Source organism: Arthrobacter terrae, from assembly GCF_015708085.1.
GTDB classification, from domain to species: Bacteria; Actinomycetota; Actinomycetes; order Actinomycetales; family Micrococcaceae; genus Arthrobacter_M; species Arthrobacter_M terrae.
On sequence record NZ_JADNYM010000024.1, the window covers coordinates 1 to 57671 of the forward strand.

The 57671-nt window shown below is 62.8% G+C and carries 55 protein-coding genes (1 of these 55 running past the window's edge); 23 read left to right on the plus strand and 32 right to left on the minus strand.

Annotation, left to right across the window (positions count from 1 at the left end):
* The 4 genes from IV500_RS16565 to IV500_RS16580 form a co-directional block, all read left to right on the plus strand.
* On the plus strand, positions 1-254 hold a 254-nt coding region (locus IV500_RS16565; RefSeq protein ID WP_196397926.1), incomplete at its 5' end, for a hypothetical protein.
* A gap of 151 nt (positions 255-405) precedes the next feature.
* Positions 406-1053 (plus strand): malonic semialdehyde reductase, encoded by a 648-nt coding sequence (locus IV500_RS16570; RefSeq protein WP_196397927.1) that lies wholly within the window; start codon positions 406-408, stop codon positions 1051-1053.
* Between the two features lie 238 nt (positions 1054-1291).
* Complete coding sequence (locus tag IV500_RS16575; protein WP_196397928.1) at positions 1292-1921, plus strand: uracil-DNA glycosylase family protein; 630 nt, start codon at positions 1292-1294, stop codon at positions 1919-1921.
* Between the two features lie 59 nt (positions 1922-1980).
* Positions 1981-3033 (plus strand): ATP-dependent DNA ligase, encoded by a 1053-nt coding sequence (locus IV500_RS16580; protein WP_196397929.1) that lies wholly within the window; start codon positions 1981-1983, stop codon positions 3031-3033.
* Here IV500_RS16580 and ligD read toward each other — a convergent pair.
* On the minus strand, positions 3030-4082 hold the full coding sequence (gene ligD, locus IV500_RS16585; RefSeq protein WP_196397930.1) for a non-homologous end-joining DNA ligase: 1053 nt from the start codon (positions 4080-4082) through the stop codon (positions 3030-3032). The genes IV500_RS16580 and ligD overlap by 4 nt on opposite strands.
* 200 nt (positions 4083-4282) lie before the next feature.
* Between ligD and IV500_RS16590 the strand changes: the two genes are divergently transcribed.
* Positions 4283-4870 (plus strand): DoxX family protein, encoded by a 588-nt coding sequence (locus IV500_RS16590; protein ID WP_196397931.1) that lies wholly within the window; start codon positions 4283-4285, stop codon positions 4868-4870.
* A gap of 48 nt (positions 4871-4918) precedes the next feature.
* On the opposite strand, the gene IV500_RS16595 is transcribed toward IV500_RS16590, so the two are convergent.
* From IV500_RS16595 to IV500_RS16610, 4 genes are all read right to left on the minus strand, one after another.
* Complete coding sequence (locus IV500_RS16595; RefSeq protein ID WP_196397932.1) at positions 4919-5482, minus strand: dihydrofolate reductase family protein; 564 nt, start codon at positions 5480-5482, stop codon at positions 4919-4921.
* A gap of 62 nt (positions 5483-5544) precedes the next feature.
* On the minus strand, positions 5545-5955 hold the full coding sequence (locus tag IV500_RS16600; protein ID WP_196397933.1) for a VOC family protein: 411 nt from the start codon (positions 5953-5955) through the stop codon (positions 5545-5547).
* Between the two features lie 10 nt (positions 5956-5965).
* Entirely contained in the window at positions 5966-6433 is a 468-nt protein-coding gene (locus IV500_RS16605) for a helix-turn-helix transcriptional regulator (protein WP_196397934.1), read from the minus strand.
* Positions 6434-6490: 57 nt separating this feature from the next.
* Positions 6491-8086, minus strand: coding sequence for an ABC-F family ATP-binding cassette domain-containing protein (locus IV500_RS16610; RefSeq protein ID WP_196397935.1), 1596 nt, complete (start codon positions 8084-8086; stop codon positions 6491-6493).
* A gap of 155 nt (positions 8087-8241) precedes the next feature.
* Between IV500_RS16610 and IV500_RS16615 the strand changes: the two genes are divergently transcribed.
* Positions 8242-9288, plus strand: a complete 1047-nt coding sequence (locus IV500_RS16615) for an aldo/keto reductase (protein ID WP_196397936.1) — start codon at positions 8242-8244, stop codon at positions 9286-9288.
* Between the two features lie 54 nt (positions 9289-9342).
* Here IV500_RS16615 and IV500_RS16620 read toward each other — a convergent pair whose 3' ends face one another.
* Together IV500_RS16620 and IV500_RS16625 are read right to left on the minus strand one after the other, a co-directional pair.
* Positions 9343-11019: a thiamine pyrophosphate-binding protein gene (locus tag IV500_RS16620; protein WP_230855087.1), complete on the minus strand. Its 1677-nt coding sequence runs from the start codon at positions 11017-11019 to the stop codon at positions 9343-9345.
* A gap of 4 nt (positions 11020-11023) precedes the next feature.
* Positions 11024-11803 carry a cyclase family protein gene (locus tag IV500_RS16625; protein ID WP_196397937.1) on the minus strand — a complete coding sequence of 260 codons (780 nt, stop codon included), beginning with the start codon at positions 11801-11803 and terminating at the stop codon, positions 11024-11026.
* Between the two features lie 231 nt (positions 11804-12034).
* Between IV500_RS16625 and IV500_RS16630 the strand changes: the two genes are divergently transcribed.
* Together IV500_RS16630 and IV500_RS16635 are read left to right on the plus strand one after the other, a co-directional pair.
* Positions 12035-12565 carry an acyl-CoA thioesterase gene (locus IV500_RS16630; protein ID WP_230855088.1) on the plus strand — a complete coding sequence of 177 codons (531 nt, stop codon included), beginning with the start codon at positions 12035-12037 and terminating at the stop codon, positions 12563-12565.
* Positions 12562-13506: a PaaX family transcriptional regulator gene (locus IV500_RS16635; RefSeq protein WP_196397938.1), complete on the plus strand. Its 945-nt coding sequence runs from the start codon at positions 12562-12564 to the stop codon at positions 13504-13506. Before IV500_RS16630 ends, IV500_RS16635 begins: the two co-directional genes overlap by 4 nt.
* Here the strand turns inward: IV500_RS16635 and IV500_RS16640 are convergent.
* Entirely contained in the window at positions 13439-13837 is a 399-nt protein-coding gene (locus tag IV500_RS16640) for a RidA family protein (RefSeq protein ID WP_196397939.1), read from the minus strand. The two genes, IV500_RS16635 and IV500_RS16640, sit on opposite strands and share 68 nt — an antisense overlap.
* A 147-nt stretch (positions 13838-13984) precedes the next feature.
* Here IV500_RS16640 and IV500_RS16645 point away from each other — a divergent pair, with 147 nt between their 5' ends.
* The 6 genes from IV500_RS16645 (at position 13985) to IV500_RS16670 (ending at position 21985) form a co-directional block, all read left to right on the plus strand.
* Entirely contained in the window at positions 13985-14890 is a 906-nt protein-coding gene (locus IV500_RS16645) for a fumarylacetoacetate hydrolase family protein (RefSeq protein WP_196397940.1), read from the plus strand.
* Positions 14891-14895: 5 nt separating this feature from the next.
* Positions 14896-15378: a cupin domain-containing protein gene (locus IV500_RS16650; protein WP_196397941.1), complete on the plus strand. Its 483-nt coding sequence runs from the start codon at positions 14896-14898 to the stop codon at positions 15376-15378.
* Positions 15379-15384: 6 nt separating this feature from the next.
* Positions 15385-16290 carry an acyl-CoA thioesterase gene (locus IV500_RS16655; RefSeq protein ID WP_196397942.1) on the plus strand — a complete coding sequence of 302 codons (906 nt, stop codon included), beginning with the start codon at positions 15385-15387 and terminating at the stop codon, positions 16288-16290.
* Positions 16291-16386: 96 nt separating this feature from the next.
* Positions 16387-18102: an AMP-binding protein gene (locus tag IV500_RS16660; protein ID WP_196397943.1), complete on the plus strand. Its 1716-nt coding sequence runs from the start codon at positions 16387-16389 to the stop codon at positions 18100-18102.
* 12 nt (positions 18103-18114) lie between these two features.
* The gene (locus tag IV500_RS16665; protein ID WP_196397944.1) at positions 18115-20508 is read left to right on the plus strand and encodes a bifunctional salicylyl-CoA 5-hydroxylase/oxidoreductase; all 2394 of its coding nucleotides are present in this window, start codon (positions 18115-18117) and stop codon (positions 20506-20508) included.
* 103 nt (positions 20509-20611) lie between these two features.
* A complete protein-coding gene (locus tag IV500_RS16670) occupies positions 20612-21985 on the plus strand; it encodes an MFS transporter (RefSeq protein ID WP_196397945.1) in 1374 nt (457 codons plus the stop codon).
* A 149-nt stretch (positions 21986-22134) separates the two neighbouring features.
* Here IV500_RS16670 and IV500_RS16675 read toward each other — a convergent pair whose 3' ends face one another.
* The 8 genes from IV500_RS16675 to IV500_RS16710 all read right to left on the minus strand — a co-directional run bounded on the left by IV500_RS16675 (position 22135) and on the right by IV500_RS16710 (position 31200).
* The gene (locus tag IV500_RS16675; protein WP_196397946.1) at positions 22135-22908 is read right to left on the minus strand and encodes an SDR family NAD(P)-dependent oxidoreductase; all 774 of its coding nucleotides are present in this window, start codon (positions 22906-22908) and stop codon (positions 22135-22137) included.
* Positions 22909-23064: 156 nt separating this feature from the next.
* Positions 23065-24399, minus strand: a complete 1335-nt coding sequence (locus tag IV500_RS16680; RefSeq protein WP_196397947.1) for an MFS transporter — start codon at positions 24397-24399, stop codon at positions 23065-23067.
* Between the two features lie 655 nt (positions 24400-25054).
* On the minus strand, positions 25055-26446 hold the full coding sequence (locus IV500_RS16685) for an FAD-binding oxidoreductase (RefSeq protein WP_196397948.1): 1392 nt from the start codon (positions 26444-26446) through the stop codon (positions 25055-25057).
* Between the two features lie 112 nt (positions 26447-26558).
* Positions 26559-27776 carry an alpha-hydroxy acid oxidase gene (locus IV500_RS16690; RefSeq protein ID WP_196397949.1) on the minus strand — a complete coding sequence of 406 codons (1218 nt, stop codon included), beginning with the start codon at positions 27774-27776 and terminating at the stop codon, positions 26559-26561.
* The gene (locus tag IV500_RS16695) at positions 27773-28510 is read right to left on the minus strand and encodes an IclR family transcriptional regulator (protein WP_196397950.1); all 738 of its coding nucleotides are present in this window, start codon (positions 28508-28510) and stop codon (positions 27773-27775) included. The genes IV500_RS16690 and IV500_RS16695 overlap by 4 nt, the downstream gene beginning before the upstream one ends.
* A gap of 20 nt (positions 28511-28530) precedes the next feature.
* Positions 28531-29298: an amino acid ABC transporter ATP-binding protein gene (locus IV500_RS16700; protein ID WP_230855089.1), complete on the minus strand. Its 768-nt coding sequence runs from the start codon at positions 29296-29298 to the stop codon at positions 28531-28533.
* On the minus strand, positions 29295-30221 hold the full coding sequence (locus IV500_RS16705; RefSeq protein ID WP_312875968.1) for an amino acid ABC transporter permease: 927 nt from the start codon (positions 30219-30221) through the stop codon (positions 29295-29297). The genes IV500_RS16700 and IV500_RS16705 overlap by 4 nt, the downstream gene beginning before the upstream one ends.
* A 40-nt stretch (positions 30222-30261) precedes the next feature.
* Complete coding sequence (locus IV500_RS16710; protein ID WP_196397951.1) at positions 30262-31200, minus strand: ABC transporter substrate-binding protein; 939 nt, start codon at positions 31198-31200, stop codon at positions 30262-30264.
* 336 nt (positions 31201-31536) lie between these two features.
* On the opposite strand from IV500_RS16710, the gene IV500_RS16715 reads away from it, so the two are divergent.
* Genes IV500_RS16715 through IV500_RS16725 form a run of 3 tightly spaced genes read left to right on the plus strand, consistent with a single transcriptional unit; the run spans position 31537 to position 34143 of the window.
* On the plus strand, positions 31537-32622 hold the full coding sequence (locus IV500_RS16715; RefSeq protein WP_196397952.1) for a pyridoxal phosphate-dependent aminotransferase: 1086 nt from the start codon (positions 31537-31539) through the stop codon (positions 32620-32622).
* Positions 32623-32632: 10 nt separating this feature from the next.
* Complete coding sequence (locus tag IV500_RS16720) at positions 32633-33661, plus strand: Rieske 2Fe-2S domain-containing protein (protein WP_196397953.1); 1029 nt, start codon at positions 32633-32635, stop codon at positions 33659-33661.
* The gene (locus tag IV500_RS16725) at positions 33658-34143 is read left to right on the plus strand and encodes a hypothetical protein (protein ID WP_196397954.1); all 486 of its coding nucleotides are present in this window, start codon (positions 33658-33660) and stop codon (positions 34141-34143) included. Before IV500_RS16720 ends, IV500_RS16725 begins: the two co-directional genes overlap by 4 nt.
* 18 nt (positions 34144-34161) lie before the next feature.
* Here the strand turns inward: IV500_RS16725 and IV500_RS16730 are convergent, their stop codons facing one another.
* From IV500_RS16730 to IV500_RS16760, 7 genes are all read right to left on the minus strand, one after another.
* The gene (locus tag IV500_RS16730) at positions 34162-35460 is read right to left on the minus strand and encodes an NAD(P)/FAD-dependent oxidoreductase (RefSeq protein ID WP_196397955.1); all 1299 of its coding nucleotides are present in this window, start codon (positions 35458-35460) and stop codon (positions 34162-34164) included.
* Between the two features lie 150 nt (positions 35461-35610).
* The gene (locus tag IV500_RS16735) at positions 35611-36552 is read right to left on the minus strand and encodes a diacylglycerol/lipid kinase family protein (RefSeq protein WP_196397956.1); all 942 of its coding nucleotides are present in this window, start codon (positions 36550-36552) and stop codon (positions 35611-35613) included.
* A 95-nt stretch (positions 36553-36647) separates the two neighbouring features.
* Entirely contained in the window at positions 36648-38360 is a 1713-nt protein-coding gene (locus IV500_RS16740; RefSeq protein ID WP_196397957.1) for an ABC1 kinase family protein, read from the minus strand.
* Between the two features lie 5 nt (positions 38361-38365).
* Complete coding sequence (locus IV500_RS16745; RefSeq protein ID WP_196398001.1) at positions 38366-38908, minus strand: PadR family transcriptional regulator; 543 nt, start codon at positions 38906-38908, stop codon at positions 38366-38368.
* A 236-nt stretch (positions 38909-39144) separates the two neighbouring features.
* On the minus strand, positions 39145-40065 hold the full coding sequence (locus IV500_RS16750; RefSeq protein WP_196397958.1) for an acetamidase/formamidase family protein: 921 nt from the start codon (positions 40063-40065) through the stop codon (positions 39145-39147).
* A 3-nt stretch (positions 40066-40068) separates the two neighbouring features.
* A complete protein-coding gene (locus IV500_RS16755; protein ID WP_196397959.1) occupies positions 40069-41505 on the minus strand; it encodes an APC family permease in 1437 nt (478 codons plus the stop codon).
* A gap of 56 nt (positions 41506-41561) precedes the next feature.
* Entirely contained in the window at positions 41562-42461 is a 900-nt protein-coding gene (locus tag IV500_RS16760) for a proline iminopeptidase-family hydrolase (protein WP_312875969.1), read from the minus strand.
* 121 nt (positions 42462-42582) lie between these two features.
* On the opposite strand from IV500_RS16760, the gene IV500_RS16765 reads away from it, so the two are divergent.
* Positions 42583-43389 carry a FadR/GntR family transcriptional regulator gene (locus IV500_RS16765; RefSeq protein ID WP_196397961.1) on the plus strand — a complete coding sequence of 269 codons (807 nt, stop codon included), beginning with the start codon at positions 42583-42585 and terminating at the stop codon, positions 43387-43389.
* Between the two features lie 65 nt (positions 43390-43454).
* Entirely contained in the window at positions 43455-44297 is an 843-nt protein-coding gene (locus IV500_RS16770) for an FAD-linked oxidase C-terminal domain-containing protein (protein WP_281064059.1), read from the plus strand.
* A gap of 42 nt (positions 44298-44339) precedes the next feature.
* On the opposite strand, the gene IV500_RS16775 is transcribed toward IV500_RS16770, so the two are convergent.
* The 8 genes from IV500_RS16775 to IV500_RS16810 all read right to left on the minus strand — a co-directional run bounded on the left by IV500_RS16775 (position 44340) and on the right by IV500_RS16810 (position 51527).
* On the minus strand, positions 44340-44654 hold the full coding sequence (locus IV500_RS16775) for a ferritin family protein (RefSeq protein WP_196397962.1): 315 nt from the start codon (positions 44652-44654) through the stop codon (positions 44340-44342).
* 293 nt (positions 44655-44947) lie between these two features.
* Positions 44948-45478, minus strand: coding sequence for a DUF421 domain-containing protein (locus IV500_RS16780; RefSeq protein WP_196397963.1), 531 nt, complete (start codon positions 45476-45478; stop codon positions 44948-44950).
* Between the two features lie 193 nt (positions 45479-45671).
* Positions 45672-46055: a D-ribose pyranase gene (rbsD, locus tag IV500_RS16785; RefSeq protein WP_196397964.1), complete on the minus strand. Its 384-nt coding sequence runs from the start codon at positions 46053-46055 to the stop codon at positions 45672-45674.
* The gene (locus IV500_RS16790; protein ID WP_312875970.1) at positions 46052-46993 is read right to left on the minus strand and encodes a ribokinase; all 942 of its coding nucleotides are present in this window, start codon (positions 46991-46993) and stop codon (positions 46052-46054) included. Before IV500_RS16790 ends, rbsD begins: the two co-directional genes overlap by 4 nt.
* A complete protein-coding gene (locus IV500_RS16795) occupies positions 46990-47934 on the minus strand; it encodes a substrate-binding domain-containing protein (RefSeq protein ID WP_196397965.1) in 945 nt (314 codons plus the stop codon). Before IV500_RS16795 ends, IV500_RS16790 begins: the two co-directional genes overlap by 4 nt.
* A gap of 60 nt (positions 47935-47994) precedes the next feature.
* Entirely contained in the window at positions 47995-48966 is a 972-nt protein-coding gene (locus tag IV500_RS16800) for an ABC transporter permease (RefSeq protein ID WP_196397966.1), read from the minus strand.
* A 19-nt stretch (positions 48967-48985) separates the two neighbouring features.
* On the minus strand, positions 48986-50491 hold the full coding sequence (locus tag IV500_RS16805) for a sugar ABC transporter ATP-binding protein (RefSeq protein ID WP_196397967.1): 1506 nt from the start codon (positions 50489-50491) through the stop codon (positions 48986-48988).
* A gap of 1 nt (position 50492) precedes the next feature.
* On the minus strand, positions 50493-51527 hold the full coding sequence (locus IV500_RS16810) for a LacI family DNA-binding transcriptional regulator (RefSeq protein ID WP_312875971.1): 1035 nt from the start codon (positions 51525-51527) through the stop codon (positions 50493-50495).
* A 447-nt stretch (positions 51528-51974) separates the two neighbouring features.
* On the opposite strand from IV500_RS16810, the gene IV500_RS16815 reads away from it, so the two are divergent.
* Together IV500_RS16815 and IV500_RS16820 are read left to right on the plus strand one after the other, a co-directional pair.
* Positions 51975-52229 (plus strand): hypothetical protein, encoded by a 255-nt coding sequence (locus IV500_RS16815; protein WP_196397969.1) that lies wholly within the window; start codon positions 51975-51977, stop codon positions 52227-52229.
* Positions 52230-52239: 10 nt separating this feature from the next.
* On the plus strand, positions 52240-53127 hold the full coding sequence (locus IV500_RS16820; RefSeq protein WP_230855090.1) for an FHA domain-containing protein: 888 nt from the start codon (positions 52240-52242) through the stop codon (positions 53125-53127).
* Positions 53128-53277: 150 nt separating this feature from the next.
* Here IV500_RS16820 and IV500_RS22190 read toward each other — a convergent pair whose 3' ends face one another.
* Complete coding sequence (locus tag IV500_RS22190) at positions 53278-54462, minus strand: RsbRD N-terminal domain-containing protein (RefSeq protein ID WP_196397970.1); 1185 nt, start codon at positions 54460-54462, stop codon at positions 53278-53280.
* Positions 54463-54632: 170 nt separating this feature from the next.
* Here IV500_RS22190 and IV500_RS16830 point away from each other — a divergent pair, with 170 nt between their 5' ends.
* Together IV500_RS16830 and IV500_RS16835 are read left to right on the plus strand one after the other, a co-directional pair.
* Positions 54633-55958: an MFS transporter gene (locus IV500_RS16830; protein WP_196397971.1), complete on the plus strand. Its 1326-nt coding sequence runs from the start codon at positions 54633-54635 to the stop codon at positions 55956-55958.
* 65 nt (positions 55959-56023) lie between these two features.
* Positions 56024-57671, plus strand: partial view of a thiamine pyrophosphate-dependent enzyme gene (locus tag IV500_RS16835; protein ID WP_196397972.1) — the 5' portion only. It continues 23 nt past the right edge of the window; only the first 1648 of its 1671 coding nucleotides appear in the window; its start codon is at positions 56024-56026; its stop codon lies beyond the right edge, outside the window.

Below are 57671 nucleotides of genomic sequence, written 5' to 3' on the forward strand. Positions count from 1 at the left end.
TGGTCCACGCCGGGATCCTGGAAGTCACCATGGACGACGGGATCCCCTACCTGAGATACGGACCCAACGCCCGCCAACACCCGGGCCCACGCTTCTACCACCACACCACCACCGGCCTAAACACCGGAGCTGGCACCGCCTTGGGCGAAGAAACGACAGCCCGCTACGCCGGGAACCCCTGGATCCGCAACACCTACCACGACAACCTCAAAGACGCCCAAAACTTCGCCCGCACCATCATCACCGGCGCCTAAACCAGCAAGGACCTAGGCCACGAACCCTGAGCGTCTGCGGATGTGACAGCTACTTCCTGTGACAAATGACACCACCAATGCGGGAAGGACCACGCGGGTTACGACGCTTGCGAAGAAGAGAGTATTTGTCTCCCCTACAGAAAGCCGTCCCATGAGCATCGACACTACTGCCGCCGTCGTCAATCTTTCCGCTGAAGACGTCCACGCCGAACTGATCCTGGACACCGTCGCCGCCGATGCCCTCTTCCTTCAAGCGCGCACGGCTAACACTTTCACGGACGAGCCGGTGACAGACGAGCAGATGCGGGCCATCTACGAGCTCACCAAAATGGGCCCGACGGCGATGAACATCCAACCCCTGCGGATCACTTGGGTGCGTTCGGCGGAAGCCCGGAGCCGACTGGTTTCTTACATGGCCGGCAACAATGCCGCGAAAACCTCGACAGCACCGATGGTCGCCATCCTGAGCGTGGATACTGACTGGCACGAGCACTTCCCGACTTTCTTCCCGCACGCCCCTGAGCGCAAGGCCATGTTCGACGATCAAGAGACACTCCGGACCGTCATGGCGGGCAACAACGGGCATATGCAGGCTGCCTACTTCATCATGGCCGTACGGGCAGCGGGTCTGGCCGCGGGGCCGATGGCCGGCTTCGACACCGACGCCATTGATGCGGACTTCCATGCCGGCACCAGTCGGAAAACCATCATGGTGGTCAATATCGGCAAACCGGGTGAGAATGCGTGGCTCGGACGTTTGCCGCGGCTGGACCACGAGCTGGCCACTGAGACCGTCTGATCCAACGCCTTAGCCGCGGGCGTGCGCGGCAGCCCCAAGGAGTTGGTAGAATAGAGGAAATCGAGCAAACAGTCAGCCGGGACAATGAGCCCGCCGCGGAAGGTAACAGATGCAGGCCGTACGGCCGCGCAGCTCCCGCGCTCGAACCAGCACCGATATAGCACCCAGAAGGTGCCCGCCGCGGCTTTCCCGCCCACGGCACCACGCAAGCTCGTCTTTGTAGGAGAAACAGCACCGGATGACAGTCATGGCAAGTGAAACGCAGAACGACCACCTCTTGAACCGTCGATACGATCCCAACATCGGCGCCGTGAACGAGCTCTGCGATTCCCTGCGGGACCTCAAGCCTGGCAGCGAGGTCTCCTACGTCGATCCGATCCATGACGTGGACGAGTGCCGGATCCTTAGTCTGCACTCCAACATCGGTTCGGCACACGATTCCGGCTTCATCACCGCCGGCGACGACGACGCAGCCGGGCGGCTGCTCGGTGTTCAGTGGCAGATCGGCCTCCGACCCGAATACATCATGCCCTGGAACGTGCACCCCTGGTTTACCCCCGGTGAGTCCAATGGAAAACTGACGCCCGATCAGATCTCTGCCGGCCTTAAGCCCCTGCTGAAGCTCCTGGCTCTAGTCCCCCGTGCATCGGCGATCGTGGCCCATGGGACCGAGGCCAACCGGCTTGCCGGGTTGCTGTTGAAGACCCAGAACCCGTTGATCTGGCGGCGCGGACTCAAAACCTACAAGGTCCGCTCCCTCAGCGGCCGCTCCTTCGGTGGCTCTGCCACCAAGCAGGTCGAATGGCTCGAGGAAATGCGGGTAGCCTACGCGGACGCCATGGCGCGGACCGGACTCACCGTTAGGTAACTGGAGTACATCGCGGAGTACCTCTACCCTCCGCCCGCCTGCTAAGGCAAGATCGGACTATGGAACCATCCGCCGCCACCCCCATTCAGCCCATGCTCGCAAAGGCGATCACCGAGGTCCCGGAGCCGGACAGCGTCCCTGGCGGCCTAAGTTATGAGCCAAAATGGGATGGCTTCCGCGGAATCGTCTACTTCGACGGCAGCAACGTGGAAATTGGCAGCCGCGGGTCCAAGATGCTCACCCGCTACTTCCCCGAACTGGCGGCGGCGTTCCTGCGGCTCTTACCGGAGCCGTGCGTGCTGGATGGCGAAATCGTGCTGCGCCGCGGAAATCCCGGCGCGGAGCACCTCGACTGGGAAGCGCTGTCACAGCGCATTCACCCCGCTGCCAGCCGGGTGAATAAACTCGCCGAGGAGACTCCGGCAATCTTCATCGCCTTCGATCTCCTGGCCCACGGCTCCGACAGCCTCCTCCAGACGCCCTTCGGCGAGCGCCGTGCAGCCCTCGAGGCACTGGCCGGTAGTCTGGGCGATCCGATCCATCTCACCCGCAGCACCACGGACGTCGAGCTGGCGCGCCGCTGGCTGGTCGACTTCGAGGGCGCCGGGCTGGACGGCGTCGTCGCCAAGCCCCTCACCGCCGGCTACGCCCCAGGCAAACGTCTGATGCTCAAAACCAAGCACCACCGCACGGCGGACGTCGTGGTTCTGGGCTACCGGATCCACAAGAGCGGCAGCGGCGTCGGCTCGCTCCTGCTGGGGCTCTACAACGACGACGGCGAACTTAGCAACGTGGGCGGCGCGTCGGCGTTCAGCGATGCCCGGCGGCTCGAGCTGATTGACGAGCTCGCCCCGTTAGTCCTCCGGGACGACGACGGCGCCATAGTTAAGGGCGAAACGGACCGGAGCCGGTTCTCCGGCAGCAAGGATGTTTCCTATGTTCGGCTCCGACCAGAGCGGGTGGCCGAGGTGCGCTACGACCAGATGGAGGGCGCCCGGTTCCGGCATACCGTGCAGTTTTTCCGCTGGCGTCCGGACCGGGCGGCGCGTTCGTGCACTTTTGAGCAGTTGGAGCGTCCCATTGCCTATGATCTGAACCGGGTGCTCGTCTAGGAAAGTTTTGCCCCGGCCTTGCCCGGCGCATCCGGCTTACGGGCCCGGCTGGGCTGGACCCGTGGAGGTTCCCCGGGCATTTTCGGATAGTCCGGCGGAAAGGGCAGCTCCCCCAGGCCGGCCGCAACATCCCGGTCCCACCAGCTGAGCAGGTCTGCAATACTGCCGGGATTGGCATGCATGTCAGCCCACGGGTCTGCGGCCTTTTTGAGTCTCGCCGGCACCGTGGCAATGGTGTAATTTCGTGGATTGGCCGTTTCCAGCTCGTCCCACTGCAGCGGGCAGGAGACCGGTGCATGCGCCAGCGCGCGCGGGCTGTACGCTCCGGCCATTGTTCGGTCGCGGTTTGCCTGGTTGAAATCAACGAAAATCCGCTGCCCTCGCTCCTCTTTCCACCAGGCCGTTGTCACCTTCCCGGGCATCCGCCGCTCCAATTCCCGGGCCGCCGCGATCACTGCGTGGCGTACTTCAAGGAATTCGTGGACCGGTTCGATCGGTGCAAAGATGTGCAATCCGCGGTTTCCGGAGGTTTTGACATACGCCGTAAGCCCCGCTTCCGCCAACACGGATTTCAGCTCCAAGGCAACGGGAACCGCGTCATCAAAGTCAGTGCCAGGCTGCGGATCCAAGTCAATCCGCAGCTCGTCCGGATTGTTCGAATTCTCCGCGCGCGAGGCCCACGGGTGGAACACCACGGTATTCATCTGCACCGCCCACACTGCCGCGGCGGGTTCATCAATCACTAACTGTGGATGGGACCGGGCACTGGGATAGATCACCATCACTGAGCGCACAAACTCCGGCGCGCCTTTGGGCGGGTTCTTGGAAAAGAACTGCTCCCCGTCGATCCCTTCCGGAAAGCGCTGGAGTGACACCGGCCTGTCCCCGTTCGCCGCAACGAACGCCTCTCCCACCGCCACTACATAGTTCGCCAGGTCCAGCTTGGAAATACCGGGCTCCGGCCACAGAATCCGCTGCGGATTGGAGATCCGCACCTCGCGTTCGCCGTGCGGTCCACCAACGGGAAGAATGACTGCTTCGCTTGCCATAGGACCAACCTACCCAGAGTGAGCCACCCCGAACAGACCCGCCGTGTGGCGAAGAGGCCGAGCCGGAGAACCGAAGTCCGCCGTCATTCTGGTCAGTGCTGCACGCCGCACAAAGGTTTTTCTGAAAGACTGGGCACTGCATCCTCCGGTTCTTGCGTACCGCTGGGGCACGCACGGCCCCAGCAAACAGGAGAAGTTTTATGAGCACCCAGACCAGCAGCCCTTCGGCCGCAGCCGCACAAGCCCTCTTCCGCGTCGCCTTGGGCGGTGTGCTTGTTGCCCATGGGTCCCAAAAACTCTTCGGCTGGTTCGGCGGCAGCGGCATTGAAGGCACCAGCAAGGGGATGCATGCGATGGGCTTCCGCCCTGCCACGCCCAGCGCTGTGCTGGCCGGCCTAGGCGAAGCCGGTGCAGGTGTTGCCCTCGCCGTTGGCCTGGCGACTCCTGCCGCGGGTGCTGTCGCGGCCATCACCATGGGAGTCGCCGCCAGCGTCCACGCCCCCAACGGATTCTTCGCCACAAACGGCGGATTTGAATATCCCGCGGTGCTCGGGCTCGCCGCCGCTTCCTTCAGCATCGGCGGCGCTGGCCGTGTTTCCCTTGATGCCGCAACCGGTCAGGTGTTCGACCGGCCATGGATGCGTCTGGCGGCCGTAGCTGCAATCCCCGCGGCTATCGGTGTACAGGTCTATCGTCGTCGTCAAGCCCTCGCAGCAGACGCGACGGCAGTCCCGTCGGTGGCTCCTGTGGTGGAAAACCCGGCGGACCCGATCACGCCGGTTTCATAGCGGGATGCCGCACGGCAGCTCAGATGCCGCACGGCAGCTCATGGGGAATCATCCCTCCAGCGTCCGGTAGCGAACGTAGACCACACCGTTGGCGAAACGGTGTTGGTCGATCAGCTCAAGCCGCAGAGCCACGTCGCGCGGGAGAAACCGTGTGCCGCCTCCTACGACCCACGGCGTGATAAACCGCTGATACTCATCCACAAGGCCGGCACGGATCGCATGGCCGGCAAGTTCGGGACCGCCGACTGAAATATCAGCATCTGCCCTCGCTTTCAGGCGGCGGATCATTCCGGGGTCAAAGTTGGCCTCGATCCGTGTCCGGGCGCTGGACACTGCGCCGAGCGTGGTGGAGAAGACCACCTTTTCGGCCGCACGCCACACCGCCGCAAAGTCCTGGACGAATAACGGCTGGTCCTGCAGATTCGGCACAGCCTCCCAGAACGTCATGATCTGATACATTTTTCGGCCCAACAAGTACGTGCCGATCGGGCGTTCCAGGTTGTTGATGAAGGTGTGCACCTCCTCGTCCGGCATGCTCCAGTCGAAGTTGCCGTCCCGGTCAGCGGTGTAGCCGTCGAGTGAGGTAATGCCCGAATAAATGAGTTTGGCCATGACATCCTTTGCCATCCGCAGGAGTGAAGCAGGAGTGAAGCAGGAGCGAAGCAGGAAAGCCGTTATACCGCCGGCGCCTGAGATATCCGAACGGTGTTACCCGACGGGTCGCGGAATGCGCAGTCCCGCGGGCCCCAGGACTGGGCAATGGGCTCCTGCATGACCTCAGCTCCGGACGCCTGAGCCTTCTCGAAGGCCGCGTCCAAGTCATCTGTACGGAAGATGAGCATCGGCAGCACCCCCTTGGTGAGCAGCTCCTGAAGGGAGTCACCATCGGCCTGGGACCGGCCGGCATGCGGTTGGGAGATCACGATCTCCACGTCCGGCTGACTGGAGCTGCCCAGAGTCACCCATCGGAAGCCACCGGAAGCGACGTCGTTACGCACCTCGAGGCCAAGTGCGTCCCGGTAAAAGGAGATTGATTCGTCCACGTCATTGACGGTTATATTGCAGAACTGGAGAGAGATTGTCATGCGCCTAACACTAGCCAGCGGCAGCCGGCGCCGCTTCTCCAATTCTGCTCGATTTGCTGCTGCCTGATTCGTTTCTGTCCACGGCACGCAGCGGGCGCGTGCGCACCTTGGCAACGCAGCCGGGCATCGCCATCACCGCGTGATGCTCCCGCAGGCGGTATGCGCTTGGCGGCTCACCGGTTACTTCGGCAAACCGCGAGCTGAAAGAACCCAGCGAGGTACAGCCAACGGCCATGCACGCCTCGGTCACGCTCATACCGGTCCGCAGCAGCGCCATCGCCCGCTCGATCCGCCTGGTCATCAGATAGCTGTAAGGCGTCTCGCCGTAGGCGGCGCGGAATTGGCGGGAGAAATGTGCCGGGGACATCAGCGCCCGACGGGCCATCGTGGGGACGTCCAGCGGGCGGGCAAACTCCCGGTCAATCAAATCCCGTGCCCGGCGCAAGTGCACCAGATTAGCCAGCTCCTGCGGTGTCATGGCATGAGGCTACACCTGCCAAGCGACACGTCTCAATGCGCGGCGCGCCGTCGGAATTCAGGCAGCCCGTACGTCGATCTCCCCGGCTTCCGCGCCGTCGGCACCGAAAACAAGGTACCGGTTGGCAATTTTGTCGGTAAAGAAGCGGTCGTGGCTGACCGCCACCACTGCGCCGGGAAAATGCAGCAGCGCCCGCTCCATCACCTGCGTGCTGGACAGATCCAGGTGGTTGGTGGGCTCATCCAGCAGCAGGACCGAGGCTCCGGAAAGCAGGCACTGCGCCATTGCCACCCGCGCCCGCTGACCGCCGGACAAATTACCGATCCGCTGCTTGAGGTCCGCCTCGGAGAACTGGAACATCGCCAGGAACCGGTGTACCGACTTCTTCGTCGCGGTCAGCGCCAGACTTTCCGGCAGCGCATTGACCGCATGGCTGACCGTGTCGTCGTCGTCGAGCTCCGCCAGCACCTGGTTGTAGGAGACGAGCCCGGCACCCTTTGCCCACACTGCCTCGCCGGCGTCCGCCTGCTCCTCTCCCGTCAGGACGCGCAGCAGCGTGGTCTTACCGCTGCCGTTGGCACCGAGCACCACGATCCGGTTGCCCCGGCGGATCTCAAAACTGAGCCCGCTGAACAGGGTCTTCGCTCCATAGGCCTTGGTGAGCCCCTCCACCCGGCACAGCACGTCCCTAATATGCAAGCCGGCATAAATCCCGGTGATGATCTGGTCTACCGGGCGCGGCGCGCGGGCTTTCTTGATTTTCGCCAGCTGATTCCCCAAGCCCTTGCTGGCGGCCTTCGCGGCTTCCCGTCGGTCAGAGATTCCCTCCGCTTCGAATGCCAACAGCTCCGATTCGTGCACAAACTGGCTTTCCAAGGACTTGAGCCGGAACTGCTTGGCGATGACATACTCGCCGAAATTTCCCGGGTACTCATGCAGATGGTAGTTCTCCACCTCGATAATCCGGGTAACGACGGCGTCCAAAAACTTCCGGTCATGCGAGACGACGATCGCCGCGCCCTTGAAGGTCCGGAACCAGGCTTCCAGCCATTCGACGCCGGCCACGTCCAGGAAGTTGGTGGGCTCATCCAGGAGCAGGACGTCCGGGCCCTCCAACAGAATCTTCGCCAGGGCCGCCCGGTTACGCCAACCGCCGGAAAGCTTGTCTATCGGGCAGATGCGATGCGCCTGATCGAAGCCGAGTGTGGTCAGGACGGTGTCAATGTTGCGTTGGTAGTCCCAGCCGTCCAGGCGGTCCATATGGTCAAACAGCTCCGCCTGGCGCCGGATCAGCCGGTCAAGTTCTTTGCTGCTGATTGAGTCCGAGGAGATGGCCGCGTCGATTTGCGCCAATTCGGCTTCAATTTCTTTAATGTGGACGAACAATCCGTCCAACACCTCAGCGATGGTATCTTCGCCGTTCAGCTCCGAAAATTGGGAGAAGTACCCCACCTTGGTGCCCAGCTCCAGCGTCACCGTCCCGGCATCCGGTGCCACCTGGCCCAAAACGAGCTTCAGAATGGTCGACTTGCCGGAGCCGTTCTTACCGATCAGCCCCACGCGGTCCCCCGGTTCCAGGCGGAAAAACGCCTCCCGCAGAATCTGGGTCTTGTCGAACCGCACGCTGATATCCTGCAGCCGGATCAGGCTCATTGATGCTGTCCTATCGAAGGGGTTGGGCCCGGCGGTTGTCGGTTAGACTCTTTGGTCCGTTAGGCAGTATGTATTCTACCGGGCTGCCGCCTTCCCATGGGGTTACGGCCCGCGTGGCGAAACCGTCCGCCGACCAGAGGCGTAGAGTGAAAAACATGCCGGAACAGAGCTCAGCCCAGCCCACCACTTACCTCGGACGCACGGGAATGGAGGTCAGCCGCCTCGCCCTCGGGACCATGATGTTCGGCGATTGGGGCAACAAGGACCACGAGGCCTCGATCCGCATTATCCATCGCGCCCTTGACGCCGGCATCAACTTCATTGACACCGCTGATATCTATTCGTTCGGGGAGTCGGAGGAGATCGTCGGCAAGGCAATTGCCCAATCAGGCAAGCGTGATGACATCGTCCTTGCCACCAAGTTTTTCAACGGTATGCAGCAGCGGCCTAACTATCGCGGCGGTTCCCGCCGCTGGATTATCCGCTCGGTCGAAGATTCCCTGCGCCGGCTAGGTACCGACTACATCGACCTGTACCAGATCCATCGTCCGGATGAGCACACCGATATTGAGGAAAGCCTCGGCGCGCTCACCGATCTGGTCAGCCAGGGAAAGGTGCGCTACATCGGCTCGTCCACGTTCCAGCCGTCCCAGGTCGTCGAGGCGCAGTGGACCTCCCGTGAGCACCATCTGGCACGCTTCGTCACGGAGCAGCCGCCCTACTCCATGCTCACTCGGGGCATCGAGGCCGACCTGCTGCCCACCACGCAGCGGCACGGGATGGGAACGCTCGTCTGGAGTCCGCTGGCGGGCGGATGGCTCAGTGGTAAGTTCCGCAAGGGAGAAGACCTTCCGGCCACCCACCGCAGCGCTCGCGATCCTGGTCGCTACGACCTGGCTAACCCCAAGATCGCGGCCAAGTTCGAAGCCGCGGACAAGTTGGGCGCACTGGCCGACGAACTGGGTATCCCGCTGGTGCACCTCGCCATCGCGTTCGTGCTGCGCCACCCCGCAGTCACGAGCGCAATCATTGGGCCCCGGACAATGGAACAGCTTGAATCCCAACTGGCGGCCGCTGCTCTCGAGCTTGACGGAGCAACCCTGGACCGGATCGACGAAATCGTGCCGCCCGGGACGAACATGAATCCCGACGATGCTGGTTTCAGCAATTTCTGGCTGACGCCCGAGCGCCGCCGGCGCTGACCCGTAGCACCGAACGTAACGTTCCGGCCGGGGTGGCAGAGCCGTAGCACTAAATCAGTGACCCTTAAAGGCTTCAGCAAGCCACCAGGAACCTCCGTCGGATGCGATTTTGGCATCAATGACCAAGGGGGCAGTCGGATCGGATGCGAGCCAGTCCGTCACGGCATCCAGGTCAGCGAGGCCGCGGACGGTCAGCCCCGTAGCCCCGAAGCCCCGGGCGATAGCGGCAATGTCCGTGTCCGGGAACTCCACAGTTGAAGTATCAATGCCTGGGGCGGCGAAGTGATGCACCTCAGCTCCGTAGGCGGCGTCGTTGTAGACCAGGCAGACCAGCGGCAGGGACAGGCGCACTGCTGTTTCCAGCTCTGCAATGCCCATCAGGAACCCTCCGTCGCCGGTACCGAGAACCGGCAGCCGCCCGGGCTGGGCGATCGCGGCGCCGATGGCCGTATAGAGGCCAAGCCCGATGGCCTGGAAGGACTGGGTGAAACAGAAACCGAATTCATCCGGGACCGAGAGGTACTGGCTGGGGTAGCCCATGAAGTTGCCGGAATCCACGCAGACGATCCGTTCAGCAGGAAGGAGTTCATCAAGCCTCGTGCTGAGAATCCGCGGGTCGATCAGCTCTTCGGTGGAAAAGTCCTCGATGGGGACATCCCGCCACTGTGACTCCTGGGCAATTCGACGGCGGATTTCCTCGGTGCGGTATTTCTGCTCCGGGCCACCGTGCTCACGCAGCACGTCAAGAACAGCCAGTGCAGTCTCTGCGCTGTCGCCAAGGATCCCGAGGTCAATAGGACGGTTGGCGCCGAGTGCGCAATCCTCCAGATCAACTTGAACAACTTTGGTCCCGGAGCTGATCAGCTTGCCCTGCCGCATGGTCCACATGTTCAGGGTGCAGCCAAAGCCAACGATCAGGTCTGCCGAGGTAATCAGCTCGGCCGTCGTCGGTGAGGAAAAACCCCCGGAGATCCCCAAAGAAAAGTCCTCACCATTGAACAGACCCTTAGCCACCGCGGAAGTAGCCAGCAGAGCGCCGGACTGCAGAGCCAATTCCCGTATCTCCTTCCCCGCGCCACGGGCACCGCGGCCGGCGACAAACACCGGGCGCCGCGCCTGCCGGATAAGTCCAGCCAAGGCCCGCGTGGCATCCAGATCAGGGCGCACCCTGGCCGTCCCGGGCACTGCCGCGACGGATTCGGGCGTGCCTGCCGGTGCCGCTTGGCCCTGTACGTCCAGCGGCAGGTTCAGCACCACGGTGTGCCTGCCGTTCATCGCTGTCCGGTAGGCGCGGACGGTATCAGCCACAGCGCTGGCAGCCGAATGGACCCGGTGGGATTGGGCACCAACGCTGCGGGCCAGCGCGCCCTGGTCCATCGCAAAATTGGAGTTCACGGCCGCGCCTGCGGTTTCAGCCGCGAGAATCAGCACGGGCGTCCGGCTCTTCGCCGCCTCACCTATTCCCGTGGTGGCGTTCGTCAGCCCGCATCCCTGGTGGACGCTGACCACGCCGAGCCGGCCGGACATCCGGGCGTAAGCGTCCGCCATCGTGGCAGCGCCGCCTTCGTGGCGCGCCGCCGTAAACGGTACCCCATGCTCGCGCAGGGCATTGGTGACCGCAAAGTTGCCGCTGCCGACCACGCCAAAAACGTGTCCTGCACCGAGCTGCGCTAGTGTCCGTCCCACCAAATCGGCTATCTTCATCCGGGCTGCACCCGGAGAGTCCCCCATGGCATCAGTCATTGTGCGCGACCAAGGCGAAAACGCGGCTCGGACTGCCTGTGCCGCCGACAATCGGCAAAGGTGCCACCACGATAACGGCGCCGGTAGGGGGCAGCTTGTCCAAATTCTGCAAGGACGTGACCCCGTACTTATCGTGGCCCAGCAGATAGTGGTGCGCAGGGAAGGGCGGTTCCATACCGCCGGCGCTCCCTGCATCGATCCCCACGGTCTCCACGCCCACACCGGAGATCGGTGTGTGCTCGGCCAGCCACTGGGCACACTCGGCGCTGAAACCTGGTGTGTGCGGGCCGTTCTGATCCGCATTCAGAAACTGCTCCTGGTCCTGAGCGAAACGGTCCCAGCCGGTGCGCAGCAACAGCCAGGCGTTCTGCGGGATAGGTCCGTGTGCTTCTTCCCAGGCGGTGACATGGGCAATCTCCAACAAAAAATTGGGGTTCTGCGCGGATTCGCTGCTGACATCAAGCACGACCGCCGGTCCCAGCAGACGTTCCGGTGGGATTTGCGCTACATCGCGCCCGTCCTTGCCGGTGAACCAATGGATCGGTGCATCCAGATGGGTTCCGATGTGCTCACCGGTATGAATGTTGTGATGTTTCCACAACGGGCCCGGCGCGTTGTAGGCACTGACCTGCTCCAAACTGAAGTCAATCAAATTAACGAATGGTTCGGGCAGCCGCAGCACGGGTGTCTGCGCGGATAAGCTGGTCGTCAGATCGATGAGCTCAATCTTCCCGGTAGACAGGGATTCAAGCAGATTGCCGAGCTGGGACATGGAATTCTCCTCAATGACATTACGCGTGATGGACCCGCTTGGAACGGCCGCTTTATACCGGTATCGTGACGTTCGTTATAATTTGAGTATCTCCCGTCAGGTTAGCAAGGCAATGCTGTCCCCGCCAGTGCTCAATAGGAATTTCCGCTGACAATTTGCTGGCCGTGACAGCAAATGTGACTGTGGCAAATTTCCGACGGCCGTCATTTCGAAGATATACTGACCGCAGGCATGGGTGCAGATCATGCCGTCGAAAGGGACACTATGGATGACAAAGCCGCGCCGAATCGGCAGGCCAGCATCGACCGCACTGTCGAATGGGTGGATACCGACGCCTCCGGCCACCAGCACAATTCCGCCATTATGCGCTGGGTCGAGGCCGCCGAAGCGGAGCTCTTCCGCGGCCTCAAGCTGCCCGAATACTTTCCGATTGCCCCGCGTGTCCAGCAGATCGTCAACTACAAGTCCAAACTGTGGTTCGGACAACGCGTCACCGCTAAGGTGGAGATCCAGCGGCTCGGCCGTACCTCGATCACCTATGGTTTCCAGGTACACGGCCACGCCCGTGCCGGATCCGACGGCGGACTCGCAGCCTTCGGCTCCGTGACGGTGGCACACGTACCCGCCGGATCTGCAACGGCCCAGCCATGGCCGGCAAATATCCGGGCAGCGGTCCACCCGGTTGAGAGCACACCGGAGAGCACCCCGGAGGACACACCGGAGAGCGCATCACAGGGCACACCGGAGAGCGCGGGCCCTTGATAACCATCCCCTCCCCGCAGGTCCGCCATCAGCAGCTCATCGTCACCATCTACGGTCTCTACAGCCGCAATCACGGTGATGCCCTGCCGGTGTCCGTACTGATAGATATGCTTAAAGACCTGGGCTACGATGCGCCGGGCGTGCGCTCGTCCGTCTCGAGGCTGAAAGCCAAGGGCGTCCTCCAAAGCGTCCGCACGGACAAGGTGGCCAAGTACGAACTGGCGGAGCAGGTCATGGACGTCTTCCATGAAGGAGACCAACGGATCTTCGCTCCCGAGGCTGCCAATCCCGAGAACGGCTGGGTCCTGGCAATATTCTCGGTACCCGAAACCCTGCGGAACCGCAGGCACCAGTTGCGCGGCGAGCTTTCCGGCCTCGGATTCGGGTCCGTGGCCTCCGGCGTATGGATCGCTCCTGCTGCGGTTCTGGACCAGACTAAAAAACGGCTTGAAGCCCGCGGACTGAGCCAGTTCGTGGATTTCTTCCGGGGAGACTACCTGGTGGACGGCCCGATGCGGCCCAAAGTTGCCCAGTGGTGGGACCTGACAGCTCTTGACGAGCAGTTTAAGGACTTCCTTTTCCATTACGGCAGCGCGACCCAGCAGTGGTCCGCGCTGGTGGGCGAGGATCCGGCCGCTGCACTCGCGGCATCGACCCCGGAACTGCGCCGGGAAGCCTTCAGATATTACATACCGATGTTGACCCTGTGGCGCCGATTTCCCTACCGTGATCCCAGCCTTCCCCTTGAGTCACTGCCGGAAGGCTGGCAGGGTCCTGCGGCACGGAAGGCGTTCCTCTCCACCCATCGGCTCATCGCCCCGTTGGCTGCTGCCCATGCCCATGATCTGATGCACAGCGGCACTGGCACACCGTCTAGCGGTCCTGGATCACCGCAACGCCCTGGATTTCTATCAGGGCCTCCTTCTGCCACAGCCGGCTGACGCCGATCCCAGCCATGGCCGGGTACTCCACGCCAGCCATGTCGCGCCAAAGCTTCCCGATCTCGCGCCCGTTCGCCATGTAGTCGTCCACGTCGGTGAGGTAGATGGTTACGCTGACCAGGTCCGCCGGCTGCCCACCGGCCTCCCGCAAGGTCGTAAGGACATTGGAAAATGCCTGCTGGAACTGCTCAACGATGCCGCCTGGGACGATCTTCATATCCTTATCCAGCGCGGTCTGCCCGCCTAGATATACGGTATTTCCGGCGAGCATGCCGTGTGCATAGCCGGATGGCTTAGGCAGGGACCCGGGGTTGACTGTCAGGTTGCTCACGCTGTTCCTCCTGAAGATAAGACTTCTGCTGATTCGACAAAAGACCTGTGCAGATCTCTTCTGCCGTGCTACCTTGAGCATATGTGACGACCGTAAGAAAGTCGACACACGTATCAGGTGATGAACTCCCGAAGGGAAACAGCACGGATGAAACTGGCAACATTGCGCACCGGCGGTAACAGGACGACGGCGGCGCTCGCCATGGAAGGTGGCGCTTATCTTCCGCTGCCGGCGGCAGATGTCGGCGCGCTCCTCTCCGATCCGCAGTGGCGCACTACCGTGGCGGCCGCTGCCGGCGCCGCATCGGGAACCGGCCTGGTCCATGCTGCCGCCGTCGAGCTGGCGCCTCTGCTGCCGCGGGCCGGAAAGGTCATCTGCTGCGGACTGAACTACAGCGATCACATCCTGGAGATGGGACGCGAACTGCCCGAGTTTCCCACCCTCTTCGCAAAATATGCCGACACCCTCACCGGCGCGGCTGACACGATCGACGTCTACGGCAGCGGATCCGTGGACTGGGAGGCCGAGTTGGGCGTCGTGGTCGGAATGCAGTTGTTCCGTGCCGACGAATCGCAGGCGCAGCAGGCGATCGCCGGCTACACGGTCGCCAATGACGTGTCCATGCGGGACTGGCAGAACCGCACGCTGCAATGGTTCCAGGGCAAGGCCTTCGACGCCAGCACACCGGTCGGGCCTGTCATGGTGGCCGAAGACAGCGCCGGCAGCGGCAGCGGGGACGGATTCCTCGTCCGTGGCTATGTCAACTCAGAGCTCGTGCAGTCGGGGCATACGGACAAGCTGGTCTTCAGCCCCGCCAGGCTACTGTCCTACATCTCCCAATTCACGGTGCTGCGCCCCGGCGACCTGGTCCTCACCGGCACGCCAGGCGGGGTAGGCATGGGCATGAAGCCACCGCGCTTCCTCAAGGACGGCGACGTCCTCAGCACCGAGATCGACGGGATCGGCCGACTGGAGAACACCATCCGGATCCACCAGAACGACGGCGGCGCAGACGTCCGCACGCCCGTCACCGCAACCAGCACCAAGGAGTGAAAACGATGACCAACACCAACAGCGGCATCCTTACCGAGGGCGACAACTCCAGCTATGCCGGGGCCGACGGCAAGGTTGTGCCGGTTGTGACCCGGGCCGGCCAGGAGGACACCGACACGGCCCAGTCCGGGGACTGCGTACGCGTCTCCGGGGTGAGTATCCAGCACACCCCCGCTACCAAAATCTGGTTCGGACAGGTTTCCAATGTCCCGGGCTACCGCTCCCTCCCGCACCACCACGGCGAGGCGGAAACCGGAGGCTATGTGCTGCGGGGTCATGGCCGCATCTACTACGGCGAGAATTTTGCGCAGTTCCAGGATATGAAGACCGGCGATTGGGTGTTCGTCCCGCCGTTCATGCCACACGTCGAGGCCAATATGTCGGTCACGGAGGAACTCGTCTGGCTGACCACGCGCACACCGGAAAACATCGTGGTGAACCTCGATGACGTCTCCGACGAAATCCTCGCCGACTACCGCCGGGCCTGACCGGTGATGGATACCGCAGCCCAGACTGCCCCAACTCGCACGTCGCAGACATTCCTTAAGGCGATCGAGCTCACCGCCGTTCCGGCCCAGGTCAGCGACGAGGCCTACGAGGCAACCACGCAGTACGTTCCGTGGCCCAAGTCCTACGGCGGCGACATGGTGGCCCAATCCGCGGCCGCCATGATGCGTTCCGTCGACGCCGACCGGACCCTGCATTCGATGCACAGCTACTTCATGCGGCCCGTTGATATCGGTGCCACCGTGCGCTACGAGGTGGAACGCCTGCGCGATGGCCGCGGATACTCCACCCGCAGCGTCCGCGGCCACCAGGGCGGCAAGGCCGTTTTCGCAGCCATGGGCTCCTTCCATGTCCCCGAGGAGGGCGGGAACTACCAGCCCATCCCGCCCGCGGTAGTGGACCCCGAGTCGCTGCGCAGCTCCGCCGAAGTACTGGCCGGCGTTGACGGGCCGGCCGCAGAATACTGGTCCGCGGGGCGAAGTTTCGACATGCGCCACGTCCCGGGCCCGGTATACATCGAGGTTGAAGGCGGCAAAGTGGCCCATCAAGCCGTGTGGGTGAAGGCCTTCGAATGCCTGCCCGACGCCGCTGACAAACACGCCACAGCCGATCTGCACCGCACAGCTTTGGCCTACGTCTGCGATTACACCATTCTTGAGCCGCTGCTGCGGGTCAACGATCTGCACTGGTCCTCCCCTGGCCTCTCCACCGCCAGCCTGGACCATTCGATGTGGTTCCACCGGGACGGCCGCGCCGATGACTGGGTGCTCTACGCCCAAGAGGCTGTATCCGTACAGAACAGCAGAGGACTGGCGTTGGGCCGCTTCTTTGACCGGCAGGGCCGGCTGCTCGCCACCGCCGCCCAAGAGGGCATGATCCGCGCCGGCTCCTAACACCGCTGACCACCAAACCCGCGACCATCACGCGCCGTACCCGCACGCGCCGTACCCGCACAAGCCGTAGCTAAGAGATTGTTGAAAGGAGTGGCCATGACATTGACCGCATCGGCCCATGTTGACACCTTTACCCGGGACCATCTGCCGCCGGCCTCAACCTGGCCCACACTGGAGTTCACCCTCCCGGAGCTCCAGTACCCCGTAAAGCTCAACGCGGCGGCCGTCCTGATCGACGACGCCGTTGCAGAATACGGCGCCGACCGCCCCGCGCTGCATACCCCCGATGGCCCGACCTGGACCTACGGCGAGCTCCAGCTCCGCGCTAACCAGGTCGCCCAGGTACTCACCGAGGACTTCGGTGTGGTCCCTGGAAACCGGGTACTGCTGCGTGGGCCCAATAACCCCTGGATCGTTGCCGCCTGGCTCGGCGTACTCAAGGCCGGCGCCGTGGTCGTCACCACCATGCCGATGCTGCGCTCCACGGAGGTCGCAACGCTGATCCGGCTGACCCGCCCGGTTGTCGCGGTTTCCGACCACCGTTTCATGGATGAAATGATCATCGCGGCAAACGACAGCGGCAATACTGTTGCTGTCGTTGCGTATGGTGGGGCCGGCGACGGCGACCTTACGGCCCGCTGCGCCGCCAAATCCGGTAACTTCGCCACAGTCGAAACCGCGGCCGACGACGTCGCCCTGCTCGGGCCGACGTCGGGCACCACGGGCGTGCCCAAGGTGACCATGCACTTTCACCGGGACATTCTGGCCAACGCCGACACCTTTGCCCGCTACATCCTCCGCCCCACCGCCGACGATGTGTTCGCCGGTTCCCCTCCGCTGGCATTCACGTTTGGCCTCGGCGGACTGGTTGTCTTCCCGCTGCGCTTCGGTGCCTCCGCGCTGCTGACCGAACGGGCCGGCCCGGTGGAACTGGCCGAGCACGCTGCCGCGGCCGGTGCGACGATACTTTTCACTGCGCCGACCGCTTACCGTGCCATCCTGAAGGAGGGCCGCCCGGAACTGCTGCGCCGGCTCCGCATCGCCGTGTCCGCAGGCGAGCATCTGCCCAAGGAGACGTGGGAGGCCGTCCGCGATGCCACCGGAGTGCGTCTGGTTAATGGCATCGGCGCCACGGAGATGCTCCATGTGTTTGTCTCTGCCGCCGGCGACGACATCAGGCCCGGGGCCACCGGTACGGCCGTCCCAGGCTACCGTGCCACGATCCTCGATGAGGACGGCGTGGAACTGGGGCCGAATGAGGTCGGGCGCCTTGCCATCATCGGACCCACCGGCTGCCGTTACCTGGACGACGAACGGCAGGGGAACTATGTCAGCAATGGCTGGAACATCACCGGTGACACGTTTCTGCGGGACGAAGACGGTTACTTCTTTTACCAGGCGCGCTCGGACAATATGATCGTCTCCTCCGGCTACAACATCGGCGCTCCGGAAGTGGAAGCCGCCATCGATCAGCACCCGGATGTCACAGAAAACGCCGTCATTGCCTGCCCGGATGTCGAGCGCGGCAGCGTTGTCTGCGCATTCATCGTGCTGCGCGACGGCGTCGCCGGCGACGCGGCCAAACGCCGGGAAATTCAGGACTTCGTCAAGGCGACAATCGCCCCGTACAAATACCCGCGGGACATCCGCTTTGTCGCTGAGCTGCCGCGGAACCCGAGCGGCAAACTCCAGCACTTCCGACTGCGCGAGAGCCTCACTGCCGACCCGGCAGCCGAAACAACAACGGTTCCCGCAACCGCCAAGTCAACCACCACAGATCAGTTGGCCGCTGCGGCCGCTGCACAGGACTAGAAGGAATTCCCCATGAGAATCGCAATCGTTGGCGGCGGCCCGGGCGGCCTGTACTTCGCTGCCCTGATGAAGCAGCTGGACTCCGCCCATGAGATAACCCTCTGGGAGCGCAACGCCGCCTCGGACACGTTCGGTTTCGGCGTCGTCTTTTCCGACGAAACGCTCGGCGGGATCGGCAATGCAGACCCCGTCGTGGCTGACTACATGAGCCGACGGTTCGCCCGCTGGACCGACATCGACATCCACTTCCGCGGCGAAACCGTGACCGTTGGCGGGCAGGGGTTCGCCGCGATGAGCCGCAAGGAGCTTCTGGAACTGCTTCAGCACCGCTGCGCCGAGCTCGGCGTCGACGTGCGGTTCAGCACTATGGCCCCGCCGGTCGATGAGCTGGAAGCAGAGTATGACCTGGTCCTTGCCGCCGACGGAGTGAACTCGCAGATCCGCGCAGCGTACGCCAATTCCTTCGGCCCCAGCCTGGACCCTCGGCCGAACAAATTCATGTGGCTCGGCACCGATCAGGTCTTCGAGGCGTTTAAATTCTTCGTCAAGGAGACGGAGTTCGGGATGATGCAGATCCACGGCTACCCGTTCTCCGAACAGGGGTCGACCTTCATCGTCGAAATGTCCCCCGATGTCTGGGATGCCGCCGGCTTCGGCGAAACTGCCGGCACCGCGTTCGCCCCGGGCCAGTCGGACCAATCTGCCATTGAGAAGATCCGGACCATCTTCGCCGCAGAGCTGGACGGGCATTCGGTGCTCGCCAACAACTCCAAGTGGTTGAACTTCACCACCGTACGCAACCGCAGCTGGCGGCACGGAAATATCGTGCTGCTCGGGGACGCCGCCCACACCGCGCACTTTTCCATCGGTTCCGGCACCAAGCTCGCGATGGAGGATTCGCTGGCCCTGGCCGCCTGCCTGCACGAGCATGCAGACCTCGAAACGGCGCTGGCCGCCTATGAGGCAGAACGGCGCCCCGTCGTCGAATCCACCCAGCGCGCCGCCCAGGCGTCGCTGGAATGGTTCGAGCAGATCAGCCAGTACAGGGCGCAGAATGCGACGCAGTTCGCTTTCAACCTGCTGACCCGGTCACGGCGTATCACGCAGGAAAATCTGCGCCTGCGCGATCCGGACTTCGCTGAAGCTGTGGACCGGAACTTTGCCACATCCCAGGGTTTCACACAGACGGCACCGGCGATGTTCCAGCCGTACCGGATCGGCGGGCTGGATCTGAAGAACCGGGTGGTGGTCTCACCGATGGACATGTACTCCGCCGTCGACGGCGACCCGGGGAACTTCCACCTCGTCCACCTGGGCTCCAAGGCCCTGGGCGGCGCCGGGCTCGTCATGACGGAAATGGTCTGCGTCTCCGCCGAGGGACGGATCACTCCCGGGTGTTCGGGCCTGTACACGGATGGTCAGCGCGAAAGCTGGAAGACCATTGTGGATTTCGTGCACAGCAAATCCACGGCCAAAATCGGGGCGCAGCTCGGCCACGCAGGCCGCAAGGCGTCCACGAAACTGATGTGGGAAGGCATTGACGAGCCACTGGAGGCCGGAAACTGGGAGGCCGCAGGCCCCTCAGCATTGCCGTACGGCCCGGGCAGCCAGACTCCGCGGCAGCTCGACCGCAAGGAAATGGACTCCATTATCGCCGAATTCGTCCAGGCTGCCCGCCGGGCGGACCACGCCGGGTTCGACCTCCTGGAGGTTCACGCCGCGCACGGATACCTGCTCTCCTCCTTCCTCTCCCCCATCTCCAACCAGCGCACGGATGAATATGGCGGCACCCTGGAAAACCGGCTGCGGTTCCCGCTGGAGGTATTTGACGAAGTCCGGGCAGCGTGGCCGGCAGCGAAACCGCTGACAGTGCGCATCTCCGCCACGGACTGGATCGAAGGAGGCAACGATTCCGACGATTCCGTGCAGATCGCCCGGGCCTTCGTGGACCACGGCGCCGCCGGCATTGACGTCTCCACCGGACAGGTATCCAAGGACGAGAAGCCGGCCTTTGGCCGCAGCTACCAAACCCCCTTCGCGGACCGGATCCGCCAGGAAGTTGCCGGCCCGGCCGGAGCCGCAGTGATCGCCGTCGGCGCCATTTCCACCTACGACGACGTCAACACCGTCCTGCTGGCCGGCCGCGCCGACCTCGTGGCCCTGGGCCGGACCCACCTGTACGACCCGCAATGGACGCTGCATGCCGCCGTCGAGCAGGACTACCAAGGTCCCGGAACCCAGTGGATTCCGCAGTTCGCGGCCGGCAAGCGTAAGCCCCCGAGCGCCCGCACCGACGCCGTGCGCCCGCGGCTGTCCCTCCTGCAGGAACCAGGCTCCGACACGTTGATCACCCACCTGCGCTGGACACCGGCAGCAGCACCCCTGGAGGTGGTTCCTGCACCCTGAGCGTGCCGCCGGCACGTGCGTTTTCCCATCTCCTAAGCTCTCCCTACTCCTATGCTTTCTCTTCTCCTATGCTTTCTCTTCTCCTGACGAACTGAGGATCCACATGGCTAATGCATCTGCTGTCGATTGGAAAGTGCCGCAACGAACCACGGGAACAGTGCTGTTCTGTTGTTGGCTCGCAATACTGGCCGAGGGCTACGACGTCGGCGTCCTTGGAGCGGTGCTTCCGGCGCTGGCGGAATATAAGGCCTGGGATCTGACGCCGCTTGAGCTCGGTGGTCTCGGTGCCTACGCGCTGGTGGGCATGCTGATCGGCGCGCTGTTCATCGGCACCCTAAGCGACATCGTCGGCCGTAAAAAGATGATCCTTGCGTCAATGGTCATCTTTACCCTGACGCAGGCCGGCGCTGCCCTCGCGCCCACACCGGAGGTATTCGGGCTTTTCCGCCTCCTCGGTGGCCTGGGGATGGGCGGAATCATTCCTGTCGCGGCAGCTTTAACCATTGAGTACTCCGCGCCAAAGAAAAGATCCTTCAACTACGGGGTCATGTACTCCGGCTACTCGCTGGGTATCGTGGCCGCGGCGCTGGTGGCGTTGTTTATCCTTCCCACCGCCGGGTGGCGCTGGGTCATCGCTTTCGGTGCTGCGCCGATTGTGCTGCTGCCAATTATCTGGAAGCTGCTGCCGGAGTCACTGGAATATCTCGAATCCAAGGGCCGGCGGGCTGAGGCCAAGGTTCTCGCGGCGCGGTTGAAGATTGCCGACTACACTCCCGTGGCCGTTCCGTTGTCCGGGGCAGGCGTCGGAGATTCGGACCCGTGGTGGAAGAACATCAGCATTATGTTCTCCCGCAAGTACCTGCGCTCGACCGTGTTCTTCTGGATCTCTTTGTTCTGTGGCATGGTTCTGGTCTACGGACTGAACACGTGGCTGCCGTCAATCATGAAGCAGGCCGGCTACGACCTTGGTTCTTCCCTGACGTTCCTGCTGGTCTTCAGCCTCGCTTCCGCCATCGGCGGACTGGTGCTGGGGCGTATTGCTGACAAGTACGGGCAGAAACTCATTCTTGTCGTGTTCTACGTCCTTGGCGGCCTGGGCATCCTGCTGCTGATGTTCCCCAACAACATGCTGGTCAACCTGATCTTTGTCGCGTTCGCCGGTATCGGGTCTATTTCCACTTCCCTCATTCTGACCGGGTATATCGCCGACTACTACCCGGCAAACATCCGGGGAACCGCGACGGGCTGGGCGTTGAGCTTCGCGCGGGTTGGTGCCATCTCCGGACCGCTCATCGGAGGGTGGATCGGTAACGCCAAATTGCCTTTCGAATACAACTTCGCCATTTTCGCAGGAATCGCCGTAGTCGCTGCCGGCGCCGTGGCGCTCATTCCCAAGCGCCGCATCGAGGCGCCACCATCCATGCTGAACGGTGTGGAGCCTTTGCAGGAAGCGAGGGCCAAGACCACCACAGTGTAAGCCTGGCAAACTAATCCAGGCGTCGTCTCGGGAGAGCCGTTCGAATGGACAGCTCTCCCGGGACCTGCACGGGCCTTCGCCGCGCATGAGTGGTCAGCGGAGCACGGACGGTGGCGGGTACGCGACCCCGAGCCATGATCGCCCTTCAGTCAGGAGACCTGCAGCCCACCGTTGATGTCATAGGTGGCCGCCGTGATGAAGCCGGAATCCGCCCCGAGCAGGAAGGCGATCAGTGCGCCGACCTCACCTTGGGTGCCAACCCTCCCAACCAGGACACCTTCTGATAGTTGCGCCTTGTGCTCCTCAGTGAGGGTGCCACCCATAATGTCTGTGTCGATTGGCCCTGGCGCGACACAGTTGGCTGTGATGCCGTGTTCGCCCATTTCCCGTGCCAGTGCGCGCGTGAAGCCAATAATTCCGGCCTTCGCGGCACTATATGCGACTTTGGAGTAGCTTCCACCACCACGCTGGGCAGAGATGGAGGAGACGCTGACAACGCGGCCGAACTCTCGTTCGATCATGCCCCGCAGCACCCGTTGCGTCACCAGGTACGTGCCTTTCATATTGATAGCGAATACCCGGTCCCATTCTTCCGGTGTGATATCCATAAACTTGGTTGGGGAACTGATCCCCGCCAGATTGACAAGGCCGACGATCGGCGGCAGATCCGCCTCGACCGCGCCAATAGCGTTGTCCACCGACGCTGGGTCGGATACGTCCGCGGCCACGCCAAGTGTTCTCACCCCGTGCTCCGCCGCTATGCTCTCTGCTGCGCCGTGAGCAGCGGCGCCGTCGATGTCCACAATCGCGATCGCCCAACCGTCGCGGGCCAGCCGGTGAGCCGTGGCCCTGCCGATACCGCGCTCGGAGGCCGCGCCGGTCAGAACGGCAGTACGGTCATCCGGAAAATCTGCTATATTCATCCGTTCTCTCCATCCATAAATCATCTATTCGCTTACAGCATCTGCCCGCGGCAACCAGATTGCAAGGGACCGATCCCAGGAAGCGGTGAGCCACGCGCGAGCGTCGCCGACCCTGACAGCAGCCCCCTACACTGGATGCTGATCGCGGGATCTTCTTCACCTGGCCTCGTCGGTATCGTGTGCCACGGGTTCGTCTGGTTCTCCGACAGGTCGGTCACCACCGCGCCGCAGCGTGAGCATGACCAAGCCGGCGGCCAGCAGACAGCAGGCGAGGAAGATCGATGAAACGAAGAAGCTGCCACCGGATACACCCAGGAGGATGCCGCTGACGTACGGGCCCGCGAAGCCACCGAGGTTGCCCACGGCATTGATCAGTCCCATTGCCACGCCGGCCACAGCCATAGGCATGGCGCGGGAGGCCGCCGCCCAGAACGGTCCATCGTAGGCCAGTGCACCGGCAACGGCGATGCTGATGAAAACGATCGCAAGGACAGGGATGTTGTTACCGGTTGCGACCGAAGCCACCAATGCGACCGCGCCGACAGCCATCGAGAGCAGGACATGTGTGGAGTAGCGACCGGTCTTGTCTGCTGCTTTCGCGTTGTACCACAACGCGATTATCGCCAAAACGTAGGGTATTGCAGTGACCCATCCGACCTCGAAGGACGCTCCGCCGGTGATTGTCTTCACGACCGTGGGCAGCCAGATGTTGATTCCGTAAAAGCCGATCTGGATCAGGAAGTAGACGAGCGTCAGACGCCAGACGATGCTGTTCGACAGCACCTGACGGAAGCCCACCTGCTTTCCCCCGGACAGCCTTTCCGCCGTTGCCTCATCCGCGGCGAGGCCACTTTCAATGTACTCACGTTCCTCGGGTGAACACCACTTCGCCTCACGTGGGTGGTCGGCTACGAAGATCCACCATAGCGGTGCCGCAATCACGAATGGGAAGAGCCCCTCGACGACGAACAGCGTCCGCCAGTCGCTGAACGTGAGGATCCAGCCTGAAAGTGGTGCGGTGATTATCGACGCGATCGCAATGTTCGTGATCCAGAAGGCGTAGGCGCGGGCACGTTCGGCCGCGGGGAACCAGTGGCTGATGAGCACTAGGATGGCCGGCCAGATTCCCGCTTCCGCGACGCCGAGCAGGAACCGTACGAGCAGCAATTGCCAATAGTTCTGCACGAAGCCGTTGAGGACAGCGATAACACCCCAGACGAGGACCATAATCCCAACGAACTTTTTTGCACTCCAGTGTTCGGCCCAGTAGCCTCCGGGTATCTGCAGGCTGAGGTAGCCGATGAAGAAAATACCTGCGGCAAGGCCCTGCTGGGCGTCGTTGATCCCCAGATCCTTATGCATCCCCGCGAAAGCGAACCCGATGTTCGTGCGGTCCATGAACGAGATGATGTAAACAATGATCGCGATCGGGATAAGGCGGCGCCATCGCATTTTTCCTACCGTCGAAGCTGAGCGAGTTGTCTCGGACATTTGGGGGCCTCCTTTGTTCCGAAGCGGTCATATCGCCCAACATGAGTGCTCTGACTCAGCCAGTTGCGAATGGCCGCCGCCATCTCATTGGCTATGTGTTCTTGTAGGCAATCCGCTGGGGTCTGTATCCGAGTCGGTCTCCGCGCGGATCAGCGCACTGATGTCGACGGACTGGGCAGGTGGCGACTGGATGAAGACCGTCGTCTCCGCAGTGTCCCACCCGAATAAGCGGCCGTCCGGATCACCTACACGATCCGAGCCGAAACCTGCGCGTGGGCCATGGACATGACGCATTTTGACTGGCGAAAACCGCACGGAGATGGCGGATGCCAAACGCGGGTCTGCCGCTCCCGGTTCACGGGTATCATCAATGCGCTGCGGAGTAGATGTGCTGCACATGCCGTTCCCTGACCACGCTCAAGCGAGGGTATTGCCAGGGTCCAGGGTCCAGGGCCCTGGCAACAGATAGATAATGCATTTCAATTGTTGAACCTGGAAGATCTGCCTGTCAAGGAGGGAAAGTGCGGGCGGATTGATGGTGAGGTCTGCAGGGTTACGTTTATTGTGGGTACGCCGCGCAGCCTACCCTGTTCCCCGGCCGTGGATCCGCGCCCGCACAGCTGAAATGCTTATCCGCCATAGGCCCTTCAAGGCTTCACAAGGTCACCGAGTCCACGAGTGGCGCTGGCACCGGATCGAACACCTTGCCCGGATTGAGCAGGTTGTACGGGTCAAATACAGTCTTGATCTGCCGTTGCAGTTCAAGCTGGACGGCGCCGAGTTCGTCGCCGAGCCAGCGGCGCTTGAGAAGTCCAATGCCATGTTCGCCGGATAGAGTGCCGCCCAGCGCCAATGCGTGGGCGAAAAGTTCCCCCGCGGCGGCCCAGATGGAGTCCGGGACCGATTCCCCGCTGAAGACGAAACTTGGATGAAGATTGCCGTCCCCGGCGTGGCAAGTGGTGGGAATCATGACACCATATTTGCTTTCAAGATCACGGATTTTAGCAAACGCCTCAGTCATTTGAGACCGGGGTACGGCGATATCTTCAACCAGCAAGGTCCCCATAGCCTCCAGAGACGGGAATACCTGCCGCCGCACGTCCACCAGGGCCTGGGCAGTCTCCGGATCGGTCGTAATTTCCACCCGCCCCCCGGCATCGCGGATGATCCCGGCCATCTCCGACGCCTCAGATTCTGCGCCGGGGCCGTCACACTGAAGCAGAAAGTAAGCATTGCCTCGTGAGAGTAGGTCCACGCCAGTATAGCGACTGACACATTCCAGCGTGCGCCGGTCCAGCAACTCCATCATTGCCGGCTGCAGGCCGGCAGCGGTGATGGCGGCCGAGGCCGCAGCGGCGTCGCCGACTGAATCGAAGTAGGCGGCAATTGTAGCTACTGTGCCGGATACCACGGAGCGCAGTTTTAGCGTAGCCTCGACGATCACGCCCAAAGTACCCTCCGAGCCGACCATCAACGCACACAGATCGTAGCCGGTGACCCCCTTGACCGTGCGGTGCCCCACCGAAATCAGCCGGCCATCGGCCAGCACCACCTTCAACGCCAAAACGGCTTCCCGGGTGACGCCGTATTTGGCGCACAGCAGGCCACCGGAATTCATGGCGATATTTCCGCCAACGGTTGAGATGTCTTTGCTTGCCGGATCCGGGGGCCACCACATGCCCTGCTTTGCCAGTTCGCGGTTCAGGTCTCCATTGAGGATGCCGGGCTCGACGACGGCGAGCCGGTTATCGGGTGAGACCTCCAGAATCCGTGTCATGGAGGCCGTGGAAAGGACGACTTCTCCGGCACCGGCAATGGCACCGCCGGAGAGGCCCGTGCCGGCGCCCCTGGTGACTACCGGGGTGCGATGCTCGTGGGCAATTCTGCACACGGTCTGCACATCTGCGACGGTGCGGGCGTGGACCACCGCCAGTGCCGTGCCTAACGCCAGATGACCGGAGCGGTCCGCGCGGTACATTTGCAAAACCGAAGGATCAGTCTGTACCAGGCCGGGCAATGCTGCGGACAAGTCGTGGACGACATCCATGCTTTCCCTCTTTTCGTTTTCGTTGGATACTGCGTGCGTGTCCCACCCTGCGTGTCCCGCCCGGGGCCTTGACCGCCGCGTTTCGCAGGCAGACAGGTCACCGATGGTGCCCTCAGACGCAGCGCGGGGACAGTATGCCTGGTCCGGCTGCACGCAACTCCTCGACGCTGGCCATTCCCAACAATTGGAGCGTCCGGCGGAACTGATCGGTGAGCAGGCCCGCAACGTGTTCCACCCCGTCCTGGCCGCCGGCCACCAGACCCCACAGGTACGCGCGTCCCACCATGCAGGCGTCAGCTCCAAGGGCGATGGTGGTAGCGATGTCCGAGCCATGCCGGATGCCCGAATCCACCAGAATGGCGAAATCTGCGCCGACGGCGGCCCGGACCGGCCGAACAAGATCCACCGGCGCGAGGGTCCGGTCGAGCTGCCTGCCTCCATGGTTGGACAAGTGCACACCGTCCACGCCCAGGCTCTGCGCGCGTTTGGCGTCGGCGGGGCCGATCGGCCCCTTTAATATGAGCTGTCCGGGCCACGCATCGCGCAAGGTTTCCAGGTCCTCCCACGTCACGCCGGGGTCAAACAATTGACCGATGTTATCGACGCTGTAGCCGCTGGCCCGGCCCTCCACATTGGCAAATTTTAGGGCGGGGCCGGCCAGCATGCCGGCCCAGTATCCGGGCCGGCTGCCAATGTCGCCCAGGCTCCTCAGCGAGAGGGCCGGGGGAATGGTCAAGCCATTTCGCGCGTCGCGAAGCCTATTGCCGGTGACCGCCGTGTCCACGGCGACTTCAAGCACGCGGTACCCACTGGCCGACGCCCGACTGACCAGATCAAGGGTCAGGGCGCGATCTTTCCAGACATACAACTGAAACCAGAGGTCCGCAGAGTTCACGCCGGCGGTTCCGGCCAGATCCTCCAATGACGTGCTGGCCATCGTGGAGAGCACATAAGGAATGCCCACCCTTGCGGCCGCCCGCGCGACGGCAGGCTCCCCGCGCGGATCGATCATCCTGGTGTAACCGGTGGGCGCAAAGCCCAGAGGGGCAGCGGTTTTACGCCCCAGAATCGTAGCGGAAATGTCCGGGTTACTGACATCCGTCAGGACTCTGGGCTGGTAATGGTAGCGACTCAGGGCGTCTGTGTTGTTCCGCAGCGAGTCCTCACCGTCCGCACCGCCGTCGACATAGTCGAACACGGGCCGCGGCAATCGGCGTTTAGCGGCCAGCCGGACATCATCGATGGTCCGGCACCGTTCCAACCTGCGGCTGGTCCGGCTTCCGGAGGGCGGCTTGATCGAGACCAGTTTCAGGGCTTGCGAAACTTTCATGCGGTGGCCTTCCGGGTCAATGTGCCCAGCAGTTGCGTCAAACGGCTGGCAGAGTTCATCACGTGCACTGAAACGGCCTCGGCATCCACGGCCGAACCGAGCATGTAGCTGACGCCAATGGCGCCCGGCGCGCCGGAGGGGCTAAAAACCGGCGCAGCAATGCAGCGGACACCGGAAGCTGTTGCGCCATCATCGAGGCTGTAGCCGCGCTCCCGCACCTGGGCGAGCTCGGCCATGATCCCGCCGTCCCGTCTTTGTTCTGCACCGGCCGGCAGGTGAGCCGCCAGGTCGTTACCCGGCAACCAGGCCAAGGCTGCCTTGCCTACCGCCGTTACAACGGCCGGCAGCCTGGCACCCACGGAACTTGCCAGTTTAATCCCCAGACCGGGAGGATCCTGTTTGCAGAGGTAGACCGCGTCGGTTCCGTCGAGAACAGCGTAGTGCGAGGTGATGCCCAGCTCCTTCGTGAGATACGCCAGTTGTGGGATGACAATGTCGACGGCGTTATTGGAGCGCAGGTGCGCGGCACCGACTTCGAACGCCCTCAGGCCGATGGAGTAGGACGCATGCTCGGTGACTTCGAGGAACTCCTGGCTGGCCAGAGCCCGCAGAATTGCATGTGCGGTACTTTTGGGGATGTCCAGTTGCTCGGCTATCCGGGTCAGCGGCAGCGGTTTGTCCGAACCGGATAGTAGTTCGAGGATCTTCAGGGCCCGCAAAACCGAGGTGCTCATTTGTTCCTACTCCTCGCCTATCAAAGGACCGCACTGAGAAACGCCCGGGTGCGTTCCTCTTGGGGGTTGCCCAAAACGTCGTGCGGCTGGCCCCGCTCAACGACGCAGCCATTATCAATGAAGACTATTCCGTCTGCGACCTCACGGGCAAAGCCCATCTCATGGGTCACCACCACCATGGTCATCCCGGAACTGGCCAGGTCTTTCATCACGTCAAGGACCTCCCCCACCAACTCGGGGTCGAGTGAGGAGGTCGGCTCGTCGAAAAGCATCAGCTGCGGCTCCATGGCAAGTGCGCGGGCGATGGCGACTCGTTGCTGCTGCCCGCCGGACATGGCATACGGGTAGGCGTGTACCCGGCTTCCTAGTCCTACGCGTTCCAGCAGCGCCATGCCCTGTTCGGTCGCCTTCTTCTTGGAGATTCCTTTGACCTGCACCGGACCCTCGATGACATTTTCCAGCGCAGTCTTGTGGCCGAAGAGGTTGAAATGCTGGAAAACCATGCCGATATTGGCCCGTTCGCGGCAGACGTCCTTGTCCCTTAGCTCGTATAACCTGTCCCCGTTCTGGCGGTAGCCGACCAGCGAGCCGTTAACCGATAGGCGTCCGCCGTCGATCTTCTCCAGGTGATTGATGCACCGCAGAAACGTGGACTTACCCGATCCCGAGGGACCGATGATGCACAGCACCTCACCACGAAAAACCTGCAGGTCAATCCCCTTGAGGATCTGAAGTTCGCCGAATGATTTGGTGACCTGCTCGGCATGGACGATCAGTTGCTTGCTCATGCGGTCCTCCTGAGGGCCAGGTTTTTACGAAGCCGGCGCGCAAAACTGGGTCTGGACCCCGGCGAACTGCGGCCGAGCCGGTCTTCCAACATCTGCTGCAGGATGCTGAACACGGTGGTCAGGGCCAGGTACCAGATGGTTACGGTGAAGAGCAGCTCGATCACCTTGAAGTTGGCGGTGTAAATTTTGTTCGCGGAGTGCAGCAGCTCGCTGAAGGAAATAGTGTAGGCCAGGGACGTGAACTTCAAGCATGCGATGAATTCATTGCCCAGCGGCGGAATGATCACGCGCATCGCCTGTGGCAGGACGATCCTGCGCATGATTTTGGCGCGCGGCATTCCGATGGCCGAGGCAGCTTCGCGTTGGCCGTGGTCGACGGAGAGGATGCCACCACGCACGATTTCCGAAATGTAGGCACCCTCATTTATGCCAAGGCCCAGCAAGGCCGCCAGGAACGGCGTCATCAGCGTGTTCATGGGCATGGACACCAGGCCCGGGATTGTGAAGGTATTGAAAATGATCGCCAGGTTGAACCAGATCAGCAGCTGCACCAGAAGCGGAGTACCCCGGAACAGCCAAACATACCCGCCCCCGACCCAGCGCAGGACCGGGTTCGGCGACTGGCGCATCACTGCGGTCAGCACGCCAAGGACCAGCCCCAACGCCATGGACAGCAGCAGGAGCAGCAGCGTATTGCGCACTCCCTCAAGAATTCCGGGGACCGTCAAGTATTCGACCACCACGGCGTAATCGATGTCAGCGACCACGAATGCCCGCACGAGCAGGGCCAGCAACACTAGAATCACAATAGCCAGCACCCACCGTCCGGGGTATTTCAGCGGGACAACTGTCAGCGCCCTGGCGGACGTTGGCACAGCGGGCACTTCGCGCCCGGTCTCAAGCTTGTTTTCGACTACCACCACGTGCTCCTTTTCCTGTTGTCAGTTCATCGGGCACGGTGGGCTACTTGGGACTGATGCCGGCCGTCACTGGGTTCACCGTGGACTCGGTGATGCCAATGCTGCCAAGATCCCACTTCTTCAGTACCGCCTGGTACGAGCCGTCGTCAATGATGGCCTGCCAAGCCTTCCCCAGGGCATCACGCAACGCTGATTCCTTTTTGCTGAAGACCATCGAGAAGAAGCGCTTCTCCACTTGCAGCCCACTGACGACCTCAAGTTTGCCCTCGGACTGCTGGGCGAAGTACGCGGCCGTCGGGTAGTTCTCAAGCATTGCCACAGCCTTGCCCTGTTTTACCGCGAGCTGCTCGGCGGCGTTGCCGTCAAAAGTGAGGACGTCGATGGGCTGTTTGCCGGCATCGGTGCACACCTTGGATTGGGCCTCGAGATACTGTGGCTGAACGCCTCCGCGCACGGCCGCGATGGGCTTTCCGCAGAGGTCTTCAACCGTGGCAAGTCCGGCCGGATTACCCTTTTGGACGACAAATCCCTGGGAAGACTGCAGATATGACACCATATCGAAGGTTTTTTCGCGTTCAGCCGTGTCATTGACGGCGCCAAAGATGACGTCGTACCTCTTGGTGGTCAATGCCGGCAGCAGGGTGTCAAAGCTGGCGTTGTTCCAGGTGAAGGAGACACCGAGCTGCTTTTCCAGCTCCTTGGACAACTCGACTTCGAAGCCGGCCAGCGGGCCCGCGGCCTCGTAGTACTCGAAGGGCGGGTAGTCAATGGCGGAACCAATTTGGATGGTGCCCGCCTTCTGGACGGACTCCGGCAGCGACTTGTAAAGCGGTGCCGTGCTGTCCGCAGCCTCGTCCTTCACCGCCGCGTTCACGTCACCGGGGGTTGCAGCACTGCACCCCGATAGTAAGAGACCGGCAAGAATCGGGACGGCGAACAGGGCACTTTTGCGGATTTTGTGGCGGGGATCGATGGCACTCACGGGGCATCCTCCAAGGGGGGCGGCAACTGAAAACTCGCTGACAAATTCACATATACGAACAGCGTTCGATATGAGAGAAACAGTATGGTGTGGCCTACGTCACTGTCAATGGGTGGCCGAATATGACGGAGCGCCCCAAAATCATCTGGCGGGAATCCCCCTTAGGCCATTGACTTACTGCAAACGTCTTTGTATCGTGTTCACATATCCGCATATCGGTCGTATATATGAACAAATGCGGGACGAAGGCCGGAACGAAAACCCGGGACGACACGGCCGCCCACACCCCCACCTGGCGCCGCTACATCACATTCCCCTAGCCGGAAGGCCCACCTCATGACCATTGCTGAACGCCCGTGGCTGAACCGTTTGCAGCCCTATCAGCCGGGGAATCGAGCCCCGATCGCGGACGGATCAATGGCATCTAATGAATCCCCCTTGGGAGCCAGTCCCGATGTCGCGGCGGCAATCTGCGGCGCACTGGCGCAATCACATCGTTACCCCGACCCGCTGGCGCAGGAATTGAGGTCAGAGCTGGCGTCGCTGCATCACGTTGCCGCGGACCAGATCCTCATCGGCAATGGTTCCGATGAGCTGATCTTCCTGCTCGCCTCGGCCTACCTGGCCCAAGGAGGCCATGCCGTCTGCGCAGCACCCCCTTATCAAATCGACAGGATCAGTACGTATGCGGTCAACGCCCGGCTGACACAGGTGCCGTTGCGGGATTGGGCGCATGATCTGGAAACGATGGCTGCCGTCGATGCGGATATCGCCTATGTGGTTAATCCGCACAATCCGACGGGAACGGTGTGCACGCCGGCCGGCATCCGCGAATTCGTGGCGCGAAGCCCGGCGCGGCTCGTGGTCATTGATGAGGCGTATATCGATTTCACCGATGATCCGAACGCCCAGACTGCCATCCCGCTCGTGGCGGGCGGAGGGGTTGCCGTCCTGCGGACGTTCTCCAAGATTCATGGGCTGGCCGGCCTGCGGGTGGGCTACCTGGTGGCGGAGCGGGACATCATCGCGACGCTACAAAAGATCCGGCCGCCGTTTTCCGTCAGCTCTGTCGCACAGGCTGCCGCCCTGGCCGCTTTGCGGGACCCAGCACACCCGCTCGCCGTGCGCGAACACACGCTGCGCATCCGCGCCGAAATGGTCGACCTGCTGGAACAGGCCGGCTACCCGGTCGTCCCGTCCCAGGCAAACTTTCTCCTCGTCCAGACCCTTGCCGAGACGGAGTTCGTCTCAGCCGTGCTCCGACACGGAATATCGGTGCGACCGGGAAGCAGTCTGGGTTTACCCGGGACCGTACGGATCAGCGTGCCCACCGAGCGCGGGCTGGAACTACTGCGAGGCGCCCTGCGTCCGGACAGAGAACTGCTACAACCGACCGCCGCCGCTGCCAGCGGCCTTGTTTAGAGGAAAATCCATGTTTATCAAGAATGCCTGGTACGTCATCGCTTCATCTGACGAAATTGTCCACGAACCGATGAAACGCACCATACTCGGGGACGACGTCGTGCTCTACCGAAAGCTCGACGGCGGCGTCGTCGCCCTTGACGACCGGTGCGCCCACCGCGCATACCCACTCTCGGCAGGCCGGCTTGTCGGCGACAACATCCAGTGCGGTTACCATGGGTTCGAATACAATTGCGCCGGAATCTGCGTCCGGGTCCCAGCTCAGGAACGTATCCCGGAACGTGCCGTGGTACAGGCTTTTCCCGTCGTTGAAGCTCACCGCTGGGTGTGGATATGGATGGGGGATCCGGAAAAAGCCGCGGCTGTTCCCGTGCCCGATACGCACTGGATGACGGATCCGGCCTGGGACCGCGTGACCCACACCAGGCTCTTTCACAGCAGCGCGGATTTGATCCACGACAATCTGCTGGACCTGACCCATGAGAGTTTCCTGCACCAGTCCACCATCGGCGATGAAGCCGTTTACGAAAACGGCATCACCGTGGAGGTTGATGCACAGACGGTCAGCGTTGACAGATGGATGCCGGGGTGCCACCCGTCACCCCTGTTTGAAAAGGCCACCGGGTTGACTTTGGTGGACCGCTGGCACACGACCGAATTCCAGATCCCCAGCCTGCACGTAATCCACGCCGGTGTGGTGGAGCCAGGTGGCCGCCGTGAAGACGGGCATCTGCTCACTGTGCTCAATGCCATTACTCCGGCAACCGAGAACACCGCGTGGTACTTCTACGCATTTTGCCGCGACTTCGCCGTTGGTGACGAGGCGATGAACGAGCTGCTCCAACAAAGCCTGGGCGAGGTCTTGACCGAGGACGAAGACGCCTTGGCTCTGCAGCAGGAGCGCATGGAAACCCGTCCCGCACGTCTTCCGGATGTGCTGATCGCCCAAGATGCCGGTGTTGCCAAGGCCCGGAGGATCCTGGCGCGGATGCTGGCCGCAGAAGCCAAGGAATTGGCCAATGCGGGGCGGCTGCCGTGAGGCTGGTCTTGAGGGCAGGGTCCCATCGCGAGGTTGCCGACGGCGCCTTGGAAGTGGCCGCCTCCCCCGACACTCCGCGCCGGGAACGGTGGCAATGGGACATCCGCGTTTTTGAAGCGGCCACCGCGCCGAATGGAAGTCAGCGTAAGGGCGTTCCGGTCAGCGCCAACCTTGGGCGTGGCGATGGCTCGGCATCGCGCATCGAGGTGCGCGCCGACGCGGAACTGGTCCGTCCGGAAATTCAGGTACGTAGCGTCGGTACCGGCTTCGACGTCAAACGAGAGTTGCAGGAGGTGGTGGCCGTCATCGTCGGATCCGGCTCCGCGCTGGCCGAAGGCCGTCACCGGCTTCGCGAATTGGATGCGCTCATTCTGGAGGGCGATGATCCATACTTCCTGCGGATGGAGCCAGGGCCTGACTTCGATGCCACCGTCGCCGTGATTCGGCTCAAGGGCACCGGCTCCATCGGCTGGGTGCCCTGAGCGCCTCGAGCGGGCTATTTAGGCGCGTCCTTTGAGGATGAGGTGCCAGTAGACCCGAGGGAGAATATTGCGCTCCAGGATCCAGGTGGCGTGGTGCTCCTTCATGCTCCCGCGCCACGGAAAAGTCGGTTTGGGCTTGTGCAGGTGGTCAAATTCAGCGAATACCACCGTGGACCGGGAGACGGTGAACGGCGTCGTGGAATAGTGGTCGTACTTATGGCGGGGGGCCTTGCCCTTGCTTGCGGCCTTCAGGTTCTTGGCGAGCACCAGAGTCTGTTTCCGCAGCGAAGCGCCCGACTTGAAGTTCTTGGTGCCGGCTGCGTCACCAAGGGACCAGATGTCCCGGTGGCGACTGTGCTGCAGGGTTTCCGGGTTTACATCGACAAATCCGCCTGGCTCCCCGGGTCGAGTCAGGCCAGTTGACTGGAGCCAGTCCGGGGCCACCTGCGGGGGCACCCCATGAAGCAGATCGTAGCGAAGGACCTCGCTGCCTGCTGCCACTGACTCTGCCCGGGCTTTCGGGTTGGTTACCGGTGAGATCGTCACCGTTTGGGCGGCGCCGTCCACGGCAGTGACCTCACTGCTGTAGCGCAGCTCCACCCCATACTCTGCGATCTTCCGGTTCAGTTCCTGGTCCACCACGTCCACTCCGTAGACGGTCGGAGTCGGCACTACCATGACCACGCGGATATCGTCGAGAACACCTTCCTGCCGCCAGTAATCACAGGCAAGGTACATAATCTTTTGAGTGGCACCGTCACACTTCACCGTCCCGGACGGCATGGTGAAGACGGCCGTTCCCCGCCGCAGTCCGCGGACAAGCTCCCACGTCTTCGGGGCGAGCTCGAACACATAGTTGGAGGATGCGCAGGGTGTGTCCATCGCCTCCGCTAAGCCGGGCACCGCGTCCCAGTCCAGCCGTATGCCCGGGCAGATTACCAGCTGGCGGTAGGTCAGCATCGTCCCTGCGGCCAGTCGGACGGTTTGCGCGTCCGGTTCAATGTCCACCGCCGCGTCGCGAATCCACCGGACCCCCTTGGGCATGACATCAGCCTGCGGCCGTACCGCCTCCTCTGCCCGAGCGGTTCCGCCGCCGATGTGAGAGAACAGTGGTTGGTACAGGTGCCTGTCGCTGGGCTCAACGATCCCGATGTCCCGGAATCCGTACCGGTGCAACCTCCCGGCCAGCGAGATACCGGCATTCCCGCCGCCGAGGATGACGATGTCGTGGTGTTCGGCTTTATCGCCCACCGGGACGGCCGGTGGCGCCGCTGCAGGATCAGCGTCGAGTGTGCTGGACCAGTAGTTGGAAGCCATGGTTTTTCCCTTCAAAAGTCCATCTGCCGCTTATCGTCGAGCCTACGTAAGGATCGGCAGCGGCAGAAGGAAGGGGCGTCCGGGGCGGACGCAATACATCGCAACACCCTGCAGGCCTGCCGGACGGGAACCAAGGAAATGTGCTCCTTTTCAATCCGTGTCTGGCCCGGATGTCTTCATCCTGATAGTCAGCGCCAGCGGATCCACGCTAACGCGCAGGCGCGTTGCCTGGCCGAGGTGATCCCCGTCGAGTTGGAATTCCTGCGGTCGGTCCAGGACGATGTCCGCAGTCTTACCGGAAAGGCTGCGCACCGACCGGTTAGTGCTCTTGTTCTTCCCTAAGACCCCGGCGATAACGCTGATCCAGCCAAACCTGCCGTGCGGGGCGAGTGTCAGGAGATCGAGGATCCCGTCGGTGTTCACAGCCCCCGGGAAAATCTCCACGCCGCCCATCAACTTTCCGCAATTACCCACCATGACGCCCCGAACCTTGCGGTGGCCCTCTTCCTTACCGTCAACCGTGATTCTGGCGGTAACCGGTTTACCTGACAGATTGCGGATGCCGGATTCGACGTAGGCGAGCCAACCCACGCGGTCCTTGAGGCCCTCGACGGCGTCGGCCATAATGGATGCATCGTATCCGAGTCCGGCCGCGACGAGGAAAATCCGACCGTGCTCCTCATCGTCTAGTCTCGCCTGCACGACGTCGATCTTGGTCTCGGTACCGTGCAGAACGTTACGTGCTGCGGTCACCGGTGCCGTGCTGAAAATACCAAGGTTGCGGGCCAGCAGGTTACCCGTTCCCAGCGGCACCAAACCCATGGCTGTATCGGTACCGGCAAGGACCCCGGCGACACACCGGACAGTGCCGTCGCCGCCGGCCGCAATGACGACGTCGACGCCGGCGTCAAGGGCCTCCTTGGTCTGGCCCCTGCCAGGATCGTCCTTGGTGGTTTCCAGCCATAGCGGCTCGTCCCAGCCAGCGTCCGCACACAACCCGGAAAATGTGGGTTTGAAATCATCGCCCGGCGACTTTATCGGGTTGATGACCACGGCGGCGCGCTTGCCCTGCCGGGGTTGGGTCTGTGCCATGTCGTCCTTGCCTATTGGGAAAATCGAGCAAACACTGAATCCTAACCCGGACATGGCACAAAACCGGTACGAGCGGATCAGCCACCCCGGCTCCCTTAGGGGCGTGGCCGCCCCACCCACAGCCCGTGCAGCAGCGGAACCACCGAGACGGCCATCAGCACGCTGCCGAGCACCGTATCGTCCGCTCGTACCGCGGACCCGGCGATGAGCAGGGCGCCAAATATCAGCACCGATGCCAACCGCTGAGCCATCCGGTTAAGCCGTGCCATCTGCCGTTCCAGCCGCGGGTTGGACACCGGCAGCGAACTCTCCTCGATACGGCTAACAAGCCCATCCAGGCGTTTGGGCAGACGCAGCACAACCCCGGCCGCGTCGAGGGCCTGCTGCGCCACGTCCTGGACGACGTTGCCGCGCTCGTCGCGCAGCAGCTGCGCCGCATAGGGTTCGACCGAGTCCCACAGATTGAACCGGGCATCCAGCGAGCTGCACACGCCCGACGTCAGAGACATTGCGCGGATGATCAGCAGGAAGTTTTCCGGCAGCTGGAACGGCAACGAGCGGACCACGTCGCCGAACTCCACGCCAAAATCACGAAACTCGCGCGGATCCACATCGCGAAGCTCAGCGAAGCCCATCCCCCCAAACCGGGCGAAGAGATGCGTCATTGCCCGCTCAAGCTCGGTCGTATCAGCCGACGGCACCAGCACACCGACGTCGTTGATCGCGGTCACCAGCCCCTTACCGTCGCGGGACGCTGCCGCGATCAGCAGCTTCCGCAATCCGCTGCGCGTCTTGGGCGGAACCTCACCCATCATGCCGAAATCAATGAACGTCAACTTCCACGGACGCTCTGCCGATGAGCCCGCACTTGGGGTGATAAAGATATTGCCCGGATGCGGATCGGCATGGAAAAAACCGTTCGTGAACAACTGGTCAAACATCACCGACGCAAAAACCGGGGCAACCAGCGCCGGGCCGATTCCCGCCGCAAGAAGCGCCGCCGAGTCCGTAATCTTAATTGCCGTGACATCTTCGAGCGTGAGCACGCGGCGGGTGGTCCGCTCCCACACGACGCCGGGCACGGCTACCCTGTCGTCGTCCGCGAAATCAGCGGCAAAGCGTTCTGAATTCGCCGCCTCATTGAGGTAGTCGATCTCCTCCAGACTGGTCTGCGAAAACTCCTTGACCAGGGCGGGCACGTCGGCGCGATCGGACACGATGCGTACGTGGCTGAGCCAACCGCCCACTTTGCGCAGCGCGGCCAGATCGACGTCAACAATCGCGTCAATGCCCGGCCGCTGCACCTTCAACACCACGCTGTCCAGCCCGGTGTCAGCGGCATCGCCGGGAAGAAGTTGCGCCCGGTGCGCCTGCCCAAGGGAAGCGGCGGCGATTGGCGTCTCCTGGACCGAGGCGAACACCGCATCCAGCGACGCACCCAGCTCCGCCTCCGCCAAGGCACGGATTGCAGGGAACGGGACGGGAGGCACCTCGTCCTGCAGCCCTTCCAGTTCAGCGGTGATTTCCGGCGGGAGCACATCGAGCCTGGACGACATGAACTGACCGACCTTGATCATCAGACCGCCAAGCTCCACCGCCAGCACATGGAAACGCTGCGCGAAGCGCCGCATCCGCTTAGTCCGTGTGCGTTCGGCAATCCTGCGCAGCCCGACGCGAGGCAGTACCAGCTCGAACCACCACGTCACCGCAAGATTCCACGCCGCGAAGCGCAGGATGCGCCGGTAACGGGCACGGATGTCCCTGGCGCCGGGGACCGGATCTGCCCGGTCCCGACGAACCGACGTCACCCCCGTCAGTCTTGGGCGAGGATCGAGTACAACCGCCGACGTGCCTCGTCGAGCACTTTCACGGCCTCCTGCACCTGCTTGGACGTCCCGGTGCGTCCCACTTGGGCCGCGGCCTGCGCGAGCTCAACGCCGGCCTTGGGCAGCGCCGCGAACCCAGTGCCTGACGCCGGGCCCGTTGACTCCCACGGAGCCGACGCGTCAGTACCCGCCACCTCCTCCCGACCGGCCTCGGTCAGCGAGTAGACCTTGCGGCCGTTGGATTCCTCGGCACTGATGAACCCCTCATCTGCCAACAGCTGCAGTGTGGGGTAGACGGAGCCGGCACTGGGCTTCCAGCTGCCACCGCTTCGCTCCTCGATTTCACGGATGATCTGGTAACCGTGCATCGGCCGCTCCGCGAGCAGGGCCAACACTGCCGACCGCACCTCGCCTCGACCCGCACGGGTGCCCGAGCGCTTCTCAAACCTGGAACGCAACTCCTCAACGGCCTGCCACACGCCGTCGATGTTGGCGCCGCCAAAACCGCCTGCCGGGAATGAATTATGCATCATGGTCTCCTCGAATGAAGCGTGAACGATATACAACGATAGTTAACGATATGCCCCTATACGCACCAATGGCAATAGCGCGAGACATCGTTCGCCTCATCGCTTTGCACTGGGTACGACCGTTCGTCGGACGGTCAACAGGTACAGTCCCTTCAACTTCCGGCGTCAGTGACTTCCCGCTCCTGTAAGATCCGGCGATGAACCGGACGCGCCGGAGGGCTTCTGTACGTGGATGCTCACAGCACGCTCTTCGAGAGCCGGTGCGTCGTCACCGCTCCGATGGGCGCCATCGGGTGCAAAGGGTCTGGGTCTGAGGAACCGGTTGGGCCGCCGAGGCGTGAGTGCCCGACGGCGCTCATCACCGCGTAGGCGTCGCCGGCCTCCCAGCCGTGATCGTCGACCAAGAAATGGAACATGTCTTCATAGCCCCGGATGATGCTTTCCTGAACCGGATCTCCGAGGCCGACGAAGATCCATTCGTCAGCGGTTTCCACCCGCGGGGCACGGAGGGACATGCCCTTGACGAGGTCCACACTGACGACCGCGATCCCTTCGGCCTCGATCGCTACGAACGAGGACTCGCCCTCGGCCATGATGGCGTGGATGTCGCCGATTGAAAGGTAGGCGCCGTCGACCATGACCGGAAGGTAAACGGTGGAGCCGGGGCGGCATTCGGTGAGGTCCATGTTTCCGCCTTGCCCATAGCTGGGCATGATCGTGGAATTGGTACCCGCTGCTGGAGCTGTGCCGATGCATCCGATCATCGGCCGCGCCGTGAACGTGTGCCGGTCCGTAACGTGCACACCGGTCTCATCGATGGGCACGCGCCGGGCGAAGATATCGCTGCCCATCACGTGCTGCAGAGCCCCGGTGCCCGGCAGGCTCACGGACCAGCCACAGTCTTTGAGGCGGATTTCGTGAATGGTTACGGCCAAAGCGTCGCCCGGCGCGGACCCATCGACGTATACCGGACCGGTGATCGGGTTGATCCCTACCGTGAGTTTGTCCATATCACCGTATTCGTGCAGTTGGCGATAGACCTCGTCGCTCGTTTCGAAACCGATCAGCTCACCGGTGCCGGGCCTAATGCGAAGCGCTGGACTTTCATCCGCCGAAAAGCTGAACTTGCCGTGGGTCTTATCCAGGAAGTGGTCCATGATCTACAGCCCCCCTCGCTCACCGGTGGCAGGAACTTCATCTACGTTCACATCCCCTTCACCGGACAGGTCGGTCTTGCGCCCGGTTTTCCGGTAGTACGCGAAGACTGCGGCACCCACGATCAGCCAGGCAATGCCACCGACCTTCGCGTCGATGTTAGCGTTCAGCAGCACGTAGCCGATGATGAGGAACCCGATAATCGGCACCACGAGATGCAGCAAAAAGTTGCGTGATTTCCTGCGGCCGATGTAGTGCACGATGACCGCCAGGTGCAGCAGCATGAAGCCGAACAGTGCACCGAAGTTCACCAGCGATGAAATCAGATCAATCTGGCCCACAAAAAACAGCACCAGGATCGCGGAGACGACCGAGACGACAATGATGGCGTTCTGGGGTACTTGGCGGTGGTTAAGGTGGTGCAGGAACTCCGGTAGCTGACGGTCGCGGCTCATTGAGAAGAGCAGTCGCGAGGTTGCGGCCTGCGCGGCCATGGCGTTGGCGATTCCCACAGCGAGCACGTTCACCGCAAAGAACGCCGTCATCCAGCCGCTGTTTGAGGCGGCCTCCACGATAGTGAAGAACGCATTGCCCACCTGGTCGTCGCTGAACGACTCCCGACCGCCGGCGAGCGCGCTGGCCAGCCAGGTCTGCACAATGAACAGGAACGCCACAATACACAGGGCCAGGACCATTGCTCGTCCCGCTGATTTTCGCCCGCCGGATGCCTCCTCCGACAGGGTCGCAATCCCGTCGAAGCCCAGAAAACTCAGCACTGCTATCGATAGCGCGGAGGCGATGAGCGGACCGGTCACCCTGCTTGCGTCCCACAGCGGCTCTGTGGAGAAAACAGCCCCGGGGATGGTTCCGCCGCTAAGTGCCGTGATCGCGATGACGATGAAGATCACTACGAAAACGAGCTCGATGGCCAGGAAGACCCGATTCATCAACTTCATTGAGCTGGCTCCCATGAGGTTGATAGCGGTGTTGATGGCTACGAAGATCAGCGCCCATACCCAGCGCGGCGAACCGGGGAAGATGCCCACCATCGATTCCGCAGCGAACACGTACAGCAGCGTGGGCACAAGCAGGTAGTCAAGCAGAATTGCCCAACCGGCGAAGAAGCCGGCGTTCGGGTGAATACCACGACCCACGTAGGAGAAAACCGAACCGGCCAGCGGGATCGCCTTCGCCATCTGCTGGTAGGCCAGCGCCGTAAAAATCATGGCGATGAGACCGATCAGATAAACCAGCGGCACCATGCCACCGGCGGCGTTGTACACCACTCCGAAAATGGCCCATGGTGCGATCGGCACCATGAAAATGAGGCCATAGATGAGCAGATCGGCCGTGGAAAGGGTGCGTTTGAGTTCCTGTTTGTAGCCGTAAGCCTCCAGCTGCTGCTGAGGGCTCAATTCTGACGAGTCACCTGCGATGGTCATGGGGGTGTGCTCTCTCTCGGAGTGAACATGTGGTCAGGGGTACGAATACCCCTGGTTTAGTGATCGTGCTGGGTCAGGAAATCGCCAATGACTGCCCGGAATCCGGCTGGGTGTTCCAGGTGAACGCAGTGGCTGGCATTCCCGAAGACATGGCTGTTGACGTCCTTGATGCCGTCGACGAAGGGCTGCCACGTGGCGGGCGTGGCTTCGTCGTACTCGCCGGCGACCACAAGAGTCGGTGCCTGGATGGCGTCGAGCCGATCGATGATGGTCCAGTTCCGCAACGTTCCGACAACGTGGAACTCATTGGGCCCGTTCATGGTGTGGTAGACGGTGGGCTCGGCCTCCATCTGGTCTTCGCTCTCCTGAAAGTCCGTCGGAGTCGGAAGAAGCCGACAGACGTGCCGCCGGTAGAACTCATCGGTTGCGGCAATGTAGGCCGGATCGGTGATGGTGCCCGCTTCCTCGTGTGCTGCGAGCGTCCGCTGCACCTCGTCGGGGAGCTGCGCCCGCAGCTCGGTCGCGGCCTGCGACCACAGTTCCATCGATGCCGGAGAGTTGCAGATCGCCAGACTCGCCAGCCCCGCGGGCTGGCGGGTTGCGATTTCGGCCCCGAGCATCCCGCCCCACGATTGGCCCAACAAATGGAAAGAGGACAAACCAAGCTGTTCGACCAGATTCGTGAACTCGTCGACGAAGAGCTGCGGGGTCCAAAAATCAGGGGCCACATCGGGTAGGTGGGTGCTGTTGCCACACCCCAGCTGGTCGTACAGAATCACGGTGCGCCCGGTGCCCGTGAGCTCGGCAATATTGCGTAAGTAGTTGTGGGCCATGCCGGGACCACCGTGCAGAACGATCAGCGGCAAGGCACCCGCACGAGGCGTTTCGGGCTCCTCAATTCGCACCCACGTCTGGTAATCGCCGAAGGGGACTAGTCTCGTAAGATGCGTTGACACTGGCACTCCTGTGGGTAGTCGTCACGTGCGGGCAGCAGCTTGCCGCTGCTTTTCAACAGCATGAACCATAAATGGTCTCCAGCCAAGACCTTTTCGTAAATTGATGTGAATGGACAAGACCATGACACGGCAGCATCAGCTCTCTCGTGCAGCAGCGGCCGGGCAGGCAGTTTCGACTGGCACCCTGCCGAGCGCCTTGCCCGGGGTGCAGACACCGGCGTCTGCCGTCGACAAGATTACGGACCGGCTCATTACCGCGATCGCAATCGGTGAGTACCTGCCGGAATCCCGGCTACCCGCCGAGCGCGAGCTCGCCGCCTCTCTTCAGGTGGGGCGGATGACGGTGCGCTCAGCGATCGCACGTCTCGTGCAGGGTGGCCTGCTCGAAACTCGGCGCGGCCGGGGTGGCGGCTCTTTCGTGCGGGAGCCATCGGGGCCGACCTCGAATGCATCCGTCCACCGGACGCTGACAGCCCGCTGGGATGCCCTGCGCGATACTTGCGAGGCCGTGAGTCTGCTGCACGGCACAATTGCGCGCGCCGCCGCTAAAAACCGGACCGACGTCGACGTCCAGGTTCTGCGTGAGCGGCTGGAGTGCTTCCGGAACGCGGGCTCAGGCCAACCATCCCAGAAGGCAGACGAACTGCTGCACCTCTCCATCGCTGAGGCCGCCCACAACGCCACTCTGCGAGGGACGCTATTTGAGCTGGAGTCTCGAGTGAGCATCGCAGCTCCTGCGTACCTTTGGGGTTCGCCCATCGGCATGCGCGAGATGGAGTTACGCGCGTTGGCAGACCACGAAAACCTCGTGGCGGCAATCTGTGAACGCCAAGTGGAACGGGCAGGAACCATCGGTGCCGAGCACGCCCATATCGACCTCGAGCTACTCGAGGCAGCACTCCGCGAAGCGGATCCTCTGGAGGCCTAGCCGCCAGAGAGCAATCTACCCGGTTTCCTAGTCCGCTCTAGCTGCTTCCGCACCATCCCCTGGCGCTGGAAGGACTGGATGCCCAACTGGTCAACGTAGTCCGCAGCGCCAAGGGCCAGGGCGCCGTTCCGACGATGCCGCAGGGCGGCGGCTGGCTGATGGTCGAGGTCGGAGGGGCAACCTCGGAGGAGGCCATGGCGGCCGCAGAGAAGGTGGTCCTTGTTGCAGGCCCCGTGGACGCGATGGTGCTGCCGGCCGGCCCGGAGGCCAAGCGCCTATGGCAGATCCGTGCGGACGGCGCGGGCCTTGCCGGACGCCCCGCCTCCGGGGGCCAGGCCTGGCCGGGCTGGGAGGACTCCGCCGTTCCGCCCGAAAACCTCGGCGCCTACCTGCCGGACCTCGAGGCCCTGATGCAGGGCGAAGGCCTGTCCGGCTTGGCCTATGGTCATTTCGGTAACGGCTGCGTCCACGTCCGGATCGATTTCCCGCTGGAAGAGAATGCCGCCGTAATGCGGCGTTTCCTCGAATTCCTGACTTCCATCGGTTGGGAAGCGCCCAGCAGCGATGAACGTCTCCTGGCTCAGCCGCACTGCCATCAGTATGCCGTCATTGGTTACGACAAGGACCTGGCACTGCTCGACGCCATGGGCTGCGATGTGGAGGTATCCAGCGGATGCTGCGGTCTCGCGGGCAACTTCGGTATGGAAAAGGGCCATTACGAGGTGTCCGTCACGATCGCCGAACAAGGGATCCTCGCCAAGGCCAGAACGGATCCCGACCGCGCTATCCTTGCGGACGGGTTCTCCTGCCGCACCCAGGTCTCCGACCTTGCCGGCCGAGGTTCCCGCCATTTGGTGGAAGTCATCGCAGATGCCCTCGACCGTGACCCTGCGCATGAAGATGCCTAAGCGGACGGGTTTCTCCTGCACCAGCATGAAGTAGCTGAAGGCTCAGCCGGCGGCTTCCTCGGCTTCCTCACCGTGCGAAACGATGCCGCCGTCTTTGAACAAGATGCCCTGAGCGATCGCGCGCCACTTAGGTTTCGCCCGAAGGAGAAATTCCAACTCCATGCTGAAGTGCTTGTATTCCTCCCCCAGCGAATCCACCATAATTTCACGCGCAACCGGATCCTCTTCGACCGCAATGCGTTGCTCGTACCAGCCAATCGCCTCCGACTCCTCGGACAGGCTCGCGCACATCCGCGCAAACGTCCGCACCTGAGCAGAAAGCTCCTGCGGCGGTTCGTGATACTGATTAGTCGGCATGATGGCTCCTAGTCGCCTCGGAAATGGCCGAACATGTCGCAGGCTACGCTCCCTGCCGCGGACGGTCAATCCAAACTGCCGTCTGCGGTCAATTACACTGCGCAGCTGACATAAGGTGTCTGGACCGCGTCCGCACGGTCAGACGAACCCCATCCCCGTGTTCACTTATCGGCCTTCCATCAACGACCAGCGCCTGAAGAACCGCCAACACTTTTTCGCTCGCCACTAACGTTTCAGCTATCGCGCATAAGCAGACTATGCCGGGCAGAGGAGCGTCCGTTCAGCCTGTGCGGTCATTTCTGACGGTCGGCCCGGGAACCGGCCGATCCGTCCAGGGCCATGCGGATTAAGGGGACGCTGCCGGTTTCGTCTCGCCGGACAATAGTGAGTGCACCCTTGCTTTCATACAACAGGTACTGAAGCTCTGCCAGATCGAAGACACCGTGTTCGCGCAGCTTGGCGAACACATCCTCATCGGCGAGGCCACAGCGCCTTAGCTGGCCGCGCTGCAAAACCCCATCGTGGACCAGGACGCGGACCCGATGGTCGAACAGAGTGCGTAGGCGGGGGTGGAAGCGCAGCAGACTAACCAGCCGGTGCACGGCGATCAAAGTAAGAAGTGCGACAGCGCCGGTGATGAACGACTGAGACGCTGCCACCGCAGTGCGGCCGACGACGGCGCCGATCGCCACCGCGGTGACGAAATCGATGATGGTCCACTGGGCAACGGTACGCCGTTCTCCTATCCGCAGGCCGAAAGCGGCGACGACGAACATCAGCGCCGCCTTTCCGGCCACTAAGCCCAACTGTGACCAGCTGTCCATGATCCATCCCATGGTCGACCCTCCATCGCTAGCCCTGCCCGCTGCGCGGAAGTCGCCACGTCCCGGTGTCTGGCTCGACGTCCGCAACCCGGCAATAGCCACTGACGGTTGACCATTGCCGCGGCACTCAAGACCGTGCGCAATAACCGGTTCTCAGAATATCCCAATGAGGACTAGCCGACCCAGTGAATGTTTAGAACGGCACGCCGCAATACAGTGCCGCATTGGCGTAAGCTGTAGCTTCGCCGGTGCGGATGAACAGCTTTGCAGACGCGCTGAGATCCTTCAGGCCGGCGTGGCTGATGTAGCTCACTTGATCAAAGCGGCTGGTCAGCCACGGTTGGGCCGCGGTGGATTTCACTTCCTCGGCGGCCACGCAACGTTCCACGACGATTTCTGCCAGCAGCGCATCCAACACCTGTTTAAGGCGTGGAATCCCGTGTACCAGGGCCAGATCCACCACCGGCACGCCCGCGGGAGCAGGCAGGCCACAGTCCGCCACCATGATCAGATCAGTGTGTCCGAGCTTGCTGAGCGCACAATTGAGTTCGGCATTGAGAATTCCGGTTTTCTTCATCCGGCCACCTCTGGAAGCTGATCATCCAGCGTGGGGTAGGACGCCTGGGTTCCCTCGCTTTGCACCGCAAAAGCACCAACCCGGACGGCCAGCCGTACGGCCTCCGGCAGCGTAGCACCAGCGGCGAGGCGTGCGCTCAGCGCACCGACGAAGGCGTCTCCGGCACCGGAGGTATCCACCGCCGGGACGGCGGGTGCCGGCACTTCCTCGATGCCGCCGTCGTCCGCGCAGATGGCACCGAGCGCTCCTCGGGTGAGGACAACGGAGGGTATGCCGCATTCACGCAGTCGCGCCACCAGCTCCCTATCCGCATTGGACGGCTCCACGCCTGGCCGCAGTGCGGACAGCACCAAGGCCGCCTCGTGCTCATTGACCACCAGCGGATCCGCACGCAGAATCACGGCCGGGTCCAGCTCGATCACCGGTGCCAGGTTCAGCACCACGCGCCCGGCGGCAAGCTGCACTGCGGCGGCGATGCCGGCGGCAGCAATCTCGCCCTGCAGCACCAGCACCGCAGCCGCTGCGATGACATCTGCGGACCGGCCTACCGCTGGCGCGTCCAGCGCCGCATTGGCTCCGGGCACCACCACAATGGTGTTCTCGCCGTCGTCGGCAACGGTGATCAGCGCCAGACCAGTGGGGCCGGGCACCTGCTGGACCGCAGACAGGTCCACTCCGGCACCGGCCAGCAGGGCCGTCGCATCCCCGGCCAGGCCGTCGCTTCCCACGGCGCCCACGAGGGCCACCGCCGCACCTAGCCGCGCAGCGGCCACCGCCTGGTTGGCGCCTTTGCCGCCGGGCAGCAGCACGAGCGACCGCCCGATCAGGGTCTCACCCGGACGGGGATGCCGGTTCACCCGGATCACCTGATCGACATTGATCGAACCGACTACGACCACCTGGCTGGGGATCGGGGAAGCTGAAGCCGGGATACTCACTTGACGTAGTCGCCCACATTCGCCTCGGTAACGGAGACAACCTGCACCGGCACGGTCTTATCGACCTTTTCGCCCTTAATGGCCTTCGCCGCCAATTCAACGGCGAGCTGGCCCAGTTTGGCCGGCTGCTGCGCGATGGTGGCTACCAGCGTGCCCTTTTGTATGGCGGCCAGCCCGTCAGCGGTGCCGTCAAAGCCAACAACTTTGACGTCCTTACCCGCCTTGGTGCCCAGGGCCTGGATCGCGCCGAGTGCCATTTCGTCATTTTCAGCAAAAATCCCGGTGACATCGGGCTGGGACTGGAGCAGGTTTGTGGTCACGTCCAACGCCGTGGCGCGGTCGAAGTTCGCCGTCTGCTTGGCCACCACCTTAATGTTCGGGTAAGCCTTCAGACCGTCGGTGAAGCCCTGCCCGCGGTCCCTGCTCGCGGACGTGCCGGCCACTCCCTGCAGCACCAGAATGCTCCCTTTTTCACCCATCGACTTGGCCAGCTCATCGGCGGCCTGCTTGCCGCCGGCGACGTTATCGCTGGCCACCAGCGAAGTGAGGTCGGCACCGTTAACGGTGCGGTCCACCCCAATGACCGGCAGATTGGCCTTGATTAAGGCGTTCACCGGGGACGCTGCGGCATCCGAGTCAACCGGGTTCACAATGACGGCCTTAGTGCTGCCGGTGGCTGCGGTGGCCAGCTGGTTCGCCTGCGTCGCGGAGTCATTTTGCGCGTCGACTATCTCCAATTGCACGCCAGCATCCTTCGCCGCGGTCTGGGCACCATCGCGCACTTCAACGAAGAACGGATTATTCAGGGTGGAAAGGGCCATCACGACCTTGGGGGACGCCGCACCGGCCTCTCCCCCGCCTCGGTTGCAGGCAGTGGTGCCGGTCAGGACGAGCGTGGCGGTCGCAGCGACGGCCGCGACCTGACGGATTGAGATCTTCATGGTTCTGTCCTTCTGATAGGGAATGGTTGACGTATTCAGTGCGGTCCAGTTAAGTGCGGCCTAGCTGCTGCGGTTTTTGCGCCGGAGCACGTCGATGCCGACGGCCAAGGCAATCACGACGCCGATGACGACCTGCTGCCAGAACGACGTGACGTTGAGCAGATTCAACCCATTGCGGATCACCACCAGCACCAAGGCGCCGACAAACGTTCCGGAGATCCGGCCCAATCCGCCGGCAAGTGAGGCCCCGCCAATCACGACGGCCGCAATCGCGTCCAGTTCATAGCCCGTGGCCGCCTGTGGCTGGGCTGAGTCAAGGCGCCCGGCGAGCAGCAAACCGGCGAGAGCCGCGAAAAGGCCCGCGAGGCCAAAGACGATGACTATGATCCGCTTCACCGGCAGACCGGACAGCCGGGCCGCCTCCGCGTTGCCGCCCACGGCATACATGGAACGGCCGACGACGGTCCGGTTCAGCAGGAACGATGCCACCAGCGCCGAGACCAGCAGGATCACGATGGGCATCGGGACAGGTCCGAGGTTTCCGCCCAAAAAGGACACCTCGGGGGAGGTCTTGATTGGCCGGCCGTCGGAAATCACCAAGGTCAAGCCACGGGCGATGCTCAGCATGGCCAGCGTTGCAATGAAGGACGGCAGCTTGCCGTAAGCGCTGGCCAGACCGTTGACAACACCAGCCAGCAAACCGGCAGTAAGGCCGCCGAGCAGGGCAAGCCAGCCGGGCAGGCCTGCGTTAACAAAGAACCAGCCGGAGACCATGGCGGAAAGCGCCGCCACGGATCCGACCGATAAGTCGATGCCGCCGGCGACGATGACAAAGGTCATTCCGAACGCCAGTACCGCCACGGTGGACACCTGGATACCGATATTGAGCAGGTTCCGGCCGGTGAGGAAATCCGGTGTCGCAATAAACAAGGCAATGCAGAGCACCACGAGACCCACCAGAGCACCGTTGTTGGCGAGGAATTTCTTGACGTCAAAACTGGTCCGTTTTGCGTCCAAGGTAGCAGTGGACATGCGGGGAGTTCCTTCTCTCTCAGTGCTCTTCATTGACGTCGCGCGCGGCGAGTGTCATGACTTTGTCTTCAGTGGCCTCGGCAGCCGTGAACTCCCCGGCCAGCCGGCCGTCCCGCAGCACCAGAATCCGGTCACTCATCCCCAGGACTTCAGGCAATTCGCTGGAAACCATCACTATCGCTCCGCCGGCTTCGGTAATCGCATTCATCAGCTCGTAGATTTCCACCTTGGCCCCAACATCAACTCCGCGGGTTGGCTCGTCCAGCAACAGCACCGTGGATGCTGCGATGATCCAGCGTCCAAAAACGGCCTTCTGCTGATTTCCGCCGGAGAGCGACCGGACGGGTTGGTCGATGCTGTGCATCCGGATCCGCAGGGTCTTGGCCACCGCCTCAGCCCGGCTGCGCTGTCCGGAAAAGTCGGCCAGGCCCATTCGTGCGCTGGAGGCCAGAGTCGCGTATCCCAGGTTCTCGTTCACCGATGCGTCCAGAACCAGTCCCTGACCCTTGCGGTCCTCTGGGACGTGGCCCAGACCGGCCCGGATGGCAGCCTGCACACTGCCCTTGGGCAGAGCTTTTCCGCGGATCTTCACCGTCCCGGTGTCATACCGGTCCGCCCCTGCAACGGCACGGATCAGTTCGGTGCGGCCGGCACCAACCAGCCCGGAGATACCCAGAATCTCCCCGGCCCGAACCGTGAAACTGATGTCCTCGAACTTACCCTTCGAGGTCAGGTGCTCAACAGCCAGGATCCCGGCGGATCCTTCGGATTCCGCTATCCGGCGCGGAAATTGGTCTTCGATACTCCGACCTACCATTAGCCGGACCAGCTCGTCCTCGCTGGTGGACGCGGGAACCTCGGCAACAAATTCGCCGTCGCGCAACACCGTGACGCTGTCGCCGATCTCCGCAATCTCATCCAGGTGATGGCTGATGAACAGCATTCCTACACCCTGTTGGCGCAGGTCCGCCACCACCTTGAACAGGCTTTCCGTTTCATGCCGGGTCAGTGCTGCCGTGGGCTCATCGAGGATGAGGATGCGCGCATTGATGCTCAGCGCCTTGGCAATTTCCACCAGCTGCTGACGGGCAATTCCCAGCTCCCCCACCGGGGTTTCGACGTCAACGTCGAGCCCGATCAGGTCCAGCGCCGCGCGGGCCTGCTGCCGCAGTGCCTTCCGGTCCACCATGCCGAACCTTGTCGGCGTCCTGCCCAACATGACGTTTTCCGCAACGCTCATGGAGTTCACCAGGTTCAGTTCCTGATGGATGGTGGCGATGCCGTGCTCTTCAGCGGCGCGGGTGGTAGGCAGGCTCACCGTCTTGCCATCGATGAGAATCTCGCCGCCGTCCGGCTGGTAGACCCCGGCCATCATCTTGATCAGGGTGGATTTCCCGGCGCCGTTCTCGCCCAGCAGTACCTGGACAGCACCGGCGTAGACATTGACGCTTACCTCCTTGATCACGTTCACCGGACCAAAGGATTTGCTCACCTGCTTCAGCGTAAGAACGGGATGCTCGCTCATGTCAGTTCTTCCTTAGGCCGGAAACAGATCCCGGGTGGTTGGGCGTGCTGGAGGAGGCACGAACGATGAGTTCGCTGGGCAGCACAATCGACTCGGGCGTGCCGCCGTCGATCACCTGCAGCAACAGGTCCACAGCAGCCCGTCCCATGTCCTCCACACTGTGCGAGATGACGCTTAGAGCGGGCTGGAGCAGGGCAAACCATTCGATGTCGTCGAAGGCCACCAGCGCGATGTCCGTTCCGATGCGGGATCCCATCCGGTGCAGCATGGCCACCGCACCCGCAGCCATGGGACTGTCCGCGGCCAGGATCGCCGTCGGCGGCTGATCCAGATTCAACAGCACGCGCACACCCGCCGAACCGCTGGCCGCCTGGAAGTCGCCAAAGTACACCAGCGCGGGATCCTTCGGAAGCCTATTATCCGCGATCGCCTGGTTGTAGGCGGTGAACCGATCGCGGCCGGTCGAAATGCTCTGCGGGCCCGCGATGTAGCCGATCCGGGTGTGACCTTGGCCGGCTAAGTGTGCCACCGCCTGCCGGATCCCATGCACACTGTCCGTGGTGACGCTGGGCAGATCGATGCCATCCACGGTCCGGTCCACGAATACGGTGGGGATCCCCCGCCGCAGCAAAGAACGGATCACACCGTTGCCATCCCCTTGGGGCGCGAGGATAATGCCATCGACGCGCTGGGAAATCAGGGTGTTCAGGTAACGATCCTGCTGGTCTTCACGCTCATTCGCATTTCCAAGCAGGATCGCGTACCCGTGCTCCAGCGCGGCCTGCTCCACGGCGTGGGCCAGGTCCGCAAAGAATTGGTTCCGGACGTCGGAGACCAACAGCCCGATAGTGCGGGTGCGGGTAGAGCGCAACGAGCGCGCCTGGGCGTTGGGATGGAAGTCCAGCCGTTCGACGGCGGCGGCGACGCGTTCGCGGGATGCGGCGGAAGTGGCCGGGTTTCCGGAAAGAACGCGGGATGCGGTGCCGACAGAGACCCCTGCGGCTGCTGCAACGTCCTTGATGGTTACCGTATTCACCCTTCTCACTTCCTCGTGATCCGTGCTGCAATTTTTCTTTGGAATCGTTTCCATGGAATCGTTTCCACGATATGAGGCACCGCTTGGAAATGTCAAGTAAATTTCTGGTCGGTGGTGTACTTCAGGCGCCTAAGCAGCAGCTGTGCAGGTTAGGCAACAGCTTTGCGGTGGGGCAACTCTGCTTCGGCCGGCCAGCGGCGATCGCCAGGGTTGCCGGAAAAGACCCTCAGCTCAGCTGTCAATCAACTGTTGCCGGACCGGGATTCTTCGCTAGCCGCCAAGCGTGTGTCTTTGATGAGTTTGCGCGACCTCTAGCTTTTGTAGTTAGGGGTCATTATCGTTGCACTAAGTGCACGATCGCCATCAGCGCTCGGTATGCCCGGCTGGCGCTCACCCCACTTCTGCGGTGCATTCTGCACCCGCAGTAATCAACGAGGAGGCACGTCAATGACTGAGAGCCAACCTACTGCCGAAGATTTCCGTACGGTCCCTGTGAGTGACTGGTCTGACCTTGGCCAGCAGCTTTGGTCCTACCTGACCGGTCGCGGGGCCGTGGTCAACTACAGCTTCATGGACATGACCGTTGAGGTTCCCCGCGACATCGGGCCGGATGCCCCGCGCGCTACCTGGAAATTCAACGGAACACTGCGCGTGACCACCAGTGATGACGATAGCGCCGCTACTGCACAGTCCAAGCCTTAGGACAGCGACCATGCGCTTTGATATTGATCTTGAGTTCTCGGCAGAGCTGCCGGCCGAAGAGGGCAAGGAATCTGCGCCGATAAGGGGAAGTATCAAAGCTTCCGGCGGGGAGATTCACGTCCACGCGGACAACGCGGGACTCTTCCGGCTGGATTCCCGTAGAAATTTGACCGCCATCAGAGATCTGGCGGGAGCCTTAGCCAAACGCGGGATCATCGTGACAGTCTCTGTCCCGGAGGGCACGATCGTCAGTTTGGGGGCGGTGGAAGTGTCCCGGATCCAACGCCTGCTTACCAACTCCCCGCACATTAAACCGGGCAAGTCGAATACCTGGGCAACCGTAATCAAGGCCCAGGCGTCCACCCGTTTCCAGAAAAGCCGATTCCCCCCATCGACACCACTTCCAATTTCACCTACGTTCCAGCGGGAATACCGGATGAAACCAACCACTACGCATTATTCGCGCGGCGGTGGCCGGCCCCGGCTCATATTTGTCAGGGACAGCGAGACGTGGGACGGTCGTCCACCCAAGGAGTTCAACCTCACGGAAGACACCACCGTGATTGGCAGTGGGCCCGAAGCCACTTTCAGGTTGCCTGGTCTCGCCGCGGCGCACGGGAGCATAGTCCACACCGACGACGACGAATACGTCTTCCATCCCGATGAGTCCGTCGCTGAGCGCCCGAACCCGGGCATCCTGCGCACCGGCGCACGACTGTTGCTGGGACCGTGGCGAATGGTGTTTTTCAGAGAGGAATACGCCGACCACGGAAGGCCGTTTGGCGGACGCACCGCGGGGGAGTTCGCACCACTTCAGCGCCCGCAGTTCGACCCTCGCACAGGCCAGCTTGAGTACGATGCGGTAGTGGGCATGGGAGACCCTCGCAAACCAAAGTAAGCAGAAGGGTCCCTCAAAAGCCTAAAGAGCCCAGCGGTGACGAGTTCGTGGTCCACGGGGAGCAGGGGCCCACTGGGGGCGCACTGGGGGCGCCGCCGTGCCAGCTTGCTCAAGCACCGCCAAGCAACTGCAGGTCCCGGTCAGAGCCGCTCAGGACCAGGCGACAATGAGGCGGGCGATCTGGTCCGGGATCATAACGTCGATCCCGGTGAGCTCCCGAAACCGCCGCAGCCGGTTCATCAGCGTATTGCGATGGCAGAAGAGCTGTTCCGAGGCGGCACCTACACTGCCGGTGACCGCGTAGGCCCGGACCGCTTCGACAAGTCGTTCGCGTTCCGCTCCCCCGCACCGGGCCAGCGCGGTGTCGACGTCGGCGGCGATGGGGATCCCGGCCTCGGCCAGTCGCATGCGGGCGATCCTGGCCCACGCCCGCTTGAGTGTTAGGGCTTTTTCGTCCCGGTCGTCGATCAGGCGGGCGAGATCCCCCGCGATGCGGGCGGAGGAGGCGAGCGCCGGTAGTCCCGGGACATTTTCGATCAGTCCGCAGCGCAGCCGCCGAATCTCCTCTGCGCTCTCGCGCACAGCCGAGCCGGGCCGCTCATCGACGGGCCAGAAAGCCACTAGTGCATCCCCCTGCGGATGGGTGAAGATCTCGTAGCCCCGCCGCGCCGCATGGGCAATAACCACCCGCAGTTGCGTTGCTTCGGCGCCAACCGCCACCGCGACGTCCAGGGGCGTGTCCGGGCGGAAGCCCAATTCATTGGCGACCCGATCCAGCATTTCGGTTGTCGGATTGACGGGCCCAAAGACTGCGGCGACATAGCCCTGCCGGATCGCAGTCGCCTCGTTGAGGATGCGCTGCTGCTCGGCCATGTAGATGGCCTGCGTCTGACTGGCATAGGAATCCACGACACGCCACACGGTTTCGGCGTGCCGCACCAGCAGGGCCGCGTCGGCTTCTTCGGCATGGGCGGTTAATTCGCTCCAAAGCACTGAGAAGTCCAGCCGGATCGCGGACATAAGGGACTCGATCGGAATACCGGCACGGGCACGGGAGACTCCCACATCGGTGGCTATGCGTAGCCGTTCAGCCTCCATCCCGGCGGAATCGACGCCGTGCCGCAGACTCTGGATCAGGGCCGCAAACGACGTTACCGCGGTCCTTCGTATTTCGCTGGTCGGGAGTGATGCCTGGCGGTAACTGGGAATCTGCAGGACCCGGTCCAGAAATTTGCCCGTCAGGTCCGTCACCAGAAGCCGGTCCAGCAGTTCGTGCCAGCGCTGCACCTCGGCCCCGTCGGATCCCACTGTTTGGAGCGAATAAAAGTTGCTCACCACACCAGAATATGTGCTTTTGCACAAAATGTCGCAGAGATTCGGCGACATTTCGTGCCCGTATGAGCTGCGTCACAATGGCAGACTCGGAAGTATTCATTCCCTTGGCAGCGCCTCGGCGCTGCCGGACCTGCACGCCTACCCCCAAATGGACCTAACGCGGAGATCCCATGACGAATCAATCCACGAATGTTGAAGCCGGGGCGACCCGGACCATCACCGACAAGGAAGCGACCAAGGTCGCCATTGGTGCCCTGATCGGCACCGCCATGGAATGGTACGACTTCTTCCTGTTCAGTGCCGCGGCCGCCTTGATTTTCAATGTCCAGTACTTCCACAGCGCCGATCCCACGGCGGCGACCATGGCGGCGTTCGCCACCTTCGGCGTCGGTCTGGTGTTCCGCCCGCTTGGCGGTATGTTCTTCGGTGCCATGGGGGACAAGATCGGACGCCGCAAGACGCTAATGATCACCATCGTCGGCATAGGTCTCATCACCGGGATGATCGGAGCGCTCCCGACATATTTTGCCATCGGAATCGCCGCGCCGATCCTGCTGGTGCTGCTGCGCGCCGTGCAGGGCCTCTTCGTCGGCGGCGAATGGTCCGGCGCTATGACCCTGGTCGTGGAAAACGCGCCATTGAAGAAGCGCGCACGGTACGCGGCACTGCCGCAGATCGGCTCCCCGATAGGAACAATCCTCTCTTCGGGTGGCTTCTTCGTGATGACCCTGCTGTTCTCGGCGGAGAATTTCAATTCGTTCGGGTGGCGCATCCCATTCCTGGCCGCGATCCCTATGCTGCTGATCGCTCTGTACATCCGTAGCCGGCTCGACGAGTCTCCGGTCTTCACCGAACTGCTGGAAAAGGGCGAAACGGAGAAGGCTCCGATCCGCACTGTCCTGGTCGAGTCATGGAAGCACATCATCGTTGGCATGGCCGCGGCGCTGCTGGGCGTCGGCGGCTTCTACCTGGTCACCGCTTTTGTCGTCTACTACGGCGTGAAAATCCTGCACTACGACGCCGGACTCATGCTGTTGGGTGGAATGATCGCCGCCATCGTGGAAATCCCGGTGCTGCTCCTGGGCGGCCGCCTCGGCGAGCGCTTCGGTGCCAGCCGGGTGATCATCTACGGCGGTCTTGTCTCCGCCGTCGTCGCCATTCCCTCCTTCATGCTTATCGCCAGCGGCAACGACGTACTGGTGATCCTCGGCATGGTCATCGCCGTTGCAGCGCTGTCGTTCCCTTATGCTGCCTCCGGAACCGTACTCACCGGCCTGTTCCCCGCCCGCACTCGGTATACCGGAGTCGGTTTCGCGCAGAACGTCGCCGGCATGGTCAGCGGCTTCATCCCACTGGTCGCTACGGCCCTCGTCGCCTCGGCCGCCAACCATTGGTGGCCCGCGGCAGCCATCCTCATCTTCCTGTCGCTCTTCACCGCGGTAGCCGGCATCATCGCGCCGCGAATGAGCGTGAGCCTGCCCGGCTTCAAACACTGAGCAGTTTTCAAACACGGCGCATGTCCCACAGCACTTACCCGCGTACGACAGGAAAGAATCACCTCATGCCACAGTCAGCCGGCCATCTTCTGGTCCGCCAGCTTGAAGCCCACGGCGTGCCCCGCGTCTACAGCGTTCCCGGGGAAAGTTTCCTGGCTGTGTTGGATGGACTGCATGATTCGCCCATCCACACCGTGGTCGCCCGTCAGGAAGGGGGCGCCGGGTTCATGGCCCTGGCGGAGGCCCGGCTGACCGGCATGCCCGGGGTTGCCATGGTCACCCGCGGTCCCGGCGCCGCCAATGCGATGATTGCCGTGCACACGGCGTGGCAGGATGCGACGCCGCTGATCCTGTTCGTGGGCATGATCCCGACCGCGGACCGGGACCGCGACTCCTTCCAGGAATTCAGCCTGACCGGCTGGTTCTCCACCACCGCCAAGCGCATCTTCGTCCTCGACGACGCAGACCGCGCCGCCGAGGTCGTTGCCGAAGCGATGCACCTGGCAACGTCGGGCCGGCCCGGACCCGTCGTCGTCGGTCTGCCCGAGGACGTGCTGATACGCACGACGGCGGGAGCCCCGGTTCCGCCGCGCGTGGCCGCGAGCGCGACGCCGTCGGCCACGGACATGGGGGACGTGGCAGCCCGAATGTCGGCGGCGGCCCGGCCGCTGATCGTGGTGGGGGGCGAGGACTGGAACGAGCGGTCCGGCCGGGCACTGATGGACTGGGCAACAGCGGCCCGCCTGCCGGTTGCCGCGGACTGGCGGGCGTACGACGCCGTCCCCCACGACAGCCCGGCATGGGCCGGCTGGCTGGGGTACGGCAGGGCAGACAGCCTGGCCCGTCGGTTGGACGAGGCCGATCTGCTGGTATTTGTGGGCGCCGGCCGCTCCGATGTGATGAGCGACGGTTTCACCCGCGGAGGCGGGGCGCAGACGATCCTGGTGCTGCCCGATCCGGAGGCTGCCATGCACGCCGGCCGGATCGACCAGCACCTGCTCACCCCGGCGTCCACGTTTGTCGCATCCCTGCCCGCCCCCGATGCTGCACGGGGAACACGAGGGCCAGAGTGGATGGACGAGCTCGCCGCTGACCAGAAACGTTTTGCTACCCCCCGTCCGGACGGGGGCTGCGTCGGCGACGTCGTCGCCGTGGATCTCGGTGTGGCCTTCGAGGTGCTGGAGCGCCGGCTGCCCGCTGACCGGGTGCTGACCTACGGGGCCGGCAATGCGACGATCTGGGGCCACCGCTATCTGAGCCATCACGGCGCCCGTTCCCTGGTGGGCCCCCGGAACGGGGCGATGGGCGTGGCCGTGCCCGCCGCCGTCGCCGCTTCGCTGGTCTATCCGGAGCGTCAGGTCGTGGCGGTGTGTGGGGACGGTGATTTCTTCATGAACGCCCAGGAGTTGGCGGTTCCGTTCGCCCATGGCGGCACCCCGCTGGTGGTGGTGATCGACAACGGGAGCTACGGCACCATCGTCCAACACCAGCGCGTGCATTACCCGGGCCGCCCCTCCGGCACACGGCTGACCAACCCGGACTTCGCCGCCTGGATGCGCTCCTTCGGTGGATTCGGCGAATATGTTGAGCACACTGGCGACTTCGAGGATGCACTGGAACGGGCACTGGCCAGCGGACTGCCCGCGCTGCTGCATCTGCGCACCGACCCGGACGTCCTGGCCCCGCCGGCGGACACCGGGTACGCCGTCGCCG

What these genes read in the sequence shown, in the direction of transcription:
- IV500_RS16690 (WP_196397949.1), bottom strand. Translation starts at nt 27,776, where the DNA reads ATGAAAGTTTCGCAAGCCCTGAAACTGGTCTCGATCAAGCCGCCCTCC.
- IV500_RS16650 (WP_196397941.1), top strand. Translation starts at nt 14,896, where the DNA reads ATGACCAACACCAACAGCGGCATCCTTACCGAGGGCGACAACTCCAGC.
- IV500_RS16700 (WP_230855089.1), bottom strand. Translation starts at nt 29,298, where the DNA reads ATGAGCAAGCAACTGATCGTCCATGCCGAGCAGGTCACCAAATCATTC.
- IV500_RS16675 (WP_196397946.1), bottom strand. Translation starts at nt 22,908, where the DNA reads ATGAATATAGCAGATTTTCCGGATGACCGTACTGCCGTTCTGACCGGC.
- IV500_RS16780 (WP_196397963.1), bottom strand. Translation starts at nt 45,478, where the DNA reads ATGGACAGCTGGTCACAGTTGGGCTTAGTGGCCGGAAAGGCGGCGCTG.
- IV500_RS16615 (WP_196397936.1), top strand. Translation starts at nt 8,242, where the DNA reads ATGCCGGAACAGAGCTCAGCCCAGCCCACCACTTACCTCGGACGCACG.
- IV500_RS16805 (WP_196397967.1), bottom strand. Translation starts at nt 50,491, where the DNA reads ATGAGCGAGCATCCCGTTCTTACGCTGAAGCAGGTGAGCAAATCCTTT.
- IV500_RS16820 (WP_230855090.1), top strand. Translation starts at nt 52,240, where the DNA reads ATGCGCTTTGATATTGATCTTGAGTTCTCGGCAGAGCTGCCGGCCGAA.
- IV500_RS16570 (WP_196397927.1), top strand. Translation starts at nt 406, where the DNA reads ATGAGCATCGACACTACTGCCGCCGTCGTCAATCTTTCCGCTGAAGAC.
- IV500_RS16580 (WP_196397929.1), top strand. Translation starts at nt 1,981, where the DNA reads ATGGAACCATCCGCCGCCACCCCCATTCAGCCCATGCTCGCAAAGGCG.
- IV500_RS16795 (WP_196397965.1), bottom strand. Translation starts at nt 47,934, where the DNA reads ATGAAGATCTCAATCCGTCAGGTCGCGGCCGTCGCTGCGACCGCCACG.
- IV500_RS16630 (WP_230855088.1), top strand. Translation starts at nt 12,035, where the DNA reads ATGGGTGCAGATCATGCCGTCGAAAGGGACACTATGGATGACAAAGCC.
- IV500_RS16665 (WP_196397944.1), top strand. Translation starts at nt 18,115, where the DNA reads ATGAGAATCGCAATCGTTGGCGGCGGCCCGGGCGGCCTGTACTTCGCT.
- IV500_RS16610 (WP_196397935.1), bottom strand. Translation starts at nt 8,086, where the DNA reads ATGAGCCTGATCCGGCTGCAGGATATCAGCGTGCGGTTCGACAAGACC.
- IV500_RS16720 (WP_196397953.1), top strand. Translation starts at nt 32,633, where the DNA reads ATGTTTATCAAGAATGCCTGGTACGTCATCGCTTCATCTGACGAAATT.
- IV500_RS16595 (WP_196397932.1), bottom strand. Translation starts at nt 5,482, where the DNA reads ATGGCCAAACTCATTTATTCGGGCATTACCTCACTCGACGGCTACACC.
- IV500_RS16575 (WP_196397928.1), top strand. Translation starts at nt 1,292, where the DNA reads ATGACAGTCATGGCAAGTGAAACGCAGAACGACCACCTCTTGAACCGT.
- ligD (WP_196397930.1), bottom strand. Translation starts at nt 4,082, where the DNA reads ATGGCAAGCGAAGCAGTCATTCTTCCCGTTGGTGGACCGCACGGCGAA.
- IV500_RS16815 (WP_196397969.1), top strand. Translation starts at nt 51,975, where the DNA reads ATGACTGAGAGCCAACCTACTGCCGAAGATTTCCGTACGGTCCCTGTG.
- IV500_RS16620 (WP_230855087.1), bottom strand. Translation starts at nt 11,019, where the DNA reads ATGGGGGACTCTCCGGGTGCAGCCCGGATGAAGATAGCCGATTTGGTG.
- IV500_RS16730 (WP_196397955.1), bottom strand. Translation starts at nt 35,460, where the DNA reads ATGGCTTCCAACTACTGGTCCAGCACACTCGACGCTGATCCTGCAGCG.
- IV500_RS16655 (WP_196397942.1), top strand. Translation starts at nt 15,385, where the DNA reads ATGGATACCGCAGCCCAGACTGCCCCAACTCGCACGTCGCAGACATTC.
- IV500_RS16670 (WP_196397945.1), top strand. Translation starts at nt 20,612, where the DNA reads ATGGCTAATGCATCTGCTGTCGATTGGAAAGTGCCGCAACGAACCACG.
- rbsD (WP_196397964.1), bottom strand. Translation starts at nt 46,055, where the DNA reads ATGAAGAAAACCGGAATTCTCAATGCCGAACTCAATTGTGCGCTCAGC.
- IV500_RS16745 (WP_196398001.1), bottom strand. Translation starts at nt 38,908, where the DNA reads ATGCATAATTCATTCCCGGCAGGCGGTTTTGGCGGCGCCAACATCGAC.
- IV500_RS16765 (WP_196397961.1), top strand. Translation starts at nt 42,583, where the DNA reads ATGACACGGCAGCATCAGCTCTCTCGTGCAGCAGCGGCCGGGCAGGCA.
- IV500_RS16695 (WP_196397950.1), bottom strand. Translation starts at nt 28,510, where the DNA reads ATGAGCACCTCGGTTTTGCGGGCCCTGAAGATCCTCGAACTACTATCC.
- IV500_RS16750 (WP_196397958.1), bottom strand. Translation starts at nt 40,065, where the DNA reads ATGGACCACTTCCTGGATAAGACCCACGGCAAGTTCAGCTTTTCGGCG.
- IV500_RS16715 (WP_196397952.1), top strand. Translation starts at nt 31,537, where the DNA reads ATGACCATTGCTGAACGCCCGTGGCTGAACCGTTTGCAGCCCTATCAG.
- IV500_RS16755 (WP_196397959.1), bottom strand. Translation starts at nt 41,505, where the DNA reads ATGACCATCGCAGGTGACTCGTCAGAATTGAGCCCTCAGCAGCAGCTG.
- IV500_RS16685 (WP_196397948.1), bottom strand. Translation starts at nt 26,446, where the DNA reads ATGGATGTCGTCCACGACTTGTCCGCAGCATTGCCCGGCCTGGTACAG.
- IV500_RS16660 (WP_196397943.1), top strand. Translation starts at nt 16,387, where the DNA reads ATGACATTGACCGCATCGGCCCATGTTGACACCTTTACCCGGGACCAT.
- IV500_RS16680 (WP_196397947.1), bottom strand. Translation starts at nt 24,399, where the DNA reads ATGTCCGAGACAACTCGCTCAGCTTCGACGGTAGGAAAAATGCGATGG.
- IV500_RS16775 (WP_196397962.1), bottom strand. Translation starts at nt 44,654, where the DNA reads ATGCCGACTAATCAGTATCACGAACCGCCGCAGGAGCTTTCTGCTCAG.
- IV500_RS16645 (WP_196397940.1), top strand. Translation starts at nt 13,985, where the DNA reads ATGAAACTGGCAACATTGCGCACCGGCGGTAACAGGACGACGGCGGCG.
- IV500_RS16800 (WP_196397966.1), bottom strand. Translation starts at nt 48,966, where the DNA reads ATGTCCACTGCTACCTTGGACGCAAAACGGACCAGTTTTGACGTCAAG.
- IV500_RS16590 (WP_196397931.1), top strand. Translation starts at nt 4,283, where the DNA reads ATGAGCACCCAGACCAGCAGCCCTTCGGCCGCAGCCGCACAAGCCCTC.
- IV500_RS16830 (WP_196397971.1), top strand. Translation starts at nt 54,633, where the DNA reads ATGACGAATCAATCCACGAATGTTGAAGCCGGGGCGACCCGGACCATC.
- IV500_RS16600 (WP_196397933.1), bottom strand. Translation starts at nt 5,955, where the DNA reads ATGACAATCTCTCTCCAGTTCTGCAATATAACCGTCAATGACGTGGAC.
- IV500_RS16605 (WP_196397934.1), bottom strand. Translation starts at nt 6,433, where the DNA reads ATGACACCGCAGGAGCTGGCTAATCTGGTGCACTTGCGCCGGGCACGG.
- IV500_RS16625 (WP_196397937.1), bottom strand. Translation starts at nt 11,803, where the DNA reads ATGTCCCAGCTCGGCAATCTGCTTGAATCCCTGTCTACCGGGAAGATT.
- IV500_RS16735 (WP_196397956.1), bottom strand. Translation starts at nt 36,552, where the DNA reads ATGGCACAGACCCAACCCCGGCAGGGCAAGCGCGCCGCCGTGGTCATC.